This window comes from Leifsonia sp. (genome assembly GCF_051955155.1).
GTDB lineage: Bacteria > Actinomycetota > Actinomycetes > Actinomycetales > Microbacteriaceae > Leifsonia.
On the sequence record NZ_JBQCGZ010000051.1, the window covers coordinates 1 to 54,931 of the forward strand.

Annotated in this window: 43 protein-coding genes, 1 tRNA gene and 1 other RNA gene; 26 read left to right on the plus strand and 19 right to left on the minus strand. The window is 72.0% G+C overall.

Translation table 11 applies throughout. The features are described from left to right. Positions 1 to 263: 263 nt before the first annotated feature. From ACTHMF_RS04900 to ACTHMF_RS04910, 3 genes are all read right to left on the minus strand, one after another. Positions 264 to 1,694 (minus strand): xylulokinase, encoded by a 1,431-nt coding sequence (locus tag ACTHMF_RS04900; RefSeq protein WP_440316535.1) that lies wholly within the window; start codon positions 1,692 to 1,694, stop codon positions 264 to 266. A gap of 41 nt (positions 1,695 to 1,735) precedes the next feature. Continuing rightward, entirely contained in the window at positions 1,736 to 2,929 is a 1,194-nt protein-coding gene (gene xylA, locus ACTHMF_RS04905) for a xylose isomerase (protein ID WP_440316536.1), read from the minus strand. Between the two features lie 112 nt (positions 2,930 to 3,041). Then, complete coding sequence (locus ACTHMF_RS04910) at positions 3,042 to 4,007, minus strand: acetylxylan esterase (protein ID WP_440316537.1); 966 nt, start codon at positions 4,005 to 4,007, stop codon at positions 3,042 to 3,044. A gap of 212 nt (positions 4,008 to 4,219) precedes the next feature. On the opposite strand from ACTHMF_RS04910, the gene ACTHMF_RS04915 reads away from it, so the two are divergent. Genes ACTHMF_RS04915 through ACTHMF_RS04930 form a run of 4 tightly spaced genes read left to right on the plus strand, consistent with a single transcriptional unit; the run spans position 4,220 to position 8,400 of the window. After that, positions 4,220 to 5,416: a Gfo/Idh/MocA family protein gene (locus tag ACTHMF_RS04915; protein WP_440316538.1), complete on the plus strand. Its 1,197-nt coding sequence runs from the start codon at positions 4,220 to 4,222 to the stop codon at positions 5,414 to 5,416. After that, the gene (locus ACTHMF_RS04920; RefSeq protein WP_440316539.1) at positions 5,413 to 6,105 is read left to right on the plus strand and encodes a ThuA domain-containing protein; all 693 of its coding nucleotides are present in this window, start codon (positions 5,413 to 5,415) and stop codon (positions 6,103 to 6,105) included. The genes ACTHMF_RS04915 and ACTHMF_RS04920 overlap by 4 nt, the downstream gene beginning before the upstream one ends. After that, positions 6,090 to 7,187 (plus strand): Gfo/Idh/MocA family protein, encoded by a 1,098-nt coding sequence (locus ACTHMF_RS04925; RefSeq protein WP_440316540.1) that lies wholly within the window; start codon positions 6,090 to 6,092, stop codon positions 7,185 to 7,187. The genes ACTHMF_RS04920 and ACTHMF_RS04925 overlap by 16 nt, the downstream gene beginning before the upstream one ends. 19 nt (positions 7,188 to 7,206) lie before the next feature. Continuing rightward, the gene (locus tag ACTHMF_RS04930) at positions 7,207 to 8,400 is read left to right on the plus strand and encodes an ROK family transcriptional regulator (protein ID WP_440316541.1); all 1,194 of its coding nucleotides are present in this window, start codon (positions 7,207 to 7,209) and stop codon (positions 8,398 to 8,400) included. A gap of 57 nt (positions 8,401 to 8,457) precedes the next feature. On the opposite strand, the gene ACTHMF_RS04935 is transcribed toward ACTHMF_RS04930, so the two are convergent. Then, complete coding sequence (locus tag ACTHMF_RS04935) at positions 8,458 to 9,627, minus strand: threonine aldolase family protein (protein ID WP_440316542.1); 1,170 nt, start codon at positions 9,625 to 9,627, stop codon at positions 8,458 to 8,460. Between the two features lie 192 nt (positions 9,628 to 9,819). Between ACTHMF_RS04935 and ACTHMF_RS04940 the strand changes: the two genes are divergently transcribed. From ACTHMF_RS04940 to ACTHMF_RS04970, 7 genes are all read left to right on the plus strand, one after another. Next, entirely contained in the window at positions 9,820 to 11,130 is a 1,311-nt protein-coding gene (locus ACTHMF_RS04940) for an ABC transporter substrate-binding protein (protein WP_314147223.1), read from the plus strand. Between the two features lie 83 nt (positions 11,131 to 11,213). Beyond that, complete coding sequence (locus ACTHMF_RS04945; protein ID WP_314147224.1) at positions 11,214 to 12,164, plus strand: carbohydrate ABC transporter permease; 951 nt, start codon at positions 11,214 to 11,216, stop codon at positions 12,162 to 12,164. Then, positions 12,164 to 13,060, plus strand: a complete 897-nt coding sequence (locus tag ACTHMF_RS04950; RefSeq protein WP_314147225.1) for a carbohydrate ABC transporter permease — start codon at positions 12,164 to 12,166, stop codon at positions 13,058 to 13,060. Before ACTHMF_RS04945 ends, ACTHMF_RS04950 begins: the two co-directional genes overlap by 1 nt. Beyond that, the gene (gene yicI, locus ACTHMF_RS04955; RefSeq protein ID WP_440316543.1) at positions 13,061 to 15,319 is read left to right on the plus strand and encodes an alpha-xylosidase; all 2,259 of its coding nucleotides are present in this window, start codon (positions 13,061 to 13,063) and stop codon (positions 15,317 to 15,319) included. Between the two features lie 16 nt (positions 15,320 to 15,335). Continuing rightward, a complete protein-coding gene (locus ACTHMF_RS04960; RefSeq protein ID WP_440316544.1) occupies positions 15,336 to 16,520 on the plus strand; it encodes an ROK family transcriptional regulator in 1,185 nt (394 codons plus the stop codon). A gap of 433 nt (positions 16,521 to 16,953) precedes the next feature. Continuing rightward, positions 16,954 to 18,183: a multidrug effflux MFS transporter gene (locus ACTHMF_RS04965; RefSeq protein ID WP_440316545.1), complete on the plus strand. Its 1,230-nt coding sequence runs from the start codon at positions 16,954 to 16,956 to the stop codon at positions 18,181 to 18,183. A 32-nt stretch (positions 18,184 to 18,215) separates the two neighbouring features. After that, a complete protein-coding gene (locus ACTHMF_RS04970) occupies positions 18,216 to 18,923 on the plus strand; it encodes a phosphatase PAP2 family protein (RefSeq protein ID WP_314147229.1) in 708 nt (235 codons plus the stop codon). A 63-nt stretch (positions 18,924 to 18,986) separates the two neighbouring features. Here the strand turns inward: ACTHMF_RS04970 and ACTHMF_RS04975 are convergent, their stop codons facing one another. The 4 genes from ACTHMF_RS04975 to ACTHMF_RS04990 all read right to left on the minus strand — a co-directional run bounded on the left by ACTHMF_RS04975 (position 18,987) and on the right by ACTHMF_RS04990 (position 23,531). Then, positions 18,987 to 20,192, minus strand: a complete 1,206-nt coding sequence (locus ACTHMF_RS04975) for a Gfo/Idh/MocA family protein (RefSeq protein ID WP_440316546.1) — start codon at positions 20,190 to 20,192, stop codon at positions 18,987 to 18,989. A 63-nt stretch (positions 20,193 to 20,255) separates the two neighbouring features. Next, on the minus strand, positions 20,256 to 21,620 hold the full coding sequence (locus tag ACTHMF_RS04980) for an ABC transporter substrate-binding protein (protein ID WP_440316547.1): 1,365 nt from the start codon (positions 21,618 to 21,620) through the stop codon (positions 20,256 to 20,258). An 8-nt stretch (positions 21,621 to 21,628) separates the two neighbouring features. Next, the gene (locus ACTHMF_RS04985; RefSeq protein WP_440316548.1) at positions 21,629 to 22,552 is read right to left on the minus strand and encodes a carbohydrate ABC transporter permease; all 924 of its coding nucleotides are present in this window, start codon (positions 22,550 to 22,552) and stop codon (positions 21,629 to 21,631) included. 22 nt (positions 22,553 to 22,574) lie between these two features. Next, on the minus strand, positions 22,575 to 23,531 hold the full coding sequence (locus ACTHMF_RS04990) for a carbohydrate ABC transporter permease (RefSeq protein WP_440316549.1): 957 nt from the start codon (positions 23,529 to 23,531) through the stop codon (positions 22,575 to 22,577). A gap of 98 nt (positions 23,532 to 23,629) precedes the next feature. On the opposite strand from ACTHMF_RS04990, the gene ACTHMF_RS04995 reads away from it, so the two are divergent. Next, positions 23,630 to 24,763: an ROK family protein gene (locus tag ACTHMF_RS04995; protein WP_440316550.1), complete on the plus strand. Its 1,134-nt coding sequence runs from the start codon at positions 23,630 to 23,632 to the stop codon at positions 24,761 to 24,763. Between the two features lie 114 nt (positions 24,764 to 24,877). On the opposite strand, the gene ACTHMF_RS05000 is transcribed toward ACTHMF_RS04995, so the two are convergent. Genes ACTHMF_RS05000 through ACTHMF_RS05010 form a run of 3 tightly spaced genes read right to left on the minus strand, consistent with a single transcriptional unit; the run spans position 24,878 to position 28,831 of the window. Continuing rightward, the gene (locus ACTHMF_RS05000; protein ID WP_440316551.1) at positions 24,878 to 27,100 is read right to left on the minus strand and encodes an alpha-galactosidase; all 2,223 of its coding nucleotides are present in this window, start codon (positions 27,098 to 27,100) and stop codon (positions 24,878 to 24,880) included. A gap of 52 nt (positions 27,101 to 27,152) precedes the next feature. Further along, positions 27,153 to 27,995, minus strand: coding sequence for an aminoglycoside phosphotransferase family protein (locus tag ACTHMF_RS05005; RefSeq protein WP_440316552.1), 843 nt, complete (start codon positions 27,993 to 27,995; stop codon positions 27,153 to 27,155). Then, complete coding sequence (locus ACTHMF_RS05010; protein WP_440316553.1) at positions 27,992 to 28,831, minus strand: helix-turn-helix domain-containing protein; 840 nt, start codon at positions 28,829 to 28,831, stop codon at positions 27,992 to 27,994. Before ACTHMF_RS05010 ends, ACTHMF_RS05005 begins: the two co-directional genes overlap by 4 nt. A gap of 17 nt (positions 28,832 to 28,848) precedes the next feature. On the opposite strand from ACTHMF_RS05010, the gene ACTHMF_RS05015 reads away from it, so the two are divergent. Continuing rightward, entirely contained in the window at positions 28,849 to 29,457 is a 609-nt protein-coding gene (locus ACTHMF_RS05015) for a GNAT family N-acetyltransferase (protein ID WP_314147238.1), read from the plus strand. A gap of 78 nt (positions 29,458 to 29,535) precedes the next feature. Here the strand turns inward: ACTHMF_RS05015 and ACTHMF_RS05020 are convergent, their stop codons facing one another. From ACTHMF_RS05020 to ACTHMF_RS05055, 8 genes are all read right to left on the minus strand, one after another. Continuing rightward, positions 29,536 to 30,102, minus strand: a complete 567-nt coding sequence (locus ACTHMF_RS05020) for a hypothetical protein (RefSeq protein ID WP_314147239.1) — start codon at positions 30,100 to 30,102, stop codon at positions 29,536 to 29,538. After that, entirely contained in the window at positions 30,099 to 30,341 is a 243-nt protein-coding gene (locus ACTHMF_RS05025; protein WP_440316554.1) for a hypothetical protein, read from the minus strand. Before ACTHMF_RS05025 ends, ACTHMF_RS05020 begins: the two co-directional genes overlap by 4 nt. A gap of 101 nt (positions 30,342 to 30,442) precedes the next feature. Next, entirely contained in the window at positions 30,443 to 31,948 is a 1,506-nt protein-coding gene (gene arfA / locus ACTHMF_RS05030; RefSeq protein WP_440316555.1) for an arabinosylfuranosidase ArfA, read from the minus strand. Positions 31,949 to 32,014: 66 nt separating this feature from the next. Then, positions 32,015 to 32,959 (minus strand): carbohydrate ABC transporter permease, encoded by a 945-nt coding sequence (locus ACTHMF_RS05035; protein WP_314147242.1) that lies wholly within the window; start codon positions 32,957 to 32,959, stop codon positions 32,015 to 32,017. Then, entirely contained in the window at positions 32,956 to 33,900 is a 945-nt protein-coding gene (locus ACTHMF_RS05040) for a carbohydrate ABC transporter permease (protein WP_314147243.1), read from the minus strand. Before ACTHMF_RS05040 ends, ACTHMF_RS05035 begins: the two co-directional genes overlap by 4 nt. Before the next feature lie 75 nt (positions 33,901 to 33,975). Then, the gene (locus tag ACTHMF_RS05045) at positions 33,976 to 35,301 is read right to left on the minus strand and encodes an ABC transporter substrate-binding protein (protein ID WP_314147244.1); all 1,326 of its coding nucleotides are present in this window, start codon (positions 35,299 to 35,301) and stop codon (positions 33,976 to 33,978) included. 180 nt (positions 35,302 to 35,481) lie between these two features. Further along, on the minus strand, positions 35,482 to 36,498 hold the full coding sequence (locus ACTHMF_RS05050) for a LacI family DNA-binding transcriptional regulator (RefSeq protein ID WP_440316556.1): 1,017 nt from the start codon (positions 36,496 to 36,498) through the stop codon (positions 35,482 to 35,484). 197 nt (positions 36,499 to 36,695) lie between these two features. Then, positions 36,696 to 36,783, minus strand: a tRNA-Ser gene (locus ACTHMF_RS05055). 100 nt (positions 36,784 to 36,883) lie between these two features. On the opposite strand from ACTHMF_RS05055, the gene ffs reads away from it, so the two are divergent. The 13 genes from ffs to ACTHMF_RS05120 all read left to right on the plus strand — a co-directional run bounded on the left by ffs (position 36,884) and on the right by ACTHMF_RS05120 (position 54,828). Beyond that, an RNA gene (gene ffs, locus ACTHMF_RS05060) (signal recognition particle sRNA small type) lies at positions 36,884 to 36,980 on the plus strand. A gap of 95 nt (positions 36,981 to 37,075) precedes the next feature. Next, positions 37,076 to 38,464 carry a DUF1254 domain-containing protein gene (locus tag ACTHMF_RS05065; protein ID WP_440316557.1) on the plus strand — a complete coding sequence of 463 codons (1,389 nt, stop codon included), beginning with the start codon at positions 37,076 to 37,078 and terminating at the stop codon, positions 38,462 to 38,464. Between the two features lie 3 nt (positions 38,465 to 38,467). Then, entirely contained in the window at positions 38,468 to 40,615 is a 2,148-nt protein-coding gene (gene pta, locus ACTHMF_RS05070) for a phosphate acetyltransferase (RefSeq protein ID WP_314147247.1), read from the plus strand. Continuing rightward, complete coding sequence (locus ACTHMF_RS05075) at positions 40,612 to 41,805, plus strand: acetate/propionate family kinase (RefSeq protein ID WP_440316558.1); 1,194 nt, start codon at positions 40,612 to 40,614, stop codon at positions 41,803 to 41,805. Before pta ends, ACTHMF_RS05075 begins: the two co-directional genes overlap by 4 nt. Positions 41,806 to 41,911: 106 nt before the next feature. After that, entirely contained in the window at positions 41,912 to 43,192 is a 1,281-nt protein-coding gene (locus ACTHMF_RS05080; RefSeq protein WP_440316559.1) for an acyl-CoA thioesterase/BAAT N-terminal domain-containing protein, read from the plus strand. Continuing rightward, positions 43,189 to 44,475 carry an acyl-CoA thioesterase/BAAT N-terminal domain-containing protein gene (locus ACTHMF_RS05085; protein WP_440316560.1) on the plus strand — a complete coding sequence of 429 codons (1,287 nt, stop codon included), beginning with the start codon at positions 43,189 to 43,191 and terminating at the stop codon, positions 44,473 to 44,475. Before ACTHMF_RS05080 ends, ACTHMF_RS05085 begins: the two co-directional genes overlap by 4 nt. Beyond that, on the plus strand, positions 44,472 to 45,719 hold the full coding sequence (locus ACTHMF_RS05090; RefSeq protein ID WP_440316561.1) for an acyl-CoA thioesterase/BAAT N-terminal domain-containing protein: 1,248 nt from the start codon (positions 44,472 to 44,474) through the stop codon (positions 45,717 to 45,719). The genes ACTHMF_RS05085 and ACTHMF_RS05090 overlap by 4 nt, the downstream gene beginning before the upstream one ends. 58 nt (positions 45,720 to 45,777) lie before the next feature. Continuing rightward, positions 45,778 to 48,285: a DNA polymerase III subunit gamma and tau gene (locus ACTHMF_RS05095; RefSeq protein WP_440316562.1), complete on the plus strand. Its 2,508-nt coding sequence runs from the start codon at positions 45,778 to 45,780 to the stop codon at positions 48,283 to 48,285. Between the two features lie 4 nt (positions 48,286 to 48,289). Then, the gene (recR, locus tag ACTHMF_RS05100) at positions 48,290 to 48,886 is read left to right on the plus strand and encodes a recombination mediator RecR (RefSeq protein ID WP_115695927.1); all 597 of its coding nucleotides are present in this window, start codon (positions 48,290 to 48,292) and stop codon (positions 48,884 to 48,886) included. A 77-nt stretch (positions 48,887 to 48,963) separates the two neighbouring features. Next, positions 48,964 to 50,250: an aspartate kinase gene (locus ACTHMF_RS05105; protein ID WP_314148296.1), complete on the plus strand. Its 1,287-nt coding sequence runs from the start codon at positions 48,964 to 48,966 to the stop codon at positions 50,248 to 50,250. A 63-nt stretch (positions 50,251 to 50,313) separates the two neighbouring features. Next, on the plus strand, positions 50,314 to 51,384 hold the full coding sequence (locus ACTHMF_RS05110) for an aspartate-semialdehyde dehydrogenase (RefSeq protein WP_314148294.1): 1,071 nt from the start codon (positions 50,314 to 50,316) through the stop codon (positions 51,382 to 51,384). 143 nt (positions 51,385 to 51,527) lie between these two features. Then, positions 51,528 to 53,003, plus strand: a complete 1,476-nt coding sequence (locus ACTHMF_RS05115) for a malate:quinone oxidoreductase (RefSeq protein WP_314148293.1) — start codon at positions 51,528 to 51,530, stop codon at positions 53,001 to 53,003. A gap of 202 nt (positions 53,004 to 53,205) precedes the next feature. Next, a complete protein-coding gene (locus tag ACTHMF_RS05120) occupies positions 53,206 to 54,828 on the plus strand; it encodes an ABC-F family ATP-binding cassette domain-containing protein (RefSeq protein WP_440316563.1) in 1,623 nt (540 codons plus the stop codon). The last annotated feature ends 103 nt before the right edge of the window (positions 54,829 to 54,931 follow it).

Here is a 54,931-nt window from a genome sequence, read left to right on the forward strand (position 1 = left end):
CGGGCGGCGTGGCCGCGGCGCGCGCCGCCCCCTGCCGCGGGGCCCGCGCGGCGGGCCCCCCCCTCGCGCGGGCCCACTCCACCCGCGTGGCGCCCGCAACTCCGGAAGCGCCCCACGACACGCCGCCGAACGCTCCGTAACGCGGACGTTCGAAACGGAGGACATCCACCCCGTGAACCCTGCAAAGCGCACGAAAGGGAGGACATCCGGGCCGGATACGGCCGGATGTCCTCCCGAACGAACGCGCAGAGCCCGCGGGCCCTCTAGCCCGCGCGCGCCGCGGCGTACTGCTGCCGGATCACCGGACGGGTGTCCACCGGCAGCGGCTCCGCCGCCTCCACCGTCCAGCGCGGCCGCGAACCGGTCAGCGCCCACGCGGCCTGCACCGCGCCGCCGTCGGCCACGTACTCGCCCGGCGCCGGCACGACCACGGGTGCGTCGAAGACCTGCGCGGCCACCGTGGCCACCGCGGGGTTCTGTGCGGCGCCGCCGATGAGCAGGATGCGCCGCTCGCGGACGCCGACCCCGCGCACGGCGTCGAGGCCGTCCGCGAGCCCGCACAGCATCCCCTCGATCGCCGCGCGCGCCAGGTTGGGCTGGTTGGTGGAGGCGAGGGTCAGGCCGTGCAGTGCGGCCTTCGCGTCCGGGAGATTCGGCGTGCGCTCGCCCTCGAAGTAGGGCACCAGCACGACGCCGCCCGCCCCCGGCTCGGCGGAGAGCGCCAGTGCGGCGAGCCCGGCGTGGTCGGTGCCGAGCAGCCCCGCGATGGAGTCGAGCACCCGCGCGGCGTTGAGGGTCGCGATCAGCGGCAGGGACAGGCCGCTCGCGTCGGCGAAGCCGGCGACGGTCCCGGACGCATCGGCCACCGGGGCGTCGGTCACCGCGAAGACGGTCCCGGAGGTGCCGATCGAGACCACCACGTCGCCGTCGGCGGCACCGAGGCCGCGGGCGGCGCCGGCGTTGTCGCCGGCGCCGGGACCGACCAGCACGCCGGACGGGGTGCGCCCGGCGGACTCGCCCGGTCCCAGCACGCGCGGCAGCACAACGCCGGCGCCCGCCGACCCGGCCTCGCGCCCCGTCCGGCCGAGCGCGCGCTCGAATAGGTCGACGTCGTACGCGCCCGCCGCCGCTCCCCAGTACGCGGTCCCGCTCGCGTCGGAACGGTCCGTGGTCAGCGCCTCCAGGTCGGGCCCGAGCGGGCTCTTGCCCTCCGGACCGTAGCCGCGCAGCCGCCAGGTGAGCCAGTCGTGCGGGAGCGCGACGGCGGCGACGCGGGCCGCGTTCTCCGGCTCCGCATCCCGCAGCCAGCGCAGCTTGGTCGCGGTGAAGGAGGCGACGGGGACGACGCCCACCCGGCGCGCGTACGCGTCGGCGCCGACCTCGTCGATCAGGTCGCGCGCCGCCTGCGCGCTGCGGGTGTCGTTCCAGAGCAGGGCGTCGCGGATGACGCGGCCGTCCGCGTCCAGCACGACCATGCCGTGCTGCTGGCCGGCGACCGAGATCGCCGCGACGTCGTCGAGGCCGCCCGCGTCCTCGATCGCGGCGGTCAGCGCGTCCCACCAGGCGGCCGGGTCGACCTCGGTCCCGCCGGGATGCGCGGCGCGTCCCGAGCGCACCAGGGCGCCGCTCTCCAGGTCGCGGACGACCACCTTGCAGCTCTGCGTGGAGGAGTCCACTCCCGCAACGTAGGTCACAGCGTTCTCACTTCGGTGTGGGTGGACCGATGGATAGGGGGTCAGCCGCGGGCGCCGAGCAGGTGCTCCAGCGCCAGCTGCTGCAGGCGCACGAAGCCGAAGCCCTTGCCGCCGAAGTACGCGCTCGCGTCGAAGTCCTCGAACGCGCTGCGGTCGGCGAGCAGGTCGTCGTAGCTCTCGCCGTCGCCGAGCGTCGGGCGGGACAGCTCGGTGACCTTGGACGCCTCCAGCGCCTCCTGCACCTCGGGGTTGGCGCGGAACGCGGCCGCGCGCTCCTTCAGCAGCAGGTAGGTGCGCATGTTGGCCGCCGCGGAGTCCCAGACGCCGGTGATGTCCTCGGTGCGGGACGGCTTGTAGTCGAAGTGGCGCGGGCCGTCGTAGGCCGGGCCGCCGTTCGGGCCGCCGTTCTCGAGCAGGTCGACGAGCGCGAAGGCGTTCTGCAGGTCGCCGTGGCCGAACACGAGGTCCTGGTCGTACTTGATGCCGCGCTGGCCGTTGAGGTCGATGTGGTAGAGCTTGCCGTGGTACAGCGCCTGCGCGATCCCGGCCGCGAAGTTCAGGCCGGCCATCTGCTCGTGGCCCACCTCGGGGTTGAGGCCGACCAGCTCGGGACGCTCCAGCGAGTTGATGAAGGCGAGCGCGTGACCGACGGTCGGCAGCAGGATGTCGCCGCGCGGCTCGTTCGGCTTCGGCTCGATCGCGAAGCGGATGTCGTAGCCCTTGTCGGTCACGTAGTCGCCGAGCAGGTTGACGGCCTCGCGGTAGCGCTCGAGCGCCGCCTGGATGTTCTTGGCCGAGTCGTACTCCGCGCCCTCGCGGCCGCCCCACATCACGAAGGTCTTGGCGCCGAGCTCGGCGGCGAGGTCGATGTTGCGGAGCACCTTGCGCAGCGCGAAGCGGCGGACGGCGCGGTCGTTGGAGGTGAAGCCGCCGTCCTTGAACACGGGCGCGCTGAACAGGTTGGTGGTGACCATCGGCACGATGAGGCCGGTGTCGGCGAGCGCCTGCTTGAGGCGGTCGATCTGGGTCTGGCGCTCGGCGTCGGTCGAGCCGAACGCGAAGAGGTCGTCGTCGTGGAAGGTGAGGCCGTACGCGCCCAGCTCGCTGAGCCTGGTCACCGCCTCCACCACGTCGAGCTGCGGCCGGGTCGGGCCGCCGAACGGGTCGGTGCCGTTGTAGCCGATGGTCCAGAGGCCGAACGAGAACTTGTCGGCGCGGGTGGGGGTGAGGCTCATGGGGTTTCCTTCAGCGTCGTCGGTGATTTGTTGTTTCATTCAACTTATACCAGCGACGACGCCTCTCCTGCAATCCCTCCCGGAGGTGTCACGGCGGGGAGGGGACGCGCGCTCAGAGCCGCGACGCCAGCCAGGCGGCCTGCTTCTGCCACTGCACCGCCGCGCCGCCCTCGTGGTCGTTGTACGGGTACACCTCGATCGCGCGGTCCTCCGCCGCCAGGTGGTTGTAGGCCGCGAACGTCGTGGACGGCGGCACCACGGCATCCATCAGCGCCACGGAGAACAGCGAGGGCGCGTGGATGCGGCGCGCGAAGTTCACGCCGTCGAAGTACGAGAGCGTGCGGAACACACGGTCCACCTGGTCGCGGTGCACGGAGAGGTAGGTGGCGAGCTCCAGGAACGGTCCGCCGATCGCGACCTCGGCCCCGCGGCGGTACGCGCAGAGGAACGCGACGTCCGGGAGCACGGCCTGCACGTCGGCCAGCGCGCCGGCGGCGAGGGCGATGCCGCCGCCCTGGCTGCCGCCGGTGACGGCCACCCTGCCCGCGTCGACGAACGGCAGCGCCCTGGCCGCATCCACCGCGCGCACCGCATCCGTGAACACCCGGCGGTAGAAGTGCTCGGCCGGGTCGTGGATGCCCCTGGTCATGAAGCCCGCGGTCGCGGGTCCGGAGCCGTGCGGGTCGGGCGTCGCGCCGCCGGTTCCCCAGCCGCTGCCCTGGCCGCGGGTGTCCATGAACACGTGCACGTAGCCGGCGAGGGCCCACAGCACGTTCTCGCCCGGCAGGCCGCGGCCGCCGTTGTAGCCCTGGTACTGGACGACGGCCGGCAGCGGGCCCGCGGCGTCCTTCGGCCGGGACACCCACGCCCGGACGGGCTCGCCCCCGAAGCCGGGGAAGGTCAGGTCCTCGATCGTCAGCTGGGTCACCGGCGTCTCGGCCGGCCGCAGCTCCGCGTCCCCGCCCGCCGCCCTGGCCTCGGCGACGGTGGCGGCCCAGAACGCGTCGAAATCGGCCGGCTCCTCCACCTCCGGCCGGAACGCGGACAGCTCGGACAGGGTCAGGTCGGTGAGAGGCATGGTCGTCATTCTGGCACCCGCCCCGATCGGCCGCCGCCATCCGTTCCGGAGTTGTTCACGCGAAACGCCGAGAGCGAGCGTGAAGAACTCCGGAAGCGATGGCGGGGTGGTGTCGAAACTTTCGAATCGGCGGGCCGGAACTTGCGGGGCCTCCGAGCGCGTGGGTACGTTCTGACGCGGACAGCACGGACCGGATGCGCGAAGGAGCGAGGATGAGGCAGAGGCCGGACCTGCGGGTCGCCATGATCGGGTGCGGGTTCATGGGCGCCGCGCACTCGCAGGGCTGGCGGGTCGCCCCGCGGTTCTTCGACATGGCCGCCGAGCCGGTGATGGACACCATCGTCGGGCGGGATGCCGCGCGCGTCGAGGACGCCCGCGCCCGGTTCGGCTGGCGGCGCGCGGCGACCGACTGGCGGCAGGTGGTCGACGACCCGGAGATCGACGTGATCGACATCTGCTCGCCCGGCTCCTCGCACGCCGAGATCGCGATCGCGGCCCTCGACGCCGGCAAGCACGTCCTGTGCGAGAAGCCGCTCGCGAACACGGTGCGCGAGGCCGAGGAGATGACCACCGCCGCCGAGCGCGCCGCCACGCGCGGCGTGCGCTCGATGGTGGGTTTCAGCTACCGCAGGGTCCCCGCGATCGGGTTCGCGCGCCGCCTCGTCGCGGAGGGCCGCCTCGGCGCCATCCGCCAGGTGCGCGCGCTCTACCTGCAGGACTGGCTCTCGGACGAGAACGGCCCGATGACGTGGCGGCTCGACAGGGAGGCCGCCGGCTCCGGCTCGCTCGGCGACATCGGCGCGCACGCGATCGACCTGGTCGAGCACCTCACCGGCTCCCGGCTGACCGGCGTCTCCGGCACGCTGGCGACGTTCGTCGACGAGCGGCCGCTGCTCGGCGAGACGGTCGGGCTCTCCGGCACGGCCTCCGAGCAGCGCGGCCGGGTGACGGTGGACGACGCCGCCTGGTTTACGGCCCGGCTCGCGGACGGCGCCGCCGACGGCGCGATCGGCGCGTTCGAGGCGACCCGCTACGCCACCGGCCGCAAGAACGCGCTGCGCATCGAGCTGAGCGGCTCGCGCGGCGCGATCGCGTTCGACCTGGAGGAGATGAACGAGCTGCAGTTCTACGACGCGACCGCGCCGGCCGGGGAGCAGGGCTTCACGCGCATCCTCGTGACCGAGCCGGAGCATCCCTACATGGCGAACTGGTGGCCGACCGGGCACGCGATCGGTTACGAGCACGCGTTCAGCCACGAGGTGAAGGACTTCGTCGACGCGGTGACAGAAAGCCGCGACCCGGAGCCGTCGTTCGCGGACGGCCTGCACGTGCAGCGGGTGCTGGACGCGGTCGAGCGCAGCGCCGCGGCGGGCAGCGCGTGGACGAGCACGGACGGAGCGGCGGCATGAGCAGGCAGGCGCTGATCGTCCGCGGCGGCTGGGACGGGCACATGCCGGTGGAGACCACCGACCTGTTCGTCCCGTTCCTGCGCGAGAACGGCTTCGACGTCCGGGTGGAGGAGGGCACGCGTGTCTACGCGGACGAGTCGTTCATGCCGACGGTGGACCTCGTCGTCCAGGTGAACACCATGAGCAGCATCGAGCCGGACGAGTTCGCCGGGCTGCAGCGCGCGGTCCTCGGCGGCACCGGAATGGCCGGCTGGCACGGCGGGATCGCCGACGCGTACCGGGACAACGCCGACTACCTGCATATGATCGGCGGCCAGTTCGCGCACCACGCGGGCAAGGACCCGGCCGAGCGGACGGGCGAGCAGTCGGACAACTACATCCCGTACACCGTCCACATCACCGAGTACGGCAGGACGCATCCCATCATGCAGGGCATCGAGGACTTCGACCTCGTCACCGAGCAGTACTGGGTGCTCTCCGACGAGTACAACGACGTCCTCGCGACCACAACGCAGGAGGTGCGGCCGTGGGACGCTTGGAACCGGCCGGTGACCGCCCCGGCGATCTGGACCAGGCAATGGGGGAAGGGCCGGATCTTCGTCTCCGCGCCCGGCCACCGGCTGGAGATCGTCGCGAGCGAGCCGGTGCGCACCATCATCGAGAGGGGCATGCTGTGGGCGGTGCGCTGAACGTCGGCGTCATCGGGGTCGGCAACATCAGCCGGCAGTACTTCGCCGAGCTGCCGAAGCTGCCGAATCTGCGGCTGCTCGCGGTCGCCGACCTGGACCGGGAGCGCTCGCGGGCTGTCGCGGCCGAGCAGGGCGTCCAGGCGCTCACGGTGGATGCGCTGCTCGCGCACCCGGACGTCGACGCCGTGCTGAACCTCACCCTCCCGCAGGCGCACGCAGAGGTGGCGCTGCTGGCCCTGGACGCCGGCAAGCACGTGTACGGCGAGAAGCCGCTCGCGCTGGCGACCGCGGAGGCGCGGCCGGTGCTGGAGCGTGCGGAGCGGCTCGGCCTGCGCGTCGGCAGCGCGCCGGACACGGTGCTCGGCACGGGCATCCAGACCGCACGGGCGCTGCTCGACGACGGCGCGATCGGCGTGCCGCTCGGCGCCGCCGTCGCCTGGAACGCGCCGGGCCACGAGCTGTGGCATCCCGCTCCCGCGTTCTACTACCAGCCGGGCGCCGGCCCGCTGTTCGACATGGGGCCGTACTACCTGACCGCTCTCGTCACGTTCTTCGGGCCGGTCGTGCGCGTCTCCGGCGCCTCCGCGCGGTCGGCCAGGGAGCGCACCGTCGCGACCGGGCCGCTCGCCGGGACGAGCATCCCCGTCGACGTCGACACGCACGTCACCGCGATCCTGGAGCACGCGTCCGGGGTGATCTCGACGGTCACCGTGTCGTTCGAGGTGTGGGCGTCGAACGTCCCGCTGTTCGAGGTGTACGGAACGGAGGGCACGCTGTCCGTGCCCGACCCGAACCAGTTCTCGGCGCCCGTCGCCGTCGCGTCGGCGGCGGACCGGACGTTCCGGGAGGTGCCCGTCGCGGGCGGCTACGCGGACGCCGGCCGCGGCTTCGGGCTCTCCGACCTGGCCCGCGCGATCGAGACGGACCGCCCGCACCGCGCCTCCGGCACGCTCGCCTTCCACGTGCTGGAGATCATGGAGGCGGTGCTCGACGCGAGCGCCAGGCACGAGGTGATCGCCCTCTCGCCCGCCGTCGACCGGCCGGAGCCGGTTCCGCTCGGGGCGCGACCGGACCGGTGGTGAGCCGGGCTATTGTCATGTCATGTCCGCCTCTGAGCTCAGCACCGTTCGCCACGCGACCGGTGGCGCGACGGAGGCGCTCCGCCGCAGCAACCTCGCGACGGTGCTCGGGCTCGTCCATCGGGAGGGCGCGCTCTCGCGCAGCGAGCTGACCAGGAGGACCGGGCTGAACCGCTCCACCGTCGGCGACCTGGTCGGCGAACTCGCCCGCCTGCACCTGGTCGAGGTGGACGAGGCGCCGGCCGCGGGAGGCCGCGGACGGCCGAGCCCCGTGGTGCGCGTCACCGACTCGGTCGCGGCGGTCGCGGTGAACCCCGAGGTGGATGCGGTGCTCGTCGGCCTGGTCGGCCTGGGCGGCCGCGTGCTCAAGAAGGTGCGGATCGAGACCTCGGCGGCGCGGTCCGTCGGCGACGTGGTGACGCTCGCCTCGGCCGGCATCGCCGGGATGCTGGCGGGGGAGTCCCGCACGCTGATCGCCGGCATCGGGATCGCCGTGCCCGGTCAGGTGCGCCTGTCGGACGGCATGGTCAAGGAGGCGACGCACTTCGGCTGGGTGGACGAGCCGCTCGCCGAGCTGCTCGGCGCGGCGACCGGGCTGCGCGCCTGGGCCGCGAACGCGGCCGTGCTCGCGCTGCGCGCGGAGAGCGCCTTCGGCGCCGGCCGCGGCGTGGACGACCTCGTCTACATGATCGGCGGCGCGTCCGGCATCGGCGGCGGGGCGATCAGCGGTGGCCGGCTGCTGACCGGGGCCGCCGGCTACGCGGGCGAGTTCGGCCACACGTTCGTGGCGACGGACGGCCACGCCTGCTCGTGCGGGTCCCGCGGCTGCCTGGAGGCGGAGGTCACGCAGGCCGAGCTGCTGGCGGCGGTCGGGCTCGGCTCCGCCGACGCCGCCGACCTCGGCGACCGCCTAGTCGCGACCGAGGATCCGGCCGCGCTGGCCGTCGTGCGGCGCGCCTACGACCACCTGCGGATCGCGGCGAGGAGCGCCGTGAACGTCTTCAACCCGTCGGTCGTCGTCCTGAGCGGCTTCCTCGCCGCGCTGCACCGCGGGGCGAGCGCGCACGGCGCCGCCGACCTGCTCGGCGACGTCGTCCGCTCCTCGCGGGCCGGGGTCCAGGTGGTGGAGGCGCAGCTCGGCGCCGACCAGCTGCTCGTCGGCGCCGCCGAACTCGTCTTCGCCGACCTCATCGCCGACCCCGCCCGAGCCCTCTAACCCCCCCTCCGAAACCGCCGAGTACGCAGATAATCCGCGTACTCGACCGTTTCGGGGCTACTTTCTGCGTACTCGCGGGGCGGGGTGCGGATGCTGGGCGAGGCGTTCGGCGCGCGCGAGGACGCGGCGGCCGGCGGCGGTGACCTCGGCAGCGGTCCAGGCGAGCGCCTCGTCGCGGATCGTCGCCTCCGCGACGGCGCGGCCCGTGCCGTCGGTCCACCAGCCGTGCAGCCAGCGTTCCCCCGTCTCCTCCAGATCCTCGAGCACGGCCCGGTTGATGGCGTCGGCCGGGAGGTCGGCATACACCCAGAACTCGTCGATGTGCGGCGGGTCCGGCGTCACCCGGATCCCGGGGAGGGCGGACAGACCCTCGGCGACCGCGGCGGCGTGCCGCGTCCAGGCGGGGATCCGGTCGAGGCGCGCGTCGAGCCCGTCGAGCGCCGCGACGATCGCGGGGAACTGGCGGTAGACGTCGCCGCCGAACCGGGTCCGCCACGTCCGTGCCTCGGCGATCAGCCCGGGGTCGCCGGCGATCGCCGCGCCGGAGAGGCCGCCGACCGCCTTGTACAGCGACACGGAGACGGACGACGCGTGCGCGGCGATCTCGGGGAGCGGGCGGCCGAAGGCGGGCCCGGTCTCCCAGAGCCGCGCGCCGTCGATGTGGAGCGGGATGCCCCTGCGGCGGGCCGCGGCCGCGAACGCGACGTACTCCTCCCAGGTCGGGAGCACGTAGCCGAGCTCCTGCAGCGGCAGCTCGATCACGGCGGCGGCGAGGGGGCCCGGCACCGCATCCAGCTCGGCGGCGGTGGGATGCCGTGGCTCGAGCGTCGGGTGCACCGGCTCCAGCCGGCTCAGCTCCCGCAGCGCGTCCTCCTCCTGCAGCTGCGTGTGCTGGAGCGGGTGCACGGCGACGCGCGGCGTCCCCTCTCGCGCGGCCCAGGCCAGCAGGACCGCCTGCTGCGCCATCACCCCGGTCGGGAACCACAGGGCGGACGGGGTGCCGAGCAGCTCGGCGACGCGCGCCTCCAGCCGGCCGACGATCCCGTCGCCGTACGTGTCGACGGGCTCGGCCGTCGCGGTATGAGGAGAGGCCGCGAGGGCCGCGAGCTGCTCCGCCGCGGTCGCCGGCCGCTCGTTGGAGAGCAGCCGGCGCGCGCTCCGGGACGCCGTCCACAGCCGCTGCCGTCGGGTGGGTCCCGCCGGTCCGTTCTGCACGCCATCGGTCATGCGGCTACCCTACCGGCGCCTATTGTTGTGCATCCGAACTAATTAATAATCGTTGTAATGACAGCGAGTGCGCCGCAAAGCCGTGCTTGCATTCTCCCGAAACCTCCTTTATGTTGTGTTCGTCAACAAATTGCATCGGAGTGGCTGCGAGGCCTGCAGACGCGCGTCCACTCCACTACAAGGAGGTAAACGATGCGCAAGAGGCACCTCGCATTCGGCGCGATCCTGGCCGCCGGTGCGCTGCTGCTCGCTGGATGCTCCAGCGCGTCCGACGCGGGATCCGACAGCACGGACGGCACAGGCAAGACGCTCACCCTCTGGCACTACGAGGGCGAGGACTCCGCGATGGGCAAGGCCTGGGCGCAGGCCATCACCGACTTCGAGAAGGAGACCGGCGCGAAGGTGAAGTTCGAGGCGAAGAGCTTCGAGCAGATCCGCTCCACCGCCTCCCAGGTGCTCAACTCCAACGAGGCGCCCGACATCCTCGAGTACAACAAGGGCAACGCCACCGCCGGCCTCCTCGCCAGCCAGGGCCTGCTCACCAACCTCGACGACGCCGTGAAGAAGTACGGCTGGGACAAGAAGCTCGCCTCCAGCCTGCAGACCACCGCGAAGTACGACGACAAGGGCATCATGGGCTCCGGCTCCTGGTACGGCGTCCCGAACTACGGCGAGTACGTCGAGGTCTACTACAACAAGGACATGTTCGCGAAGTACGGCGTCGAGGTCCCGAAGACCTACGACGAGTTCGTCGCCGCCCTGCAGAAGTTCGCCGACGCCGGGGTCACCCCGCTCGCCGAGTCCGCCGCCGAGTACCCGCTCGGCCAGCTCTGGTACCAGCTCGCGCTGACCAAGGCCGACCGCTCCTGGGTGGACGACTACCAGCTCTACAAGGGAAAGGTCGACTGGAAGGGCCCGGAGCTCAGCCACGCCACCGAGACCATCGACGACTGGGTGAAGAAGGGGTACATCTCCAAGGACTCCTCCGGGCTCAAGGCCGAGGACGCCGGGACCGCCTTCATCGCGGGCAAGTACCCGATCTTCTTCTCCGGCAGCTGGTGGTACGGCCGCTTCCAGAGCGAGATCACGAAGTACCAGTGGGGCACGTTCCTGTTCCCCGGCGCGAAGATGTCGCCCGGCTCCGCCGGCAACATGTGGGTCGTCCCGGAGAACGCCAAGAACAAGGGCCTGGCCGAGAAGTTCATCGACATCACGATGAGCGACAAGATCCAGGCGCTGCTCGGCAACAACGGCGGCGTCCCGGTCGCGGCCAAGACCAGCGACATCACCGACGAGAAGTCGAAGGACCTGATCGCCAACTTCAATACCCTGACCGGTGAGGACGGCATCGCGTTCTACCCCGACTGGCCCACCCCGACCTTCTATGACCAGCTGAACGCCGGCCTGCAGGAGCTCGTGAACGGCAGCAAGGATCCCGCCGCGGTGAACAAGGAGCTCGGCTCCGAGTACCAGGACGGCGTCGACCAGATCGTCAACCAGTAACAAGCCATCGCGTCCGGAGCCCTGCACGCCGACACATCCGTGGAAGCGTGCAGGACTCCGGGACGGACGGCGACGGAGGAAAGATGAGCGTGATGACGGCGCGCCCGGCGCGGAAACGCAGCGAGGCGCTGCTCCCCGACAGCGGTCGCGGGTCGTTCTGGTGGTACCTGCTGCCGGGCTTCGTCCTGCTGGCGGTGATCGTGCTGATCCCGCTGGTGTGGAACATCTACCTGAGCTTCACGAGCTACCGGGGCATCCGGCCGCCGAAGTTCATCGGGCTGACCAACTGGCAGCGGCTGCTCGCCGACGACAAGTTCTGGACCTCGTTCGGCAACTCGATCGCGATGATCGTGGCGATGGTCGTCATCCCGACGCTCGTCGGCCTGGTGCTCGCGGCGATGCTGTTCGACCTGGTCGGCAAGAAGTTCGGCGGCAGGCTCGCCAGCTTCCTGCGTGCCACGTACTACCTGCCGCAGATCCTCCCGGTCGTCATCGCGGCGATCGTCATCGGCTGGATCCTGCGGCCGGACAACGGCGCACTCAACCAGATCCTCGCCGCGATCGGCCTCGGCGACCTGCAGCACAACTGGCTCGGCAGCCCGGACACCGCGCTCGCGTCGATCATGGCGGTGATGGTCTGGGTGCAGATCGGCTATCCGGTCGTCATCTTCATGGCGGCGCTGCAGCGCGTCGACCCGGAGCTGTACGAGGCCGCGGAGCTGGACGGTGCGAACTGGTTCCAGCGCTTCCGCTCGATCACGGTCTCGATCATCCGGCCGGAGATCTTCGTGGTCACCCTCACCTGCACGATCGCGGCGCTCAAGGTGTTCGGCCCGGTCTACACGCTCACCAGGGGCGGCCCCGGCACGGCGACGATGGTGCCCTCCTACTACTCGTACAGCGAGTTCTTCCAGAGCCAGCAGGTCGGCTACGGAGCCACCATCGCGACGGCGCTGACCGTGGTCATCATCGCCGTGTCCATCCTCTTCATCATCGCCCAGAACCGGGCCGAGCGCAGGGAGAACGAGCGCTGATGTCCACCACCCTCTCCCGGCCGACGGGAACGAGCGCCCCGGCCGCGCCGCGCACGCTGAAGCGCCAGAAGCCCAAGAAGACGGCGGCCGACTGGGTGATCCTCGTGGTCGCCATCCTGATCGGCGTCGGGATCGCGTTCCCGTTCCTGCTCATCCTGCTCAACTCGTTCAAGAGCCCCGCCGACTACAACTCCGGCGGCCCGCTGCAGCTGCCGACGCACCTGTACACCGACGGCCTCGTGAACTTCTGGAACCGCGTCGACTTCCCGCAGAAGCTGTGGAACTCGATCTTCATCTCCGGCGTCGTCTCCGTGCTCGCCGTCGTCATCTCGGTGCTGAATGCGTACGCGCTCGGGATCGGCAGGGTCAAGGCGCGCACCTGGATCATCGTGCTGTTCCTGCTGGCGAACATGCTGCCGCAGGAGGCGCTGCTCTACCCGCTGTACTACATGTTCAAGCAGGTCGGCCTGTACGACAACGTGTGGAGCGTCATCATCATCTTCACGGTGATCCAGAGCGCGTTCGGCACCTACTTGCTCTCCAGCGTCTACGGCACTTTCCCGAAGGAGGTGCTCGAGGCGGCGTCGCTGGACGGCGCCGGCCGCTGGCGGATCCTCTGGCGGGTCGTCGTCCCGATCTCGCGGCCGACGCTCAGCGTGCTGCTGATCTTCTTCTTCATCTGGACGTGGAACGAGTTCCTCATCCCGCTCACCTTCCTGGTCTCCAACGACAACCAGACCGTCCCGGTCGCGATCAGCGTGCTCCAGGGCGACCGGCTGATGGATGTGACGACCACCTCCGCGTCGGCGTTGCTGGGACTCATCCCCACGCTCGTCTTCTTCCTCATCTTCCAGCGCACCCTCACGCGCGGCATCACAGCAGGAGCTGTCAAGTAAATGAAGTTCACCGATGGTTTCTGGCAGCTCCGTCCCGGCGTGACGCCGGTGTACGCCCAGGAGGCGTACGACGTCTTCCCCGGGGAGGACACGATCACCGTGACCGCGCCGGGCAAGGTGATCGAGCGCCGCGGCGACACCCTCAACCGGCCGACACTGACCGTGACGATCAGCTCGCCGCTTCCCGATGTGATCGGCGTGCGCGTCGAGCACTGGCAGGGCGGCAGGGACGAGCGCGGATTCGTGCTGAACACCGAGCACGGCCACGTCGAGGTGACCTCCGACGAGGCGTCCGCGAGCCTGCGCTCCGGCGACCTGGTCGCGACCGTGCGGCGCGGCGCGCCGTGGTCGCTGACGTTCTCCGCCCGCGACGCCGACGGCGCCGACCGCGTGCTCACCTCCAGCGGCCACAAGTCGCTCGGCTACCTGACCGTGGAGGGCGAGGGTGCGTTCGTGCACGAGCAGCTGGCGCTGGGCGTCGGCGAGCTCGTCTACGGGCTGGGCGAGCGCTTCGGGCCGCTCGTGAAGAACGGCCAGGTGGTCGACATCTGGAACGCCGACGGCGGAACGTCCAGCGAGCAGGCGTACAAGAACATCCCGTTCTACCTGACCAACCGCGGCTACGGCGTCTTCGTGGACCACCCCGGCCACGTCTCGTACGAGGTCGGCTCGGAGACGGTGGAGCGCGTCCAGTTCTCGGTGCCGGGCGAGAGCCTGCAGTACTACATCGTGAACGGCCCGACGCCGAAGCGGATCCTGGAGCGCTACACCGCGCTCACCGGTCGGCCCGCGTCGGTGCCCGCCTGGTCGTACGGCCTCTGGCTGTCCACCAGCTTCACCACCTCCTACGACGAGGCCACCGTCACCTCGTTCATCGACGGTATGGCCGAGCGCGACCTGCCGCTGTCGGTCTTCCACTTCGACTGCTTCTGGATGCGCGAATTCAACTGGTGCGACTTCGAGTGGGACCCGCGCACCTTCCCCGACCCGGACGGGATGCTGCGCCGCCTGCACGAGAAGGACCTGCGCGTGTGCGTCTGGATCAACCCGTACATCGGCCAGCGCTCGCCGCTGTTCGCCGAGGCGGCCGCCGCCGGGTACCTGGTCAGGCGGGCGAACGGCGACGTCTGGCAGTGGGACCTGTGGCAGGCGGGGATGGGACTGGTCGACTTCACGAACCCCGACGCGACCCGCTGGTACCAGGACAAGCTGCGCGGGCTCATCGCGCAGGGCGTCGACTGCTTCAAGACCGACTTCGGCGAGCGCATCCCGTTGCAGGTCGACTACTTCGACGGGTCGTCGCCCGAGCGGATGCACAACCTCTACACCCAGCTCTACAACGAAGCCGTGTTCGCGGTGCTGCGCGAGGAGCGGGGCGATGGCGACGCGGTGGTGTTCGCCCGCTCGGCGACGGCGGGCGGCCAGACGATGCCCGTGCACTGGGGCGGCGACAACACGTCCTCGTACGAGTCGATGGCCGAGACCCTGCGCGGCGGGCTCTCGCTCGCGTTCAGCGGTTTCGGCTTCTGGAGCCACGACATCGGCGGCTTCGAGGGGACGCCGGACGCGGGCGTCTTCAAGCGCTGGACGGCGTTCGGCCTGCTCTCCAGCCACTCGCGGCTGCACGGCAGCGACTCGGTGCGGGTGCCGTGGGCGTTCGACGAGGAGGCGGTGGAGGTCACGCGTCTCTTCACCAAGCTCAAGCTGCGGCTGATGCCGTACCTGTTCGCCGCCGGCCACGAGGCGCACAGCACCGGCACCCCGGTGATGCGGCCGATGCAGCTGGAGTTCCCCGGCGACCCGGCCGTCGACCACCTGGACCGGCAGTACATGCTCGGCGCCGACCTCCTGGTCGCCCCGGTGTTCTCCGCCTCCGAGGTGGAGTTCTACCTGCCGGACGGGACGTGGACCGAGTACTTCTCCGGCCGCACCGTCGCCGGCGGCCGGTGGCGGCGCGAGACGCATGGCTTCGACAGCATCCCGCTGTACGTGCGGGAGGGCGCCGTCCTGCCGCTCGGCGCGCGCGACGACCGGCCCGATCACGACTACCGGGAGGGCCTGACGCTCGCGGTGTATCCCGGGCCGGACGGGACGCGGGACGTCACGGTCGTGACCCCGGACGGCGAGGTCGCGGAGTACGCGGTGACCCGCGCAGGCGACCGGCTGAGCGCGAGCGGCCCGGCCGGGTTCGCGTTCACGCTGCTCGACGCGGCCACCGGTCGCACGGCCGCCGCCGACGGGGGTACCGCCGAGCTGTAATACAGTACTCGGGACCATGAACGGCAGGACGACGGCGGGGACGAACCTCGACACGGTGCGGCGGCACAACCTCGCGACGGTGCTCGGCATCGTCCACCGCGGCGGTCCCGTCGCGCGCTCGGCGCTCACGCAGGCGACCGGGCTGAACCGCTCGACCATCGGCGCGCTGGTCGCCGAGCTGGCCGAGCTGGGGCTGGTCGTCGAGCGCGACCCGGAGTCGAGCAACCGGGTCGGCCGGTCGTCCCCGGTGATCGCCCCGGACGGCCGGGTCGTCGCGATCGCCGTGAACCCCGAGGTGGATGCGGTGACCGTCGGGGTGGTGGGGCTGGACGCCGTCGTGCACCGGCGCGTGCGCTACCCGACCGGGCACGTCCCGACCGCGCAGGAGGCGGCGGCGATCGCGTCCGCCGTGATCGACGGGCTGCGGCCGGACCTGGGCGCGGCCGCGCGCGTCGTCGGCATCGGCGTCGCGGTCCCCGGCCTGGTCCGCGAGGAGGACGGCGTGGTGCGGCTCGCCCCGCACCTGGAGTGGTCGGAGGAGCCGTTCGCCGCGCAGCTGGCCGAGGCGACCGGGTACCCGGTGCTGGCCGCCAACGACGCGAGCCTCGGCGCGAACGCTGAGCGGCTGTTCGGCGCGGGACGCGGCGCGTCGGAGCTCGTCTACGTGAACGGCGGCGCGTCCGGCATCGGCGCCGGCGTGATCGTCGGCGGGTCGCCGCTCACGGGGATCAGCGGCTACGCCGGCGAGCTCGGCCACACCCTCGTGAACTCGGCGGGCGTCCGCTGCCACTGCGGCGCGATCGGCTGCCTGGAGACCGAGGTGAGCCAGCGCGCGCTGCTCGCCGCGCTCGGCTTGGCCGCCGCCGACCCGGACGAGCTGGCCGGCGCGCTCGCGGCCGCGGTGGCGGCGGGGGATCCGGCGGTGACCGCCGAGGTGGACCGCCAGCTCGGCTTCCTGGCCGTCGCGCTGCGCAACGCGACGAACGTCTTCGACCCGGAGCGGATCGTGCTCGGCGGGTTCCTCGGCGCGCTGCACGAGCTCGCGCCGGACCGCCTCCCGGACCTCGTCGCCGCGCAGGCGCTCGCCGCCTCCGCCGAGACGCTCACGATCACGCGCGCCGCCCTCGGCAGCGACATCCTCATGATCGGCGCCGCCGAGCTCGCCTTCACCCCCCTCCTCGCCGCCCCCGCCGCCCCCTGACCCGCCCGGGCGCCCCGAACCCGCCCCGACCCCGCCCCGGGCCGCCGAGCACAGGAAAACCGTCGCCGCTCGGCGCGATGAGGGACGTTTTTCCTGTGCTCGCGGGCCTGCGCACGTTCACATTTCGGGGCTGGAGGATATAGGATGGGGAGCGTCCCGCGGGTCGAATCGATTCGAGAAGGGACGTGAGCACCGCGCATCGACGCGGTGCTTCTCTGTCGCAACCGTCACCACCGATCGCACCGACGACGCCCACCACTCGGGCGCCGCACCCCTCCACTGCACCGTCGCAGATCGCAGCCCAGGACGGGCGCGCGCGCCGCCCCCCCGGACGCGGCCGCTGCCTGCACCCGTCCCCGGCGCATCCAGCACCGAGAACACCCCGAACCGCACCGACCGCACCGACCACCCCCGACCCAGCAAGGACCTCTTCGTGACCACCGTCGTGCATCCAGGCGACTCGCTCTCCGGCCGTCAGCGCCCGGCGTACATCCTCATCCTCGGCGCCCTGACCGCGCTCGGGCCGTTCACGATCGACACCTACCTGCCCGCTCTGCCGACCCTGCAGGAGGACTTCCAGGTCTCCACCGCGGCCATCCAGCTCACGCTGACGGCCACCACGATCGGCTTCGGCGTCGGCCAGCTGCTGGTGGGGCCGTGGTCGGACAAGATCGGCCGCCGGCTGCCGCTGATCGCCGCGACCGCCGTGCACATCGTGGCCTGCCTCGCCGCGGCCGTCGCCCCGAACGTCGAGCTGCTCGGCGCCGCGCGCGCCCTGCAGGGAATCGGCGCCGCGGCGGGCGGCGTCGTCGCGATGGCGATGGTCCGCGACCTGTTCGGCGGCCGCCCGCTGGTGCGGATGCTGAGCAGGCTCGCGCTCGTCAACGGCCTCGCCCCGGTGCTCGCGCCGGTGATCGGCTCCTGGCTGCTGCTCGTCATGCCCTGGCGCGGCATCTTCGTCGTGCTCGCCTGCTACGGCCTGTTCGTCATCGTCTGCGTCTCGCTCTGGATCGTCGAGACCCTGCCCAAGGCGCGCCGCCACGACGCCGGCCACTCGACCGTCGCCCAGCGCTACAAGTCTGTGCTGAGCGACCGCGTGTTCGTCGGCATCGCCATCGTCGGCGCCGCGAACTTCACCGGCCTGTTCTCCTACCTGTCGTCGAGCTCCTTCATCTTCCAGGAGATCTACCGGTTCAACGCGCAGGAGTACGGCCTGCTGTTCGCCGTGAACTCGATCGGCATCATCATCGGCGTGCAGTCGGCGTCGCGGCTGACCAAGTACTTCGGCCCGCAGTGGATCCTCGCGGTCTCCACGGTCGTGATGTTCCTCTCCTCGGTGGCGATCGTCGTGCTCGACCAGGCCCACGTGGGGCTGTGGGGCACCGCCATCCCGCTGTGGTTCTTCATCGCGGCGTGCGGGTTCGGCTTCCCGTGCGTCCAGGTGCTCGCGCTGAACGGGCACGGCCACGAGGCGGGGACCGCCGCGAGCCTGCTCGGCGCGCTCAACTTCGGCATCGCCGGGATCGTCTCGCCGATCGTCGGCATTCTCGGCGTCGGCAGCGCCGCACCGATGGGCGCTGTCATGGCGATCTGCGCGCTGGTCTCCATTGCCTCGCTGTGGCTGGTCGTCCGCCCGCGGACGGTGCCCGAGCTGGCGCACTGACGGCAGGCGGCCCCCGCAGGTACGGTGGGGGCATGGCGAGCCCAGACGACATCCGCACAGCCAGGGAGGTCAGCAGGCGCTGGCCGCTGATCTCCGCCTCGGTCGGGGTCGGGCTCGTCGTCCTGCTCGGCGCGATCATCGCGCTCCGGCCGCAGGAGCCGTTCGCCGTCGACGCCGAGTGGATGGAGGAGATCGTCGAGCACCGCTCGCCGTTCTGGACCGTCCCCGCGCTGTTCTTCAACTACGTCGGCGGCGGGATCATCGGCTCGGTGATCATCCCGCTCGTCATCTTCCTGCTGCTGCTCGCCTTCCGGCGGCCGTGGGGCGCGACGTTCTTCGCGGTCGCGAGCCTGCTGTCGGTGCTGGCCGTCCAGGTGCTCAAGCACACGGTCGGCCGCGCCCGCCCGACCGACATCCTGGTCGCGGTCGACACCGGTTCATTCCCGTCGGGGCATACGGCGAACGCCGCGACGATGGCGGTGGTGCTCGGGATCCTGTTCCCGCGCGTGTGGGTGTGGTGCGCCGGCGTCGCGTGGGCGGTGCTGATGGCGGTGAGCAGGACCTACCTCGGCGCGCACTGGCTGAGCGACACCATCGGCGGACTGCTCTTGGGCGCCGGCGTCGCGATCATCGTCTGGGCCCCGCTCGCGCACCGCCTCGCCCGGGAGAGTGCCCTCCCGCACCCCTTCCTCCGCGCCCCAGCACCCCAACCCCCGCCCCCGACTCCGCCGAGTACGTAGAAAGTGCGCCCAAAACCGCCGAGTACGCAGAGATTCTGCGTACTCGGCGGTTTGCGGGGTGGGTTAGAGGGAGGTGGGGGCCTCGCCGAAGTCGGGGATGGGGAGGCGTGCGCCGTTCTGCTGGGCGCTCTCGTGGGCGACGATTCCGGGCAGCGTGTAGCGCGCGGCCTGCCAGGCGTTGACCGGCGGGAGGCTGCGCTCGTTCACCGCGCGCACGAAGTCGTCCGCGAGGAAGTGGTGGCTGCCCTCGTGGCCGTTCGTCACGTGGTCGAACTCGCGCGGCAGCCGGGCCCGGTCGTGGATGGGAGCGCTGCCCGAGGTGAACGCGTCCCGCAGCGCGGGGGAGACGTGCGCGAGCGACGGGTCGTCCGGCGAGAGCGTCGGCTTCGGCTGCAGCAGGTCGGTGATGTCGGTCACGCCGTCCTTGTCGGTGCGGTGCGACACCGTCGCGAGCTGCTCGAAGCTGCCCTCGGTCCCGAAGAACCGGAACCGGGACTCGCGGATGTGCGACGGATAGCCCACCCGGCGGAACTCGTTCGTGCGGAACGACCCGCCGCCCGCCACCTCGAACAGCGCCGTCGCGTTGGAGAAGTCGTTGCCGAACATGCTCACCTCGCGGTCGAAGACCCCGTCGCCGCGGTCGTCCACCACGCCGATCGCCGAGACGCTCACGGCGTGCGTCCCCCACGCGCCGAGGATGCCGCCGATCGAATGCGTCGGGTAGAGCAGCGGCGGGTAGCTCGCGGTGGATTTCCACTCCTCGCCCCCGGAGTACCGGTAGGCGTCGTAGAAGCCGAGGTCCATGTCGTGCACGTAGTCGCCCTCGGCGTAGAACACGCGGCCGAACGCGCCCTCCGCGATCTGCGAGCGCGCGTACACGGTGGCCGGGTTGTAGTGGCTGGTCTCGCCCATCATGTAGGTGAGCCCGGTGCGGCGCACCGCGTCGATGATCGCCGCGATCTCGTCCGCGCTGATCGCCATCGGGACGGCCGAGTAGACGTGCTTGCCCGCCTCCAGCGCACGCACCACGAGCGGCCCGTGCGTCCAGCGCTGGGTGAAGATGGCGACGGCGTCCACGCGCGGGTCCTCGAGCGCCGCCTCGAACGACGGGAGGGTCCCGTCCAGGTGGTACTCGGCGTTCAGCCGCTCCGCGCGCTCCGGCAGCAGGTCGGTCGCGTAGACCGCGCTCACACCCGGGTGCAGCGCGAACAGCTTCGCGAACTGACCGGCGAACTGGCCGGCGCCGACCATGGCGATGGAGAAGGTCATGTCACTCTCTTTCGGAGGTTTGGGGTGGTGGTTCGGGAATCGATGGATGGCCGGCCCGGCCGCTCAGCCGCCCTGCTCGAAGAGCTGGTCGATTTGCCGGTTGGTCGTCGTCAGCGTGGAGACCGGAGCGCCGTTCGCGTACACGTTCTGCATCGCCGGGGCCATCAGCGCGGTGATGTCGGCCGCGTAGTTGGTGATCGGGAACGAGAACGTGGTCTTGTCCTCGACCTGCCTCGTGAACGAGGAGACGTCGAGCCCGCGCGCGTTGTACGCGGCGATCGCCTTGTCGGTGCCGGACTTCACGGCGGGGAACACGATGCCCTGCTCGCCGACGATGTCCTGGCAGGCGGGCGAGGCCAGGTAGGCGACCCACTTGCCCGCGCCCTCCTTGTTGGCGGCGTTCTTGGTGACGGAGTCGGCCAGGCCGTTGAGCATGGACGCGCGCTTCCCGGTCGGCCCGACGGGCGTGAGCGCCATCCCGACCTCCACGCCCTTGAGCTGGGCGTAGGTGCTGATCATCCACGACCCGTTCATGGACAGCGCCGCCTTGCCGCTGCCGAGCTGCACCTCGGGTCCGTTGGAGGCGGAGTAGGCGGTGAACGGCGCGAGGTAGCCCTTCTTGGCGAGCCCGAAGTACCAGGAGATCGTGTCCTGGAACCGCTTGTCGTCGTAGTTGTAGTGGGTGCCCCAGACCTTCTTGTCCGTGTACGTCCATCCCGTCGAGCCGGTGAACGCGCTCCACTGGGTCTGGCCGTCCGCGCCGCCCGCGTCGTTGCTGGCGAGGCCGTACGTCGCGACGTGGTTCTTGTCGAAGCCGGGCTCGTCGCCGCGTACGCCGTTGGCGTCGACGGTGAGGTGGGCGAGCATCTTCTCGAAGCTGCCGCCGTCGGTGGGGTTCCAGTCCAGCGCGTTCAGCTCGGCGTCGCTCACGCCCGCCGCCTGCGTGACCTTCTTGTTGTAGAACAGCGAGATCGTGTCCCAGTCCTTCGGCGTCCCGTAGCGGTGGCCGTCCGGGCCGCGCCAGCTGTCGGCGAGTCCCGGCTGGTAGATGGCGTCGTCGATGCCCTTCGTCGCGTCCAGCTCGTCCAGCGGCTGGAGCACGCCCAGGTCGACGAACTGCGCGAACTTCGAGATGTGGTCGGTGAACACGTCCGGCTGGGTGCCGGCGATGAACCCGGCGGTGAGCTTGGTCCAGTAGTCGTTCCAGCCGAGCTGCGTGATCTTCACGGTCAGGCCGGGGTTCTCCTTCTCGAAGCCGGCCGCGCACTTCTGGTACGCGGGCAGCTGGTTGGAGTCCCACAGCCAGTAGCTGACGGTGTTCGCCGGCTCGCTCGCGCCGCCGGCGGCGCAGCCGGAGAGGACGAGGCCGGCGCCGGCGGCGATCGCGGCCGCGGCGGAGCGGATCCGGGTTCTGCGGGATGAGCGCATGGTGGTCCTCATTTCAGTCCGGTGAAGCCGATGGAGTTGACGATCCGGCGCGCGAACACCCCGAAGAGCACGAGCATCGGCAGGGCCGCGACGAGCGTCGCGGCCATCAGGCCCGACCAGTCGGTGCCGCTCTGCGGCGTCTGCGCGCGGAACACGCTGAGCGCGACCGTGAGCACGCGCGACTGGTCGGTGTAGCTGACCATCAGCGGCCAGAAGTAGTCGTTCCAGGCGGTGATGTAGGTGAGGATGCCGAGCGTCACGATCGGTGCCGAGGACATCGGCAGCATCACCCGGAAGAAGATGCGCACCCTGCCCGCGCCGTCCAGCAGCGCCGCCTCCTCCACCTCCCTCGGCACGTTCATGAAGAACTGGCGCAGGAAGAACACCGCGAACGGCGTCATGAACAGGCTGGGGAGGGTGATCCCGAGCAGCGTGTCGACGAGTCCGAGCTGCTTGATGAGCACGAAGTTCGGCAGCAGCGTGAAGATCGCCGGCACCATCAGGCCCGCGAGGAACAGCGCGAAGATCGCGTTCCTGCCGCGGAACCGCAGCCGGGCGAACGCGTACGCCGCCATCGCGGAGAAGAAGGTCTGGCAGACCGCGACGGTCGTGGCGACCAGCACCGAGTTGAGCAGGTACCGCCAGAAGTCGACGGAGGCGCCGGAGCCGCCCTGGGCGAGCGCCTCCTCGGTGCTCTGCAGCCCGAACACCCTGGCGAAGCCGCCGAGCGTGAGGTCGACCGGGAGCAGCGAGCTCGGGTCGGAGGCCAGGGCGGTGTTGGTGGAGAGGGCAGTCCGCAGCATCCAGTAGAAGGGGAACAGCGTCACCAGGATGATCAGGACCATCACGATCCAGGCGATCGTGCGGCCGACCGGGAGGCGGCGGCCGGTTCCGGCGGGGGCCGCGGGCAGGGTGGGTTCGATGGTTGTCATGTCGAGGCTCCTTCGCCTGCGGTCAGTCGAGGTCGGTCGTGCCGGCGCGGGTGAGGCGGTACTGGATGATCGTGATCACGCTCAGGACCACGAGCAGCGCCACCGAGATCGCCGACGCGTAGCCGAACTGGAAGCGGCCGAAGGCGAGGTCGTAGATGTACTTCTGCAGCACGTTGGTGGCGTTCGCCGGTCCGCCGTTCGTGGTGACGGCGACGGTGTCGAAGACCTGGAACGAGCCGATCACGGTGATGATCAGCACGACGGCGAGCACCGGGCGCAGCAGCGGCATGGTGACGCTCCAGAACGTCCGCCACTCGCTCGCGCCGTCCACCCTCGCCGCCTCGTAGACGTGCGAGGGGATCGCCTGCAGCCCGGCGAACAGCAGCAGCGCGGTGTAGCCGACGTGCCGCCAGACGTTCACGAGCGCGATGGTCGGGATGGACCAGGTCTCGCTCGCGAAGAACGGGATGTGCTCGAGCCCGAGCGCGCCGAGCAGCTGGTTGCCGATGCCGAGCTGGGTGTCCAGGATCCAGAGCCAGACGATACCGGCGACGACGTTGGAGACCAGGTACGGCGCGAGCACGACGCCGCGCAGGAACGTCGAGCGCGTGAGCCGCTGCATGAGCACCGCGATGAGCAGGGCGACGGCGGTCTGCACGCCGATGTTGATGACGACGTACTCGACGGTCACCCCGAGCGAGTGCCAGAAGATGGGGTCGTTCGCCATCCGGATGTAGTTGCCGAAGCCGATCCACTTCTCGGGGGTGAGCAGGTTGTAGCTGGTGAAGCTGAGGTAGATGCCGCGCAGGGTCGGCCAGGCGAGGAACACCAGGAAGCCGATCGCGGCGGGGGCGATGAACAGCAGCGCGACGAGGCCGTCGCCTCCGCGGGGGCGCGGCGCTCTCGGGGCGGAGCGGCCGGTGGCCGGCGGTGCCGCCTGACCGGTGGGAGCGGTGCGTGGTGTGGTCGTGATGGCCATCAAGACTCCTTCGTCGTGACCGAACGGGATTAATGTTGCAGCAAAACTAAATGCGGTGTCAACACCCGATCGAGGACCGGGAACCTTAGAATGTCGGCATGACTGAGACTGTCGTCGCGGAAGGAGCCCCGGAGAGCGCCCAGCGCGTTCTGCTGGAGATCCTCATCCACGGCCCGCTCTCGCGTGTCGAGCTCGCCGAGCGGCTCGGCCTGTCCGGCCCGAGCCTCACCCGCCTGACCAAGCCGTTGCTCGCCTCCGGACGGCTGTTCGAGGGGCGCCCGCTCGTGCGTGCGGCGGGGCGGCCGATCCTGCCGCTCGACCTCGACCCGGCCGCCGAGCACTTCGCGGGCGTGAAGATCACCGCCGACGCCGTCTACGCGGTGGTCACCGATCTGCGCGGCGAGATCCGCGCCGAGCTGGAGGCGCCGCTCGCCGGGCACGCGCCCGACACGGTCGCCGACGCGGTCGCGGGCGTCGTCCGCGCGCTCCCCGCCGCGTACGCGCCGCTCTCTGGCGTGGGGATCAGCCTCGGCGGCAACACCGCCGACGGCAGGACGGTGGGGGAGTCGCACTTTCTGGAGTGGGCGGACGTCCCGCTCGCCGACCTGGTGGAGGCGCGCCTCGGCCTCCCGGTGACGGTCGCCAACGACGTCAACGCGCTCACGCAGGCGCAGCACTGGTTCGGCGCCGGCCGCGGCCTCGACACCTTCGTCGTCGTGACGATCGGCGCGGGCATCGGGATGGGCCTGGTCGCGGGCGGCGCGCTCGTCGCCGGCGCGCACGGCGCGCTCGGCAGCATCGGGCACCAGCTTCTGGTCTGGACGGACGCCGCCTGCTGGCGCGGCCACCACGGCTGCGCGAGCGCGCTGCTGACGACGGAGGCCGTCGAGTCCGCCGCGCAGCGCGCGACCGGCGGGCCGGTCGGCTACGACGCGGTGCTGCGCGGCGCCTCCCGCGGAGATCCGACGCTGCGTGCGGTGGTGGACGAGGCGGCCTCGGCGCTCGGCCTGCTGCTGGCCTCCGTGATGAACACGGTCGACCCGGCGACGATCGTCGTCGCGGGCGAGGGCGCCCGGCTGGGCGAGGTCGGCGAGCACGCGATGCTGACCGCCCTCTCCGGCGCCGCCGTCTGGGACAGCGTGCGCACGCCGGTCCAGGTGCAGCCGTTCGCCTTCACCGAGTGGGCGCGCGGCGCCGCCGCGACCGCCATCCGCTCCCGCATGCTCCGCTGATCCCCCGCCGCTCCGCCGCCCGCTCGCGCCCCTCGCCATCCGTTCCGGAGTTCTTCACGCAACACGCCGCGCGGTGGCGTGAACAACTCCGGAAGCGATGGCGCGGGCGCCGGCTCACACCTCCGTGACGTCGATGAGCCAGACCCGGTCGGGGAACGACAGCGGCGCCGAGAGCCCGGCCGCCTCGAGCGTCCGGCCGCTCAGGACGACGCCCTCCGTCTCCTCCGGCGTCAGGCTCCGCGACAGCGGCGTGCTGCCGTCCGTGCCGACCGGGACGCCGCTCTCGGTGCCCGCGAACCACGGCGGAACGCGGTAGCCGCCCGCCGGATCCCCGAGCGCGAGCGGCCGAACCCGGTAGCTCCGGTCCGGGTCGAGGCCGCGCAGCGTGATCCGCCCGAGCGGCCCGGCGTCCGAGCGGCCGAGGTAGGCGAGCGAGAACAGTGCGCGGCCGCGGTCGGGCGCGACGACGCCGCTCACCCACAGCGTCGGGTCCACCTCGTCCATGCGCACCAGCTCGCCGCCGTGCAGCAGGTCCCTGCGCTCGCGGTAGAACGCCGTCCACTCGGCCAGCGCCGCCAGCTCCGCATCGGACGCGGCGGCGAGGTCCCACTCGATCCCGAAGTGCCCGACCAGCGCCGTCGCCGCGCGGAAGCCGAGGTCGTGCTCGCGGTGGGTCGTGTGCGACCGCCCGGACGCGACGTGCGCGCCGAGCAGCTCCGGCGGCAGCAGCTGCTGCGTCCAGCGGTGCATCTGCTGCCGCTCCAGCGGGTCGATGCAGTCCGACACCCACACCCGGTCGGTGCGCTCGATCACGCCGAGATCCACGCGCGCGCCGCCGGACGAGCAGGACTCGATCTCGAGCCCCGGGAAGCGCTCCTTGAGCTCGTCCATCAGCCGGTAGGTCGCCAGCGTCTGCTCGTGCACGCCGGGACGGCCGCCCGGCCAGGTGCCGGCGTCCACCAGGTCGCGATTGTGGTCCCACTTGATGTAGGCGATGTCGTCGTGCGAGAGGATGTCCACCATCCGGTCGCGGATGTAGGCGTACGCCTCCGGGATGCCCAGGTTCAGCACCTGCTGGTGCCGCGATTCCACGGGCAGCCGGCCGCCGGTCTGCATGACCCAGTCGGGATGCGCCCGCGCGAGGTCGGAGTCGACGTTCACCATCTCCGGCTCGAACCAGAGGCCGAACTCCATCCCGAGCCCGCGCACGTGGTCGATCAGCGGGGTGAGGCCGTCCGGCCAGACCTGCTCGTCCACGTACCAGTCCCCGAGCCCGGCCCTGTCGTTGCGGCGGTGCCGGAACCAGCCGTCGTCCAGCACGTAGCGCTCGACGCCGATCGCCGCCGCACGGTCGGCGAGGTCGGTCAGCCGGGCGAGGTCGTGGTCGAAGTAGACCGCCTCCCACACGTTGAGCGTCACCGGGCGCGGCCGGCGGGGATGCTGCGGCCGGGCGCGCAGGTGGCGGTGCAGCCGCCCGGCCTGGTCGTCCAGGCCGTCGCCCCAGGCGCCGTAGAGCCACGGCGTGCGGTAGCTCTCGCCGGTGCCGAGCACGACCTCGCCCGGCAGCAGCAGCTCGCCGCCGCCCGCGACCTGCTCCCCGCTGGAGAGCCGCTCCGCGTAGTGCCTGTGGTTGCCGCTGAAGCCGACGTGGACGCCCCACACCTCCCCGCGCGCGAAGCCGAAGCCCGGCTCGCCCACGGTGAGCAGCGTCGCCGCGTCCGCCCCCGTGCGTCCGCGCCTGCCCTCGCGCACGTGCGCGCCGACGGTCAGCTCGCCGCGCTGCGGGGTGCGCTCCTTGCCCCAGCGGCCGGCGAAATCGAGCGTCTGCCGCGCCCGCGGCGGGAGCGGCAGGGCCAGCGACAGGTCCTCGAGCAGGTAGGCGTCGCCGTGGTTGGTGAGGGTCGCGGCGGTCCGCAGCACGCCCGCCGCGCTCAGCTCGATGTCGATCGCGAGCTCCAGCTCCGCGGTGTCGTCCCGTGCGCTCACCCGGACCGCACCGCCGGGGAGCGTGACCAGCCCGTCCACCGGCTCGGCGTCGGTGTCTACGGCCGTGACCCGGAACCATGGCGACCACGCCGCGCCGTCCCTGCTCCCGCTCAGCCCAGGACGCCCCAGCCAGCCCGTGCGCTGCTCCGGCAGCAGGGCGACCCGCACCGGCTCGTCGACCGTGTTGTTCGCCTGGGGTGGGACGCCGGCGAGGACGACGGCCCTGGCGCTCGCCGCGTCCAGCTCGCCGAGCGCGGCACCCCAGTGCGCGATCGCGGGCAGCAGCCCACCCCGCACATCGATCAGCACGCTCACGCCGCCGGCCGTCAGGTGGATGGTGTCGATGGTCATGCCGCTCCCTCGCGCAGTTACTTCCTCCGCAAAAGTATTGCACGCCGCCCGCCTACCTCCCGAGCACCGCCCGCGCCCGCCGCCCGACCCCGACCGCGGTCGACGGGTCCCCGCCCGACCGCTCCGACCACGCCGCCGACAGCCCGCACCAGGCCAGCACCCACTCCAGCATCCGCCGCTCGTCCACCCCGGTCTCCTCCGCGATGACCGCGACCGTCCGCTCCAGCCGCCCCGGCCGCAGCGCGACGGCCGGGGACGGGTTGCACAGGATGTTCGCGAAGTCGAACGCCGGGTCGCCGTGGAGGTGCTTGGGGTCGATCGCGCGCCAGCCGTGCGCGCCGAAGTCGAGCACGTTGCCGTGGTGCAGGTCGCCGTGCAGCACGACGTCCGCCCCGCCGCCGACCAGCGCGTCCGCGGTCGCTGCCGCGACCGGGAACAGCCCGTCGTGGGCGCCGGGATGTTCCGCCGCGTGCTCGAACAGCTCCCGGAACCAGCGGCGCAGGCCGACGATCCCGCCGGGACGCGGCACATCGTCCACCCGGTGCAGGGCGAGCCCGGTGCGGCAGAGCACCCGTGTCGCCTCGTCGTCCCCGGCCGGACCGGACTCCGCGAGTGCGGCGAGGGAGCGGTCGCCGGTCGCGCGCTCCATCACCACGGCGTCCCCGTCCGCCTCGAACACGGCGGCGGCGCCGCGGCTCGCCCACCAGGCCAGCACCCGCGCGCCCGCCGCCTCCTCGTCCACCGTCGCGAGCTTGAGGTACGCGGGCCGGCCGGCGCTGATGACCGGCTGCAGGATGCTGGACGGCGTCGCGAACGCCGCGCCGTCGGCGGTGAGCCGCCAGCGCTCGCGCCACGGCGCCAGCGCGGTCGCGGGATCGAGGCCGGGCGCGGTCACGGCGCCCCCGCCCGCTCCGCCGCCACCTGCGCGGCGTACGCACCGGGGGTCGCGCCGACCACGGCCTTGAACTCGCGCGTGAAGTGCGCCTGGTCGGCGTAGCCGAGGTCGGCGGCGAGCATCCCGATCGGCGGCGGGTCGTCCGCGCGCAGCACCGCCGCCGCCTCCTGCAGCCGGTAGCGCTGGATGAGCCACTTGGGGCCGAACCCGATGTGCCCGGCGACGAGCCGCTGCAGACTGCGGACGCCGAGCCCGAACCGGTCGGCGAGCTGCTCGACGCGCAGGAGGTCGCGGTCCTCTTCGACGGCGGCGACGATCGCGTCCACCAGCGCGGCGTCGGAGCCGGGCGCGGCCAGCCCGGCGATCGCGTCCTCGAACGCGTCCAGTGCACCGCCGTCGTCGCCCGCCGCCATCCGGTCGCGGACGGCCGGTACCGCCGCCTGCACCGCCTCCCGCGTCCCCGGCACCAGCGCCGGCAGGGGGATGGCCGGCGGCAGCCCACGCAGCGAGACCCCCGTCCAGGACCGCGCGGTCCCCGGGCGCAGCATCACGCCGAACGCCCAGCCCTCGCCGCGCAGCGCGCGGACGGAGAGCCCGCGGCTCGCGCGGTGCAGGAGCACCGAATCGGCCTCGACGACCAGGTTCGCCGTCGGGTACTCCAGCACGCCCTGCCGCACCTCGGCGCCGGCGGGGAGCGCCCAGCGCGGCAGCCAGTAGTGCCGCACGAACGCGCCGGCCGCCTCACCGGGGAACCGCCGCTCGATGCGCACGGGTGCGCCGGGATGCGGCGTCAGCAACCCCTTGCTGCGCGGGCCGGCGGCAGTGGTCTGGCTCACGCTGCCATACTTTCACGGTGACTCTGATCCGTCCGTACCAGCCCTCCGACCGCGACGACCTCTACCGCGTGTGCGTGCTCACCGGCGCGAGCGGCGGCGACGCGACGGGGCTGTACTCCGACGACGCGCTGCTGCCGGACATCTTCGCGGGGCCGTACGCCGCCTACCAGCCCGACCTCGCGTTCGTCGTCGACACCGGCGACCACGTCGCGGGCTACGTGATCGCGGTCGCCGACTCGCTGGCGTACGCCGACTGGTACGACGCCGAGTGGCGTCCCGGCTTCATCGCCGCGCACCCGCTGGAGTCCGCGAAGGACGACAACGAGCGCGGGATGATCGGCTACGGGAGGAACGTGCGCGGCTCCATCCCGCCCGAGGTCGCCGAGTATCCGGCGCACCTGCACATCGACCTGCTCCCCGAACTGCAGGGCCAGGGCTTCGGCCGCCGGCTCATCCGCACCCTGCTCGCCGCTCTGCGCGAGCGCGGCGTCCCCGCCGTCTACCTGACGATGTCGCCCGACAACCACGACGCCCGCGCGTTCTACGACCGGCTCGGCTTCCACGAGCTGCCCTCCAGCACCCCGCGCGGCCCGGTCCTCGGCATCCGCACCGACGCCACCGTCTGACGGCTGACTGCCCCCGTTCGGAACGTATGCCCCCTGCTCGCGCAGGCGCAGACGTTCCGGACAGGGGCAGTCGCGCAGTCAGCGGAAGCGCGGCATGCGCTCGAACCAGTAGAGCAGCTCGGGGGAGGTGCGCCGCAGCTGCGTGAGCGTCATGGAGTCCTCGGGCCGCGTGACCGGCACGTCGAGCTCCTCCGCCACGCGCTCCATGTCCTCCAGCGGCCAGAACTGGCCGCGCATCCGCAGCAGCAGCCGGCCGTCGGTGCCGGTCACGAACAGCTGGGGGAGGGTGTCGAGCGTGCTGCTCTCGTAGAGCTGGATGAGCACGATCGAGCCGACGTCGGACGGGCGGACGAGCACGGTGCGGCCGAAGAAGCCGCGTTCGCGCACGCCGTCGGCGCGAAGTGTGATCGTCGTGGAGAAGAAGGCGAAGACCCCGAGAACGGTCGCGGCGATCACCAGCAGGTGCGCGACGAGGACGACCGCCCACGGGCCGTCCGGGATCGTCAGCCAGTACAGCACCGCGAACACGGGCGTCGTCAGCGCGAGGATGGCGACCAGGCCGCGCACGAACAGGCTGCGGAACGGGCGCAGCACGGTGCCGTGCGCCGCGTCCGTCTCGCGCTTCAGTTCCCGTTGCCCGCTCATCGAATCGAGCCTGACGGACGCCCGTCCCGGTCGGTAGCGGCATTTTGGGGGACACGCCTGCGCGCGGCGACGTCCTTGGCGCGCAGCGAGCGCACCCGGAAGGCGGAGACGATCGTCGCGACGACGCACACGGCGAACACGATCACACCGCCGATGTCGTGCATCCCGCGACCGAACAGCACGGCGAGGAGGGCGAACACGAGCGTCGCGCAGAGCTGCGCGAACATCCTCTTGGACACCGGACCCCTTCCCCCTTGCGGCCGTATGGACGCTAGCACGCGGGGCTGGACACCCGCCGCGTCGGCGGGCCTCCAGCCCCGGTGCGTGCGCGGAGGCGCGATCAGGCGAGCGCGACCGCCGTCCAGGAGACCGGCGGGAGCTCGATGGTGAGAACGCCGTCGGCGAGCGTCGCGCTGCCATTCGTGCGCAGGCCGACGCGCTCCTGGTCGGCGAGCGTGTTCTTGGCGTACACGTCGTCGTCGAACAGGCTCAGCGCCTCTTCGACCGTCGATGCGCCGAGGTCGCGCACGTCGATGCGCACCGTCTCCGCCGCGGTCTGGCTGCGATTCACCAGGAACACCGCGGACCGGCCGCTCTCGGCGTCGTGCGTCGCGACCGCGTCCACGATCCCGGCCTCGCCGTACACGGCGGTCTCGTAGCTGCCCGTGCGGATGGTGGGACGCAGCACGTCGCCCTTCGCCAGCCGGCTGGTCACCGAGAACGGGAAGAAGGTCGTCTGCCGCCAGACCGCTCCGCCCGGCTCGGTCATGATCGGCGCGATCACGTTGACGAGCTGGGCGAGGGAGGCGCTGCGCACGCGGTCGTGGTTCTTCAGCAGCGTGATCAGCAGGTTGCCGACGACGACAGCGTCCGCGACGGAGTAGACGTCCTCCAGCTGGCGGGGAGCGATGCGCCACTCGTCGTTGACCTCGTCCGACTCCTTGTGCTCGTCCAGGTACCAGACGTTCCACTCGTCGAAGGAGATGGCGATCTTCTTCGTGCTCTTGCGCTTGCTGCCGACGTGATCGGCGGCCGCGACCACGGTGTCGATGAAGTACTGCATGTCGAGCGAGGACGCGAGGAAGGAGCCGAGGTCGCCGCCGCGCTCCTGGTAGTAGGCGTGCGCCGAGATGAAGTCGACGTGGTCGTACGCGTGCTCCAGCACCGTCCGCTCCCAGTCGCCGAAGGTCGGCATCCCGGAGCCGGACGACCCGCAGGCCACCAGTTCGAGCGTCGGGTCGGCCATCTTCATGGCGGCGGCGGTGCGCGCGGCGAGCTTGCCGTAGTCCTCCGCGGTGAGGTAGCCGGTCTGCCAGGGGCCGTCCATCTCGTTGCCGAGGCACCACATCCGGATGTCGTGCGGCTCGGGGGTGCCGTTGGCGATGCGCTGGTCGCTGAGCGCGGTGCCGGACGGGTGGTTCGCGTACTCGAGCAGGTCGAGCGCCGCCTCGATGCCGCGGGTGCCGAGGTTGACGGCGAGCATGAGCTCCGAGCCGGTGAGCTTCAGCCAGCGCGAGAACTCGTCGAGCCCGACCTGGTTGGTCTCCAGCGAGTGCCAGGCGAGGTCGCGGCGCACCGGGCGGTTCTCGCGCGGGCCGACGCTGTCCTCCCAGCGGAAGCCGGAGACGAAGTTGCCGCCGGGGTAGCGGATGGTGGACGCGCCGAGCTCCTTCACCAGCTCGACGACGTCGAGGCGGAAGCCGTCCTCGTTCGCGGTCGGGTGGCCCGGCTCGTAGATGCCGTCGTACACGCAGCGCCCCAGGTGCTCGACGAACGAGCCGAAGATCCGGCGGTCGATGGGCGCGACGCGTGCGGAGCGGTCGAGGGCGATGTGGGTCTCAGTCATGGGTGGTTCCTACGTGTTCCTTCGTTTTCGAGTTCGGTTCGGTGGGGACGTGGTGGAGGTGGCGGGCTATTTGACGCTGCCCAGCGAGAGGCCGCCCTGCCAGTACCGCTGCAGGGTCAGGAACGACACGATCAGGGGGATGATCGAGAGCAGCGCTCCGGTGATGACGAGGTTCCACAGCGACTGCCCTCCGGTGTTGACCTGGGCCTGCGCCTGCAGGGCGCCGAGGCCGACGGTCACCGGGAACAGCTGCGGGTTGGAGAACATCACCAGCGGCAGGAAGAAGTTGTTCCAGGTGCCGACGATCGCCAGCAGCAGCACGGTGACGATGGCCGGTCGCATCAGCGGCAGCGCGACCCTCGCGAAGATCCGGATCTCGCCTGCGCCGTCGACACGGGCGGCGTCCACCATCTCCAGGGGGATCGCCTCGTCGGTGTAGACCTTCATCAGGTACACGGCGAACGGATTCAGCATCGAGGGCAGGATGACGGCCCAGACCGTGTTCGTGAGGTGCGCGCCGCTCATCAGCACGAACAGCGGGATGACGAGAACCGTGGCCGGGACCATGACCGACCCGAGCACGATGGCGAAGAACAGCCTCCTGCCGCGGAACCCGTACATCGAGAACCCGTATCCGGCGAGCACCGAGAGCACGGTCGCGCCGAGCCCGCCGGCCAGCGCGTACAGGAACGAGTTGCCGAGCCAGTGCGCGTACAGGCCGCCGGAGTAGCTGAACAGGGACCCGATGTTGCTAAACAGGTCGAACTGGCCGGAGAACCAGAGCGGACTGGTCTTGCCGTCGAACAGGCTCTGCTGGCTCTTGGTGCTCGCAACGATCAGCCACCAGAACGGCAGAGCGAAGTAGACGATGAACGCGGCGAGCACGATGTGCGGGACGACCGCGCGGCCGCCGCGGCGCGAGCCTCGCCCGCTACCCCGTCCGGCGCGGCGGCCGAGCGGGAGGGAGGCGGGGGAGGTGCGGTCCGGTTCTGTCGCGATGGTGGTCGTCATTTCATCATTCCGCTCTTCTTGCGGGTCGCGAACATGAACACGTACGAGCCGACGAAGATCACGAGCCCCAGCGCGAACGCGATCGCGGACGCGTAGTTGAACTGGTGGTACGAGAACGCGACGGTGTACGCGTAGATGTTCGGCGTGTAGTTGGAGGTGATGGAGCCGGAGGCCATCCCGCGCAGCATCTGCGGCTCGTTGAAGAACTGGAGCGTCCCGATCAGGGCGAACACCAGCACCAGGAGCAGCGAGGAGGCGACCATCGGGACCTTGATCCGCAGCGCGATCTGCCAGGCATTCGCGCCGTCCACGCGGGCCGCCTCGTAGATCGACGGGTCGACGCCCTGCAGCGCCGCGTAGATGATGATCATGTAGTAGCCGGCCCACTGCCAGGTGACGATGTTCACCAGCGAGCCGAAGACGTTGCCGTCCGAGAAGAAGTCCGGCGCCGTCAGGCCGACGAGCCCGAACAGCTCCTGCGCCGGACCGAAGCTCGGGCTGTAGAGGAAGCCCCACATCAGCGCGCCGATCACGACGGGGACCGCGTACGGGACGAAGATCAGCAGCCGCGAGATCTTCGCGAACCGTGTGGTGAGCGCGTCGATCAGCAGCGCCGCGACGAGCGCGACCAGCATCTGCGCCGGGATCATCACCACGGCGAACAGGACGACGCGCCAGACGCCGTCCAGGAACAGAGGGTCGGTGAACGCCTTGACGTAGTTGGCGAGGCCGACCCAGGACGTCCCTCCCGCGAGCGTGGTGTTCTGCAGGCTGAGCACGAACGCGTAGACGAGCGGGACGATCAGGAAGACGACGAGGAAGACGGCGAACGGTGCGGTGAACGCCCAGCCCCAGCGCGCGCGGCGGAGGCCGACGATGTCACGCCGCTTCGGCGCCCGTGCGGCACGCGGTCGCGGCGGTGCGACGGCGGTTTGGGTCATCGGGAGAGCCTTTCGTGGTGGTGGATGCCGTGGCGGCGTCCGCGCGCTGGTGTGCCCGCGGACGCCGCCGTCGCGTCACTTGGTGACGGTGTAGCCCTGTTGCTTGGCGTACGCGGTGACGGCGTCCTGGTACGTCTTCAGCGCGTCGGCCGGGGACTTCTTGCCCTTGTTGGTGGCGTTGACCGCGTCCGTCAGCTTGTCGTAGACGAGGTTCTGGAACGGGCTGAACTGGAAGCCCTTGTAGTCCGTGGCCGCAGTGAGGAAGACGTCCTTGTTGATCTGCTGGCCACCGAAGAACGGGTAGGCCTTCGACTGGAAGTAGTCGGACTCGAGGATCGGCTTCCAGAGCGGGAACAGCGCCGCCTTCTCGATGCCGAGCTTCCAGGCCTCCTCCGTGCCGAAGATGTCCCGGGCAACCTCGGCCGCCGCCTTCTGGTCCTGCGCCTGCTTGCTGACCGCGAACGCCGATCCGCCGATGTTGATCTGGGTCGGGTTGGCGGTGTCCCACTGCGGGACGGGCGCGACGGCCCACTTCGCGCTCTTGTCGGCGCCGGTGAAGCCCTGCAGGTAGCCGGGCAGCCAGGCCGCCGCGATCACCGAGGCGTACTTCCCGTTGACGAGGTGGGTGTTGTAGTCGGTGGTGGAGGAGTCCTCGGTGCCGACGAGCTTCTTCTGGACCAGGTCGTTCCAGTAGCCGAGCACCTTGTTCGACGCCGGGTCGTCCAGGTCGATCTTCACGTCGGTCTTGCCGGAGAGCTCGAACGGCTTCGCGCCGGCCTGGGCGAAGAGCGCGGTCTGGTAGGCGCGGCCGTTGCCGGGGAAGTCGGTCATCAGCGTCTTGCCGCCGGTGGCCGTCTTGATCTTCTCCGCCGCGGCGGCGTACTCGGCCCAGGTGGTCGGGACCGCGATGCCGTACTTGTCGAACAGGTCCTTGCGGTAGAGCAGGCCGACGGGGCCGCCGTCGACGGGGATCGCGTAGGCGTCGCCGTCCTTGGTCTCGTCGCTCCAGGCGCCCTCGGAGTAGTTGTCCTTGACCTTGTCGGCGCCGAGCTTGCTGAGGTTGACGATGGAGCCGTCTGCGATGTAGCTGGGGACGACCTCGGTCTCGAGCATGACGACGTCCGGGGCGCCGGAGCCCGCCTGGATCGCCGTGGAGAACTTGGTGTACTCGTCGTTGCCGGCGCCGGCGTTCGTCCAGCAGATCTGGACGTCCTTGTGGGTCTTGTTGAACAGGTCGACGACCGGTTCGAAGTTCGGGTACCAGGCCCACATCGTGACCTGCTTGGCGTCCGAGTTGACGATCTTGTTCTGGCAGCTCGCCGCGGCGCTGCCTGCCGAACACCCGGTGAGCGCCGCGACCGCGACAGCGATCGCACCGCCTGCTGCAAGGAGCTTCTTCATTGGATTCCCTTCGCGGTGTTGAGACACCCTTGTCCTACAACGTTGTAGTACAACGTTGTAGACCGATGATGCACGCTCCGATGTGACCGTGTCAAATGCCTCTTCGATGAGTGCGCCTCCGCGTCACGATTGCGGCGCGGCGCCCGGGCGCACACGTGACGCGGCGGCTCAGTCGCGGGGTCAGCCGACGGTGGTCGATTCGCGCGCGACGAGGCGGAAGGGGACCAGGATCTCCTCGGGGGTGAACGGCTCGCCGGCGCCCTCGATCCTGCGCAGCAGCAGGTCGATCGCGGTGCGCGCGATCTCCTCGCGGCCCGGGTCGATGGTGCTGAGGGTCGGCATCGAGTACTGGGTCTCGTCGATGTCGTCGAAGCCGATCACCGCGACGTCCTCCGGCACCCGCAGCCCGGCTTCCTGCAGCACGCGCAGTGCGCCGAGGGCGATGGCGTCGTTGAAGGCGACGACGGCGTCGAACTCCGTCCCGCGCGCCAGCAGTTCGCGCATCCCCTCTGCTCCGTTCCGCCTGTGCCAGGAGCCGACCGGGACGATCAGGTCCTCGTCGTAGGGGAGCCCGGCGGCGTCGAGTGCCGCGCGGTAGCCGTCCAGGCGCAGCGCGGCCGAGCCGATCACCTCGCCGGGGTGGGCACCGAGGGCGGCGATCCGGCGCCGGCCGAGACCGAGGATGTGCTCGGTGGCGGCGCGGGCGCCCTCCACGTTCTGCATGGTGACGTGGTCGCGCGGCCCGTTGAAGATCCGCTCGCCGAGCAGCACGACGGGCGTCGCGATCCCGGCGATGATGTCGACGTCGCTCTGGTCGAGGGCGAGCACGCTGTAGAGCACGCCGTCCACCATCTGCGACCGCGGCTGCCGCAGCACGTCGATCTCGCGGTCGCGCTGGTCGCCGAACTGCTCGATCAGCACCGACAGCCCGCGCTCGGCGGCCGCGCGCATCACCGAGTCGGCGAGCTCTGCGAAGTAGGCGTTGCGCAGGTCGGGGATCATCAGCGAGATCACATTGGTCCGCCCGGAGCGCAGGCTCCGCGCCGACAGATTGGGCGTGTAGCCGAGCTGCTCGATCGCCTCCAGCACCCGGCGCCGCGTCTCGTCCCTGACGTACGGATAGTCGTTGATGACGTTCGACACCGTCTTGATGGACACGCCGGCCAGCCTGCTGACATCGTGCATCGTCGCGGCCATGCGCGCTCCCTCCCTCGCCCCGGGCACGACTTTACAACGTTGGAAGCCCCGCTCCGCGCCGCGACCGTCCCCGTTCGGTACAACCGTCCCCGCGCGAGCACGGCGGTGACGTACCGAACGCGGACAGTCGCGGCGCGGAGCGGGGGATTCGAACCCCCGAAGGACGCTGCGCGCGCACCCCGCGGCGGTGACGTATGTGGCGGAGAATGGGGGATTCGAACCCCCGAGGGCTTGCACCCAACACGCTTTCCAAGCGTGCGCCATAGGCCACTAGGCGAATTCTCCTGGGATGCCATCCCCTTGCGGGCGACGGCTCACAGTATCTTACCGGACGTCGGAGGCGCCCGGTGCACACGGGCTCCCAGCCGGACCCGCTACACTGGTTCCCGGCTCCCCACGTGGCGCCATCCAGGCCAACTCCCCCAGGGCGGAAACGCAGCAAGGGTAACCGGGCTCTGGCGGGTGCGTGGGGGGTCTTTTTCGTTCAGCCCGCCGTCACCCGCCCCGCGTAGAGTAGCCACAGCGACGCCGCCTTCTACGATCTGTAGAATTGTCCTTCCGACGAGTCGAGGTGCAGATGACCGATCAGGGGAACGCCGATCACGGGAACGCCGAGCACGGCTCCGCGGAGCATCTGGCGGTGCTGGCGTCCGAGGCGTACGTCGTCGGGTACCCGCTCGTCGCGGACGTCGAGCAGATAGACCGCTTCACGCGGGAGGGGATCGGCGCCATCCCGGCCACCCCGTACAACACGTTCGGTCACGCCCGCACGCTCGCCGGCCCCGACGACACCTTCGTGTCCATCAACAACGACACGGTCTACTCGATCGCCCAGCTGGACCTCGGCGTCGGCCCCGTGCTGCTGAGCGTGCCGGACTCCGGTGAGCGCTACCGCGTCCTGCAGTTCGTCGACGCCTGGTCGAATAACTTCGCCTACGTCGGCACCCGCGCCACGGGCAACGGTGCCGGCGAGTTCCTGCTCGTGCCGCCCGGGTGGCAGCAGGGGGACACGGACGCCGGCCCGGCGCGCGACGCCGCCGTGATCCCGTTCCCCACGCGGCTGGCGACCATCGTCGGCCGCTGGGCCGTCGACGGCGAGGACGACCTCCCCGCCGTGCACGCCCTGCAGGACGCCCTCGCGCTCACCCCGCTGGAGCCGTCCGGCGCAGCACCGGAGGGCGTCCCCGCTGTGCCGGAGGGACCGAGCGAGGCGCTGACCTTCTTCGAGCGGATGCGCGTCTGGTCGCAGGCCTTCCCGCCCGCAGAGCACGACCGCGAGGCGCTCGCCAGCTACCACGAGCTCGGAATCACCGGCGCGGACCCCGTCGCCGACCAGCCGGATGCGGTCAGGGCCGCCCTCGAGGCGGGCTACGCGGTCGGCAAGGAGGCGCTGGAGGCGTCCCTGCGCACGGGCGTCCCGCTGACCGACGGGTGGCAGGTGAACCTGCACGTGTTCGACTACAACACCGACTTCCTCGGGATCGGCACCATCGACGCCCCCGAGTGGACGATGGCCGACCCGAGGACGCGGTACGCGCACCGCGCGGCGGCGGCCCTCGGCGGGCTGTGGGGCAACCATGCCTACGAGGCCGCATACATCGCGACCTATGTGGATGCCGACGGAGACCAGCTCAGCGGCGAGCACGTCTACCGGCTGCGGCTGCACCCGACCCCGCCGGTGGACGCCTTCTGGTCGCTCACCATGTACGACCTCCCGCACTACTTCCTGGTCGCCAACCCGATCGGACGGTATTCGCTGGGCGACAGGACGCGGGGGATCGTGTACGACGACGACGGAGGACTGACCATCACGATGAGCGCCACCCGACCCACCGACGAGAAGGCCGCCGCCAACTGGCTGCCGGCACCGGAGGGGCCGTTCCGGCCGATGCTGCGGCTGTACGCGCCGCGCGAGGACGTGCTGACCGGCGCCTGGCGGCTCTCCCCGATCGAGAAGGTCGCCTGAGCCGTGGCCCGTTCGCTCTACATCACCTCCGCCGAGGGGCACACCGGCAAGTCGACGATCGCACTGGGCGTGCTGGAGGCGCTGCGGCACTCCGTGGGAAGGGTCGGTGTCTTCCGGCCGATCGCCCGCTCCACCGTCGAGCGCGACTACGTGCTGGAGCTGCTGCTCGGCCGGGTCACCGCGGAGATCGGCTACGACGACGCCATCGGCGTCACCTACGAGGACGTGCACGCCGACCCGGACGCCGCGCTCGGCGAGATCGTCCGCCGGTTCCGCGCCGTGGAGGCGCGCAGCGACGCGGTCGTGATCATCGGCTCCGACTACACCGACATCGGCAGCCCGACGGAGCTGGGCTACAACGCCCGCATCGCGGCGAACCTCGGCGCGCCCGTCCTGCTCGTGCTCGGCGGCCGGATCGGCCAGGGCTTCGGGGAGCGCCTCGGCCAGGCCGACCCGCGCTCGCCGGAGGAGCTGCGGCAGCTGGCCGAGCTCGCCGTCGTCGAGCTGCGCGCCGAGCACGCCGGCCTGCTCGCCGTCGTCGCCAACCGGGCGGACGCCGAGCGGCTCCCCGAGATCGTCGCCGCCGTGGGGGACGGGGTGGCCGGCGCGTCCGCGATCGGCGGTGTCCGTCCCGACGCGGCCGACCTGCCGCCGGTGTGGGCGGTGCCGGAGGACCCGTTCCTGGTCGCGCCCAGCATCCGCTCGATCATGGAGACGACGGACGCGACCCTGCTCGCGGGCGACGAGACGCTGCTCGGCCGGGAGGCGCTCGGCGTCGTCGTGGCGGGCATGTCGATGAACAACGTGCTGCCGCGCCTGGTCGAGGGCTCGGTCGTGGTCGTGCCCGGGGACCGCACCGAGGTCCTGCTCGCCGTGCTGATGGCGAACGCGTCCGGCACCTTCCCGTCCATCGCCGGCATCGTCCTGAACGGCGGATTCGACCTGCCGGAGCCGATCGGCCGGCTGCTGGCGGGCCTGCGCTCGCCGCTGCCGATCGTGCGCACCTCGCTCGACACCTACGAGACGGTGGTCAGGATCACGCACGCCAGGGGCCGGCTCGCCGCGGACTCGCAGCGCAAGTACGACACCGCCCTCGCGCTGTTCGAGCGGCACGTCGACGCGAACGCGCTGCTCGCCCGCCTGGACGTGACCAGGCACGACGTGGTCACGCCGCTGATGTTCGAGTACGACCTCATCGAGCGCGCGCGTGCCGCCTCCAAGCACATCGTGCTCCCGGAGGGCGAGGACGACCGGATCCTGCGGGCCGCGCACACGCTGCTGGCCCGCGGCGTCGCCCGGCTGACCATCCTCGGCGAGCCGTTCGAGGTGCGGTCGCGCGCGATCGAGCTCGGCCTCGACCTGTCCGGCGCCGAGGTGCTCAGCCCGTTCGACGACGTGCTGCGGCTGCGGTTCGCGAACGAGTACGCGAAGCTGCGCGCGCACAAGGGCATCACGGTCGACCAGGCGGCGGACACCGTCACCGACGCCTCCTACTTCGGCACGATGATGGTGCACCTCGGCCTGGCCGACGGGATGGTCTCCGGCGCCGCGCACACGACGGCGCACACCATCCGGCCCGCGTTCGAGATCATCAAGACGACGCCGGGCGTCTCCGTGGTGTCCAGCGTCTTCCTGATGGCGCTCGCCGACCGCGTGCTCGTCTACGGCGACTGCGCGGTCATCCCCGACCCGACGGCGGAGCAGCTGGCCGACATCGCGGTGTCGTCGGCGCGCACCGCGGAGCAGTTCGGCATCCCGCCGCGGGTGGCGATGCTGTCGTACTCGACGGGCGACTCCGGGACGGGGGAGGACGTGGACAAGGTGCGCACCGCGACCGCCCTGGTGCGCGAGCGCGCGCCGCAGCTGGCGGTCGCCGGGCCCATCCAGTACGACGCGGCGGCGGATGCGGCGGTGGGCGCCGCGAAGATGCCGGGCTCGCAGGTGGCCGGCCGCGCGACGGTGTTCATCTTCCCGGACCTCAACACCGGCAACAACACCTACAAGGCGGTGCAGCGGAGCGCGGGAGCCGTCGCGATCGGCCCGGTCCTGCAGGGCCTGCGCAAGCCGATCAACGACCTGTCCCGCGGCGCGACGGTGGAGGACATCGTCAACACGGTCGCGATCACGGCGATCCAGGCGGCGCTGTCATGAGCGCCGTCCTCGTCGTCAACAGCGGCTCGTCGTCGCTCAAGTACCAGCTGATCGACGCGGAGAGCGGCGACGCCCTCGCGTCCGGCCTCGTCGAGCGGATCGGCGAGGCGTCCGGGCACATCCGGCACCGCGGGCCGGACGGGTCGAGCGAGCGCACCCTGCCCATCCCCGACCACACCGCCGGCTTCCGCGCGATGCTGGACGCGTTCGAGGCGGAGGGGCCCGATCTCGCGGAGCATCCGCTGGCGGCGGTGGGCCACCGTGTCGTGCACGGCGGGAAGCGGTTCTTCGAGCCGACGATCGTCACGCCGCTGGTGGAGATCAACATCGAGGACCTCTCCGACCTGGCCCCGTTGCACAACCCGGCCAACCTGGAGGGCATCCGCGCGGCGAAGAAGGCGTTCCCGGACGTCGAGCACGTCGCCGTCTTCGACACCGCGTTCCACCAGACCCTCGACCCGGCCGCGTACACCTACGCGATCGACGCGGCGCTCGCGGAGAAGCACCGGGTGCGTCGCTACGGCTTCCACGGCACCTCCCACAAGTACGTCTCCGGCGTCGTGGCCGAGGTGCTCGGCCGTCCGCTGGGCGAGCTGAAGCAGATCGTGCTGCACCTCGGAAACGGGGCGTCGGCGTGCGCGGTCGACGGCGGCCGCTCCGTGGACACGTCGATGGGCATGACGCCGCTGGAGGGCCTGGTCATGGGCACGCGCTCCGGCGACATCGACCCGGCGGTGCTCGTGCACCTGGCGCGCCGCGCCGGCCTCGGCATCGACGAGCTGGACGAGCTCCTCAACCGCCGCAGCGGCCTGCTCGGGCTCACCGGCACCGGCGACATGCGGGACGTACGGCACGCGGCCGAGTCGGGGGATGCGCAGGCCCGGCTCGCGATCGACGTCGTCGTGCACCGGCTCAAGCACTACATCGGCGCGTACACGGCGCTGCTCGGCGGGCTCGACGCGCTGACCTTCACCGCGGGCGTCGGCGAGAACAACCCCTGGCTGCGCGCCGAGGTCTGCGCGGGGCTCGAGGTTCTCGGCATCCGGATCGACCCGGAGCGCAACGAGCGGAGCGGGGACGAGCCCAGGATCGTCTCCACCGACGACTCCCGGGTCGCGGTGCTCGTCGTCCCGACCAACGAGGAGCTCGAGATCGCCAGGCAGAGCCTCCAGGCGGTCGGCGCGGGCTGAGCGGGCGGAGCGTGGGATGCGGCGATGGCGCGGCGGATCACCGGAACGGGGCGCGGGGCGCTTCCGCCACGATCCTCCGCTGCCGACGCGGGCGCGCCGGTCCCTCGTGCTCTTGCTTGCCGGCCTCGCCTCCGCCGCGCTGGTTCTGAGCGGCTGCACCGCGGGCGGCGCCGGAGCGGGCCCGCGCTTCGTGACCCCGCCGCTCATCCGGTTCAGCTCGGTGCTCTGGCCGGTTCCGCTGGAGCTGGTCGGCGCCGCGCCCGGCAGCCGCGTCCGGATCGCCGCGACGCTGCGCACCGCGCGCGGGACCTGGCACTCCGCGGCGACCTACACGGTGCCCGCGACCGGGACGGTCGACCTGGCGAGCGCATCCCCGCAGCTGGCGTCGTTCCACCGGCCGGACTCCGCGGCCCTGTTCTGGTCGCTGCGCGGCCCCGAGCTTCCGCCGGCGGAGCTGGCCAGGCAGTGGATGCGGGAGACGAACGCGGTGACGCTCACCGCGAGCGACGGCGACCGGCTGGTGGCCGAGCGCACCTTCGAGCTGCAGGGCCTCGCCGCCGAGCTGACCCCGCACAGCATCTCCACGCGCGACCTGCTCGGCGGCTCCTCCGGCACCCGCCTCCCGCACGAGACGCACGAGGACCAGCGGATCGGCCGCTTCTTCGACGCGTCCTCGATCGAGCGGCCCGTCGCCCCCGCCGTGCTGATGTTCGACGACCCGGAGACCGGCGCGTCCTCGGCGTTCACGGCTCCACTGCTGTCGGCGTTCGGGGCGTCCGTCTTCGTCCTCCCCGTGGCATCGCCGGACGGCGTCCACGTCTCCAGCGTCATCGACAGCACGACCGTCGAGTCGGTGCTGCACTGGCTGGGCGGCCGGCCGGACGTGGACAGCAGGCACATCTTCGTCTACGGGACCGGTGCGGCCGAGCAGCTGGCGCTGTGGGCGGCGGCGCGGTTCCCGGACTGGCTGCACGGCGTGTTCGCCGGGGGAGGGGCGTCGGGGCTGCTCTGCTCGTCGCCCGGCGCCCGTTCGCCGGTGGACGACGGCGGCGTCCCCGCGGCGTGCACGAACGACCCGGTGGGCCGCGCGATCTCCCTCGCCGCGGTCCCCGGCCCGGTCGTGCTGGTCTGCGGCGAGCGGGACGCCGTCCTCGAGTCCTCGTGCCTCGCGCAGCGTGCCGTCGCCGCGCTGCGCGGCACGAGGGCCGGCGACAAGCTGCTCGTGGAGCCCGGGTCCGCGCACGCGGTGTCGGTGCCGCCCGGCCTGCCGATCGCGCTGCCGGACGCCTCCGGCCCGCGCGGGGCGGACGCGCAGGCGACGCAGGAGGCCCGCGTCGCGTTCTGGAACACGGTCGGCCACCTGCTGCTGCGGGCGGTGCTGCCGTGAGCGCCAGGGCCGCGATCGGGGTTGCGGCGCTCGTCGCGTGCATCGCTCTGCTCGGCGGCTGCGCGCCCGCGCCGTCCGGCGGTCCGCGGATCGCGGCCGACCGGTTCGGCGACGGCGTCTCCGATCCGATCGCGATCGCCCTGGTCGGGCTGCGGCCGGGGGAGGACGTCGTGCTGGACGCGAGCGCGGAGACCGCCGCGGGGACCTGGACCTCGCGCGCCGTCTACGCCGTCCCTCCCGACGGCACGGTGCGGCTCTGGTCGCAGCAGGCGATCACCGCCCCGTGGGTGCGGCCGGACGGCGGAGCGCCGCTGTGGAGCATGACCGGCCCGTCGCTCAGCCAGGCCGAGCTGGAGCGCACCTGGGCGCAGAGCGCGGTCACCATCCGGCTGAGCGCGCAGCAGCAGGGCAGGAGGGTGGCCGCGACGAGCATCCACCGCTCCGCCCTCGCCGCGCAGAGCGTCGAGCGCGATATCTTCGCCGCCGACCTCCTCGGGAGTACCGGCGCCGCGCCGGGCGGCACCCTGGGCTCCCTGCGCGTCGGCGAGCTGTTCTCGCCGCTGCCGGCGCTGGTGCATCCGCGCCCCGCCGTGATCGTCGTGGACGGCGACGACGGAGGAGCGTCCGGGGCGTTCGCCGCCCGGCGGATCGCGCAGCTGGGCTTCCCGGTGTTCGTGCTTCCTGCGTTCGGGCCGGAGGGCCAGATCCCGGGTTCGGCGGCGCTGTCGGTCGAGGCGTTCGACGCGGCCCGCGCCTGGCTCGCCGCGCGGCCGGGCGTCGACCCGCACCGGATCGTCGTCTACGGCACCGGCCGCGCCGCACCGCTCGCGCTGTGGTTCGCGGCGGAGGAGCCGGGTGCGGTGTACGCGGCGATCGCGGCGAGCGGGCCGACCGCGCTGCTGTGCACCTCGACGGCGGGAACGCCCGTGCTCTACAGTGCGGGGCGTCCCGTCCCGTGCACGAGCCCCGACCGGACGCTCGCCGACACCCCGATCCTGCCGCTCGCGCGCATCCCCGGCCCCGTGCTGCTCGCGTGCGGCACCGCGGATCAGCTGCTGCCGTCGGCGTGCGACTGGCAGCGCGCCGGGCTCGCGGCGCGCCGGCCCGGAGGGGAGGGCGAGGGGCTCGCCGCGGTCGGCGCAGCGCACGACATCTCCACCCCTCCGCTGCTCCCGATCGGACTGGACGGGCTGCCCCCGGCGACGGCGCAGGCGACGGAGGACGCGCGTGCGGCATTCTGGTCCCGGGTCACGGCACTGCTGGAGGAGGCGATCGGGTCATGAGGCAGCGCAGGATCGTGGCCGCGCTCGCCGCGGCGGCGCTCGCCGCGCTGGCGCTGGCGGGATGCGGCGCCCGCCCGGGGACCGCCGGGCCGCGGTTCGAGGTGAGCAGCAACCCGAGCCCGGTGTGGGAACCGGTCGGCATCCGGCTGCTCGCCCTGCCGCCCGGCCAGCAGGTGACCATCCGCGCGTCGGCGCGCATCGGCGACCTGTGGACGTCGCAGGCCGTGTACGCCGTGCCGGCGGACGGCGTCGTCGACCTCGCCAGGCAGGCCCCGCTGGACGCGTCGTTCTCCGGCGCGGACGGCATGGGCCTGTTCTGGTCGCTCCGCGACGTCACCGGCGCGTCGGCGACCTCGGACGAGGTCTGGGGCGGCTCCACGGTCACGGTCGGCCTGCAGGCGAGCGTCGACGGCCGGAGGGTGGCGTCGACCGAGGTGCGCAGGATCGGGCTGTCCGCCGCTGCGCCCTCCCGCGCGGAGTTCGACGACGGCATCACCGGCGACTACTTCCAGCCGCTCACGACGGCGAGCGGCGTCCGCCCCGGCGTCCTCGTCTTCGACGGCACCGACCCCGGGGCCCCGACCGGCGTGCTCGCCGCGGCGACGCTCTCGGCGATGGGATACCCGGCGCTCGCGATCTCCACATACGGCTCGGCGGGCCAGCTCGACCCGCTGCGCAGCCTGCCCGGCGAGCGTGTCCTGTCGGCGGTGAGCTGGCTGCGCTCGCAGCCGGGTGTGGACGACCAGCGCATCTTCACGTTCGGGACATCGCGCGGCGCCGCTCTGGCGCTCTGGGCGGCGAGCGCCTACGCGGGGACGATCTACGGCGCGATCGCGCCGGGCGGGACCACCGGGCTGATCTGCCCGTCGCCGGTTCCGAGCCCCGCCGTCACGGTCGGCGGAGCGTGGGTGCCGTGCGTCACCGGGACGCACCAGGCGAGCACGTCCGCTGTGCTCGACCTGCGCCGCATCCCGGGACCCGTCGTGCTCGCGTGCGCGGGCAGGGACGAGGTGCTCGCCAACGCGTGCGACTGGATGGCCGCCGCCGCCCGCGTCCGCCCCGCCCGGGAGGGCGACGCGTACCTGCGCGCTCCGGACGCGACTCACCTGTCCTACCTGCCGCCGTACACCCCGCTGTCGCTGCCGGACGGCCCCGCCGCGCAGCCGACGGAGCGCGCGCGGGCGGCGCTCTGGGCGGCCATCCAGACCGCACTCACGGCCCCGTCGTCCGTGCCGGGGCGGTGAGCGTCCGCCGTCCGCGGACGGGCAGGTGAATGTCGGCGGCGGCAAGTAGCATGTGTGGGTGGTAACCGCTCTCTATCGCCGCTATCGGCCCGACACCTTCGCCGACATGATCGGCCAGTCGCAGGTGACGGAGCCCCTGATGACGGCGCTGCGCACCAACAGGGTGAACCACGCCTATCTGTTCTCCGGCCCGCGCGGTTGCGGCAAGACCACTTCGGCCCGCATCCTCGCCCGCTGCCTCAACTGCGCGGAGGGCCCGACGGACACCCCGTGCGGGACGTGCGCGAGCTGCGTCGAGCTCAGCCGCGACGGCGGCGGCTCGCTCGACGTGGTCGAGATCGACGCGGCCAGCCACAACGGCGTCGACGACGCGCGCGACATCCGCGAGCGCGCGATCTTCGCCCCGGCCCGCGACCGCTACAAGATCTTCATCCTCGACGAGGCGCACATGGTCACGCCGCAGGGCTTCAACGCGCTGCTGAAGATCGTCGAGGAGCCGCCGGAGCACGTGAAGTTCATCTTCGCGACCACGGAGCCCGAGAAGGTCATCGGCACCATCCGCTCGCGCACCCACCACTACCCGTTCCGGCTCGTCCCGCCCGCGCAGATGCTGGAGTACGTCCAGAGCCTGTGCGACAGCGAGGGCATGACGGTCGCACCCGGCGTCCTGCCCCTGGTGGTGCGCGCGGGCGGCGGCTCGCCGCGCGACACGCTCTCGCTGCTCGACCAGCTGATGGCGGGCTCGGAGGGCAGCGCCATCGAGTACGAGCGCGCGGTCGCGCTGCTCGGCTACACGCACGCCGCGCTGCTCGACGAGGTCATCGACGCGATCTCCGCACGGGATGCGGCCGGCGCGTTCGCGGCGGTCGACCGCGTCATCCAGACCGGCCAGGACCCGCGGCGGTTCGTGGAGGACCTGCTGGAGCGCCTGCGCGACCTGATCGTCGTCGCCGCCACGAGCGTCGAGGGCGCGGCCGCCGTGCTGCGCGGCGTCCCGCAGGACGAGCTGGACCGGATGGGCATGCAGGCGATGAAGTTCGGCGCCGCCGAGCTGAGCCGCGCCGCCGACATCGTCAACGACGCCCTCACCGAGATGACCGGCGCCACGTCGCCGCGCCTGCACCTGGAGCTGATGATCGCGCGCGTGCTCGTGCCGTCCAGCGACGACAGCCAGCGCGGAACGCTCGCGCGCGTCGAGCGGCTGGAGCGCCGCGTCGGCGTGAGCGACGCCGGCGGTCCGGAGCCGGTGACGGCCGCGCCGGCCGCCGCCGCGCCGGCGCGCAGCCGCGAGACGGCCGCGCCGGCTGCCGCGCCCGCTGCTGCTCCTGCGCCCGCCGCTGCCCCCGCGCCTGCCGCTGCCTCCGCGCCTGCTGCTGCCGCTCCCGCCGAGCCGGCGGCCGCTCCCGCCGCCACCGCCGCCCCGGTCGCCGAGCCCGCCGAGATCGCGGCCCCCGAGCCCGCGCCGGCCGCAGTCACGGCGCCCGCCGCCGATTCCGCGCCGGAGCCCGCCAGCGCGCCCGCCGCACCCGCTGCTCCCGCCGCGGTCGGCGAGGTGACGACGCAGCAGGTCAAGGACGCCTGGCCGCAGATCCTGGACGCCGTGCAGCGCGCCAAGCGCAGCGCCTGGATGGTCGTCTTCACCGCCCAGGTCCGCTCGCTCTCCGGCGATGTGCTGACGCTCTCCTTCCCGAGCGACAACGACGTGCAGAGCTTCCGCCAGCCGCAGGCCCCCGGCAGCCAGGGCGTCAGCGAATACCTGCGCCAGGCGATCGTCGAGATCCTCGGCATCCGGGTCAAGTTCATCGCGCGCGCCGACGGCGGACCGTCCGCGCCGTCGCGCCCGTCCGCCGGCGCACCGGCCGCTCCCGCCGCCGATCCGTGGCCGGGCGCCGACGGCGCCCCCGCCGCACCGGCCGCCCCCGTGCGCGCCGAAGCACCGGCGCCGACCCGGCCGGCCTCCGGTCCGTCCGGCTCGCCAACACCGTCCGGCTCCTCCGCACCGCGGGGAGGCGCTTCGGCGTCCACCGCTCCCGCGGCGTCGGCCGCCGGCGCGCCGGCGTCCTCGGTGACCGAGTGGGCGACCGTCGCCATCCCCGGCGGCGGCGCCGCCGGCCAGGCGACCCCGCCCGCGCGTCCCGCCGCGCCCGCCGCGCCCGCGGCACCCGTCGCGACGCTGGAGCGCGAGCAGCCGGCCGCCGCCGCCGACGAGCCGCCCTTCGACGACGTCCCTCCCGAGGAGACCGAGCCGCCCTTCGAGCCGCCGGTGCCGGACGAGCCGGCCGACGGCTGGGCGAGCGCCGCGCCCGCCGACCCCTCGGTCGGAGGCGCCGCGCCCGCGCGCTCCGCCGCAGGGCCGGCGGCCGGCGCGTCCCGCGCGCCCGCCGCCCCGGCTGCGCCCGCGGCTCCCGCCCGCGCCGCAGCCCCCGAGCGCAGCGCGCCGGCGGCCGGCTCCCGCACGCCCACCTTCCAGGCGCCGCAGCGCTACGGGGAGGCGGTCGTCCGCGAGATCCTCGGCGCCACCTTCCTCGAGGAGCAGCCCGCCCCGCAGAACCCGGGGATGAGGTAGCGGCGTGTACGAAGGCATCGTCCAGGAGCTGATCGACGAGCTCGGCCGCCTGCCCGGCATCGGGCCGAAGTCGGCGCAGCGGATCGCGTTCCACATCCTGCAGACCGAGACGTTCGACGTCACGCGGCTGGCGGAGGTGCTGCTCGAGGTGCGCGACAAGGTGCGCTTCTGCGAGATCTGCGGCAACGTCTCCGAGGAGGCCACCTGCTCCATCTGCCGCGATCCGCGCCGCAACCCCGCGCTGATCTGCGTGGTCGAGGAGGCGAAGGACGTGGTCGCCATCGAGCGCACCCGCGAGTTCCGCGGGCTGTACCACGTGCTCGGCGGCGCGATCAGCCCGATCGACGGCGTCGGCCCCGACGACCTGCGCATCCGCCAGCTCATGCAGCGGCTCGCGGACGGCACGGTGCAGGAGGTCATCATCGCCACCGACCCGAACCTGGAGGGCGAGGCGACAGCGACCTACCTCAGCCGCCTGCTCACCACGCTCGACATCCGCGTCACGCGGCTCGCCTCCGGCCTGCCGGTCGGCGGCGACCTCGAGTACGCGGACGAGGTCACGCTCGGCCGCGCCTTCGAGGGCCGCCGCCAGGTCTCCTGACCGGCCTTCGTCACATGGCGGAGCCGGCATATCCCCGGCCGGTAGAATGGACACTCCCGTGACTTCTGGAGTGCTACGTGGCTTTGATCGTGCAGAAATTCGGCGGCTCGTCCGTCGCGGACGCTGAGAGCATCAAGCGTGTCGCCAAGCGGATCGTGGAGACCCGCAAGGCCGGCAACGAGGTCGTCGTGGCCGTCTCGGCGATGGGCGACACCACGGACGAGCTGATCGATCTCGCGCACGAGGTCACGCCCATCCCCGCGCCGCGCGAGCTGGACATGCTGCTCACCGCCGGCGAGCGCATCTCGATGGCGCTGCTCGCGATGGCGATCAAGAGCATGGGCTACGACGCCCGCTCCTTCACCGGCAGCCAGGCCGGCATGATCACCGACGCCGTGCACGGCTCCGCGCGCATCGTGGACGTCACGCCCGGCCGCCTCAAGGACGCGCTCGAGGAGGGCGCGATCGCGATCGTCGCCGGCTTCCAGGGCTTCAGCCGCGAGTCCCGCGACATCACGACGCTCGGCCGCGGCGGCTCCGACACCACCGCCGTCGCCCTGGCCGCCGCGCTCGGCGCCGAGGTCTGCGAGATCTACACCGACGTGGACGGCGTCTTCACCTCCGACCCCCGGCAGGTCCCGCTCGCGCGCAAGATCGACAGGATCACCAGCGAGGAGATGCTGGAGCTGGCGGCGGCCGGCGCGAAGGTCCTGCACATCCGCGCGGTCGAGTACGCGCGCCGCCACAATGTGACCCTGCACGTGCGCTCCTCGTTCTCGAACAAGGAGGGCACGTACGTCCTCAACGAAGCAGCCGCGGCGAAGGCCGCGAAGAAGGATGGAAACGTGGAAGAGCCCATCATCTCCGGAGTCGCCACCGACCTGAGCGAGGCGAAGATCACCGTCGTCGGCGTGCCGGACGTCCCCGGCAAGGCCGCGCAGATCTTCAAGATCGTCGCCAAGGCGAACGCCAACGTCGACATGATCGTGCAGAACGTGTCCGCCGCCGCGACCAGCCTCACCGACATCTCCTTCACGCTCCCCAAGTCGGAGGGGCAGCGCGTGCTCACCGCCCTGACCGCCGAGCGCGACGAGGTCGGCTACGACTCGCTGCAGTACGACGACCAGATCGGCAAGCTGGCCCTGGTCGGCGCCGGGATGCGCACCAACACCGGCGTCTCGGCCAAGCTGTTCGAGGCCCTGTACGACGCCGGCATCAACATCGAGATGATCTCCACCAGCGAGATCCGCATCTCGGTCGTCACCCGCGCCGACACCGTCGCCGAGGCCGCCCGCGTCGTGCACTCGGCCTTCGGCCTGGACGGCGACGAGAAGGCCGTCGTCTACGCCGGCACCGGGCGCTAGGGAATACCCGGGCGCGCGCCCGCCGTTCGACTCCACCAAGACACCGACCCGAAGGGCCAATCCATGAGCGAGGCAACCGGACTGAACATCGCCGTCGTCGGCGCGACCGGACAGGTGGGCAGCGTGATGCGCCGCCTGCTGGAGGAGCGCGAGTTCCCGGTGAAGAGCATCCGCTTCTTCGCCTCGTCGCGCTCGGCGGGCACAACGCTGCCGTTCCGCGGCGAGGACATCGTCGTCGAGGACGTCGCGACCGCCGACGTCTCCGGCATCGACATCGCCCTGTTCTCGGCGGGCGCGACCGGCTCCAAGGCGCACGCCCCGCGCTTCGCGGAGGCCGGCGCGATCGTGATCGACAACTCCAGCGGCTGGCGGATGGACCCGGATGTCCCGCTGGTCGTCTCCGAGGTCAACCCGGAGGCGATCGACGACGCGCGCAAGGGCATCATCGCCAACCCGAACTGCACCACGATGGCTGCCATGCCGGTGCTCAAGGTCCTCGACAGGGAGGCCGGGCTCCAGCGCCTCATCGTCAGCACCTACCAGGCGGTCTCCGGCTCCGGGCTCGCCGGAGCGGAGGAGCTCGCCGGCCAGGTGCGCACGGCCGTCGCCGACGACAACCTGCTGCAGCTCGTCCACGACGGCTCCGCGGTCGCCATGCCCGCGCCCGTCAAGTACGTGCGGCCCATCGCGTTCGACGTCATCCCGCTCGCCGGCTCCATCGTCGACGACGGCGAGAACGAGACGGACGAGGAGAAGAAGCTCCGCAACGAGAGCCGCAAGATCCTGGGCCTGCCCGACCTGCTGGTCAGCGGCACCTGCGTCCGCGTCCCCGTCTTCACCGGCCACTCGCTCTCCATCAACGCCGAGTTCGCCGAGCCGCTCAGCCCCGAGCGCGCCACCGAGCTCCTCGCCGACGCACCCGGCGTCCGGCTGACCGACGTCCCCACCCCGCTGGAGGCGGCGGGCCAGGACCCGAGCTTCGTCGGCCGCATCCGCGCCGACGAGGGCGCGCCGGCCGGCCGCGGTCTCGCCCTCTTCATCAGCAACGACAACCTGCGCAAGGGTGCCGCGCTGAACGCCGTGCAGATCGCCGAGCTGGTCGCCAAGCGCCTGGGCAGCCGCGTCGAGGCCTGAGCGCCGAGGGGCGAGACGGTGCGGCACGCCCTCGGCGCGTCGCACCGACGACTCGCCCCTCGGCCACCCGGGGTTGTCTCGATGTCGAGACAGTTTTCGGGGCGCGAGAAGGGCGAGGCGGCCGCGCACCGTAGGATTGTCTGGTGAGCAATTCTCCCATCGACGTCGTCCTGATCGGCGGCGGCATCATGAGCGCGACGCTGGGGGCCATGATCCAGCGCGTGCAGCCGGACTGGAGCATCCGCATCTACGAGTCCCTCGGCGAGGTCGCCCAGGAGAGCTCGAACCCGTGGAACAACGCCGGAACCGGTCACGCCGCCCTCTGCGAGCTGAACTACATGCCGGAGGCGCCTGACGGGTCGGTCGACCCCGCCAAGGCAGTCAGCATCAACGAGCAGTTCCAGCTCAGCCGCCAGTTCTGGGCGAGCCTGGTCGCCGCCGGCGACCTTCCGGCGCCGCACACCTTCATCAACTCGACCCCGCACATGACCTTCGTGCGCGGCCGTGACAACGTCCGCTACCTGCGCCGCCGCTACGAGGCGCTCAAGGACCAGCCGCTGTTCGCCGGCATGGAGTACACCGAGGACCCGGCGACGATCGCCGAGTGGACTCCGCTGCTCACCAAGAAGCGCAATCCCAAGCAGCGCATCGCCGCCACCCGTCAGCTCGAGGGCACGGACGTCGACTTCGGCGCGCTCACCCGCGCGCTCATCGACAACCTGGTCGCGAACGGCGCCGAGCTCGCGCTCAACCACCGCGTCCGCAGCATCAAGCGCACCAAGGACGGCCTCTGGCGCATCAAGGTCCGGCACGAGGTCGGCAACACCCCGCACGAGGCGCTCGCGCGGTTCGTGTTCGTCGGCGCGGGGGGCGGAGCGCTGCACCTGCTGCAGAAGTCCGGCATCCCCGAGATCGCCGGCTTCGGCGGCTTCCCGATTTCCGGCCAGTTCCTGCGCACCAGGAACCCGAAGATCGTCGCCCAGCACCAGGCCAAGGTCTACGGCAAGGCCGCCGTCGGCGCCCCGCCGATGTCGGTCCCGCACCTCGACACCCGCGTCGTCGACGGTGAGACCTCGCTGCTGTTCGGTCCGTACGCCGGATTCAGCCCGAAGTTCCTGAAGACCGGAACCTGGTGGGACCTCCCCGGCTCGGTCCGCCCCGGCAACATCGGCCCGATGCTCGCCGTCGCTCGCGACAACATGGACCTGATGAAGTACCTGATCGGCGAGGTGTTCGCCAGCCGCGCCAAGAAGCTGAAGGCGCTGCAGGAGTTCATGCCGACGGCGAAGCAGGAGGACTGGGAGCTCATCACGGCGGGCCAGCGCGTGCAGGTGATGAAGAAGGACGCCAAGAAGGGCGGCGTGCTCCAGTTCGGCACCGAGGTCGTCGCGGCGGAGGACGGCAGCATCGCCGGCCTGCTCGGCGCCTCGCCCGGCGCGTCCACCGCGGTTCCGATCATGATCGACCTGCTGAAGCGCTGCTTCCCCGACCGTTACGACGGCTGGCTGCCGACCCTGAAGGAGCTCATCCCGACGGTCGGCACCACGCTGAACGACCGGCCGGCGGAGGCGGAGAAGGTGCTCAAGCGCACGGCCGAGGTGCTCGAGCTCGCGCAGTAGCGGCTGGACAAGCGCGCGGTCGGCCTGTTATGGTCGTCAGCGCTATGAAGTAAGAACTCCCTTTCGTCCCGCGCCCGAGGCGCCGTCGATGGAGTGAGCGACCCTTCAGGTCACCGCGCGTGTGCGCTTCCGCGCCCACTCCACACGGGGATCGCCCGGCGGGAACCGGCTCCTTGAGGAGCGCCCGAAAGGCGGTTCATCCATGCCAACGCTCACACTCTCTCCGCTCCGCGCCGACGGTATCTCGCACGGCTACGGCGACCGGCGCGTCCTCACCGACATCTCCCTGACGGTCGCCCCCGGTGCCCGGACGGGACTGATCGGCGAGAACGGGGTCGGCAAGTCCACGCTGCTGCGCATCCTGGCCGGCGCCGAGGTCCCCGATTCCGGTCTCGTCTCGACGCCCGCCCGGGTCGGCTTCCTCTGGCAGGAGGTGCGCTTCCGTCCCGAGGAGACGCTCGCGACGCTGATCGAGGACGCCATCGCCGAGGTCCGCGCCATCGAGCGCGAGCTCGAGTCGGCGGCCACGGCGCTCGCCGGCGACGACCCGGCCGCCTCAGCCCGCTACGACGCCGCGCTCGCGGCGGCGGAGCGTGCCGAGATCTGGAGCATCGACGCCCGGCGCGACGAGCTGCTCGACGGTCTCGGGGTCGGCGGGATCCCGCTGGCTCGGCGGGTCGGCGAGGTCTCCGGCGGCCAGCGCAGCCGGTTCGCGCTGGCGGCGCTGCTGCTGGGTCGGCCGGACGCGCTGCTCCTCGACGAGCCGACGAACCACCTGGACGACGCGGCCGCGGCGTTCCTGGAACGGCAGTTGGTCGGCTGGCACGGTCCCGTGCTGTTCGCCAGCCACGACCGGGCGTTCCTGGACGCGGTGGCGACCGGGCTGATCGACCTCGACCCGTCCCGCTCCGGCACGACCGTGTTCGGCGGCGGCTACAGCGACTACCTGGAGGCGAAGGCCGCCGAGCGCGCCCGCTGGGAGAAGCAGTACGCCGACGAGCAGGACGAGCTGGCGGCGCTGGAGCACGCGGTGGACGTCACCGCGCGGTCCATCGCGTGGTCGGGCAAGGTGCGCGACAACGACAAGTTCACGAAGTCGTACAAGGGCAACACGCTCGACCGGCAGATCAGCCGCAGGATCAAGAACGCCTCCGGGCGGCTCGACGACCTGCGCGAGAACCAGGTGCGCAAGCCGCCGGCTCCGCTGTCGTTCTCCGGCATCCCGTCGGGGTTCCAGACGCTCGCGGACGATGCGGGGACCCTGGTCTCCGCGCAGGACGTCCGGGTGCCGGGCCGGCTGGACGTCACCGAGTTCGCCGTCGGGCCGGACGCGCGCATCCTGGTGACCGGGCCGAACGGTGCGGGCAAGTCGACGCTGCTCGGCGTGCTCGCCGGCCGCATCGACCCCGCGGCGGGCGCGGTGAACCGGCGGCGCGGGCTGCGGACGGCCCTCCTGGAGCAGGATGTCCGCTTCGCCGACCCGTCGCTCACCCCGCGCCGCATCTACGAGATCGCGCTGGGCGAGAAACGGGCGGAGGCGGTCCCGCTGCGCGGTCTCGGCCTGATCGCGGCCCGCGACCTCGACCGTCCGGTCGGTACCCTGTCGGTCGGCCAGCAGCGCCGGCTCGCGCTGGCGCTGATCCTGGCCAGGCCGCCGCACCTGTTCCTCCTGGACGAGCCGACGAACCACCTCTCCCTGACGCTCGCGACCGAGCTGGAGGAGGCGCTCGGCGGCTACCCGGGCGCCGTGGTCGTCGCCAGCCACGACCGCTGGCTGCGTGCCAGGTGGACGGGTGCGGAGATCGCGCTGAGACCGGTGCGCTGAGGCGCGCGCGCCGACGTGCCTCGGCGGGGGCCGGCGACCCCCCCCCTGGCCGGCCCCCCCGCCGACCCCCGGCGGGGGCCCCCCCCCGGGGCCCCCCGGCCCC

Bases quoted from the DNA above. Each gene is read 5' to 3' on its own strand.
- ACTHMF_RS04995 (WP_440316550.1), top strand. From the start codon at position 23,630: ATGACTGAGACTGTCGTCGCGGAAGGAGCCCCGGAGAGCGCCCAGCGC.
- ACTHMF_RS05020 (WP_314147239.1), bottom strand. From the start codon at position 30,102: ATGAGCGGGCAACGGGAACTGAAGCGCGAGACGGACGCGGCGCACGGC.
- ACTHMF_RS04950 (WP_314147225.1), top strand. From the start codon at position 12,164: ATGTCCACCACCCTCTCCCGGCCGACGGGAACGAGCGCCCCGGCCGCG.
- ACTHMF_RS05045 (WP_314147244.1), bottom strand. From the start codon at position 35,301: ATGAAGAAGCTCCTTGCAGCAGGCGGTGCGATCGCTGTCGCGGTCGCG.
- ACTHMF_RS04930 (WP_440316541.1), top strand. From the start codon at position 7,207: ATGTCCGCCTCTGAGCTCAGCACCGTTCGCCACGCGACCGGTGGCGCG.
- ACTHMF_RS05035 (WP_314147242.1), bottom strand. From the start codon at position 32,959: ATGACGACCACCATCGCGACAGAACCGGACCGCACCTCCCCCGCCTCC.
- ACTHMF_RS04935 (WP_440316542.1), bottom strand. From the start codon at position 9,627: ATGACCGATGGCGTGCAGAACGGACCGGCGGGACCCACCCGACGGCAG.
- ACTHMF_RS05050 (WP_440316556.1), bottom strand. From the start codon at position 36,498: ATGGCCGCGACGATGCACGATGTCAGCAGGCTGGCCGGCGTGTCCATC.
- ACTHMF_RS05120 (WP_440316563.1), top strand. From the start codon at position 53,206: ATGCCAACGCTCACACTCTCTCCGCTCCGCGCCGACGGTATCTCGCAC.
- arfA (WP_440316555.1), bottom strand. From the start codon at position 31,948: ATGACTGAGACCCACATCGCCCTCGACCGCTCCGCACGCGTCGCGCCC.
- ACTHMF_RS04990 (WP_440316549.1), bottom strand. From the start codon at position 23,531: ATGGCCATCACGACCACACCACGCACCGCTCCCACCGGTCAGGCGGCA.
- ACTHMF_RS04975 (WP_440316546.1), bottom strand. From the start codon at position 20,192: ATGACCTTCTCCATCGCCATGGTCGGCGCCGGCCAGTTCGCCGGTCAG.
- ACTHMF_RS05065 (WP_440316557.1), top strand. From the start codon at position 37,076: ATGACCGATCAGGGGAACGCCGATCACGGGAACGCCGAGCACGGCTCC.
- ACTHMF_RS05000 (WP_440316551.1), bottom strand. From the start codon at position 27,100: ATGACCATCGACACCATCCACCTGACGGCCGGCGGCGTGAGCGTGCTG.
- ACTHMF_RS04910 (WP_440316537.1), bottom strand. From the start codon at position 4,007: ATGCCTCTCACCGACCTGACCCTGTCCGAGCTGTCCGCGTTCCGGCCG.
- ACTHMF_RS04945 (WP_314147224.1), top strand. From the start codon at position 11,214: ATGAGCGTGATGACGGCGCGCCCGGCGCGGAAACGCAGCGAGGCGCTG.
- ACTHMF_RS05075 (WP_440316558.1), top strand. From the start codon at position 40,612: ATGAGCGCCGTCCTCGTCGTCAACAGCGGCTCGTCGTCGCTCAAGTAC.
- ACTHMF_RS04980 (WP_440316547.1), bottom strand. From the start codon at position 21,620: ATGCGCTCATCCCGCAGAACCCGGATCCGCTCCGCCGCGGCCGCGATC.
- yicI (WP_440316543.1), top strand. From the start codon at position 13,061: ATGAAGTTCACCGATGGTTTCTGGCAGCTCCGTCCCGGCGTGACGCCG.
- ACTHMF_RS05110 (WP_314148294.1), top strand. From the start codon at position 50,314: ATGAGCGAGGCAACCGGACTGAACATCGCCGTCGTCGGCGCGACCGGA.
- ACTHMF_RS05090 (WP_440316561.1), top strand. From the start codon at position 44,472: ATGAGGCAGCGCAGGATCGTGGCCGCGCTCGCCGCGGCGGCGCTCGCC.
- ACTHMF_RS04985 (WP_440316548.1), bottom strand. From the start codon at position 22,552: ATGACAACCATCGAACCCACCCTGCCCGCGGCCCCCGCCGGAACCGGC.
- ACTHMF_RS04970 (WP_314147229.1), top strand. From the start codon at position 18,216: ATGGCGAGCCCAGACGACATCCGCACAGCCAGGGAGGTCAGCAGGCGC.
- ACTHMF_RS04940 (WP_314147223.1), top strand. From the start codon at position 9,820: ATGCGCAAGAGGCACCTCGCATTCGGCGCGATCCTGGCCGCCGGTGCG.
- ACTHMF_RS04960 (WP_440316544.1), top strand. From the start codon at position 15,336: ATGAACGGCAGGACGACGGCGGGGACGAACCTCGACACGGTGCGGCGG.
- ACTHMF_RS04920 (WP_440316539.1), top strand. From the start codon at position 5,413: ATGAGCAGGCAGGCGCTGATCGTCCGCGGCGGCTGGGACGGGCACATG.
- ACTHMF_RS05040 (WP_314147243.1), bottom strand. From the start codon at position 33,900: ATGACCCAAACCGCCGTCGCACCGCCGCGACCGCGTGCCGCACGGGCG.
- ACTHMF_RS04915 (WP_440316538.1), top strand. From the start codon at position 4,220: ATGAGGCAGAGGCCGGACCTGCGGGTCGCCATGATCGGGTGCGGGTTC.
- xylA (WP_440316536.1), bottom strand. From the start codon at position 2,929: ATGAGCCTCACCCCCACCCGCGCCGACAAGTTCTCGTTCGGCCTCTGG.